The 57671-nt window shown below is 59.5% G+C and carries 52 protein-coding genes, 6 tRNA genes, 1 rRNA gene and 1 pseudogene (1 of these 60 running past the window's edge); 28 read left to right on the top strand and 32 right to left on the bottom strand.

All coding sequences use genetic code 11. From position 1 onward, the window contains the following. The 4 genes from BJP07_RS01045 to BJP07_RS01030 all read left to right on the top strand — a co-directional run. Positions 1 to 1184 carry the 3' portion of an MFS transporter gene (locus BJP07_RS01045; protein ID WP_071565648.1) on the top strand. It extends 181 nt beyond the left edge of the window, so 1184 of the gene's 1365 nt are visible here — the last part of the coding sequence; its start codon lies beyond the left edge, outside the window; its stop codon occupies positions 1182 to 1184. A 36-nt stretch (positions 1185 to 1220) separates the two neighbouring features. Further along, on the top strand, positions 1221 to 1871 hold the full coding sequence (deoC, locus tag BJP07_RS01040) for a deoxyribose-phosphate aldolase (RefSeq protein WP_071565647.1): 651 nt from the start codon (positions 1221 to 1223) through the stop codon (positions 1869 to 1871). A 2-nt stretch (positions 1872 to 1873) separates the two neighbouring features. Further along, positions 1874 to 3541, top strand: a complete 1668-nt coding sequence (locus tag BJP07_RS01035) for a phospho-sugar mutase (protein WP_071565646.1) — start codon at positions 1874 to 1876, stop codon at positions 3539 to 3541. Positions 3542 to 3592: 51 nt separating this feature from the next. Beyond that, positions 3593 to 3666 (top strand) — tRNA-Arg (locus BJP07_RS01030). Between the two features lie 581 nt (positions 3667 to 4247). Here the strand turns inward: BJP07_RS01030 and BJP07_RS10915 are convergent. Beyond that, positions 4248 to 4949 carry a hypothetical protein gene (locus tag BJP07_RS10915; RefSeq protein ID WP_143109615.1) on the bottom strand — a complete coding sequence of 234 codons (702 nt, stop codon included), beginning with the start codon at positions 4947 to 4949 and terminating at the stop codon, positions 4248 to 4250. A gap of 926 nt (positions 4950 to 5875) precedes the next feature. Between BJP07_RS10915 and BJP07_RS11360 the strand changes: the two genes are divergently transcribed. The 7 genes from BJP07_RS11360 (at position 5876) to BJP07_RS00985 (ending at position 9303) form a co-directional block, all read left to right on the top strand. After that, a complete protein-coding gene (locus tag BJP07_RS11360) occupies positions 5876 to 6160 on the top strand; it encodes a Panacea domain-containing protein (protein WP_369822305.1) in 285 nt (94 codons plus the stop codon). 341 nt (positions 6161 to 6501) lie between these two features. Next, positions 6502 to 6963 carry a type II toxin-antitoxin system death-on-curing family toxin gene (locus BJP07_RS01010; RefSeq protein WP_071565644.1) on the top strand — a complete coding sequence of 154 codons (462 nt, stop codon included), beginning with the start codon at positions 6502 to 6504 and terminating at the stop codon, positions 6961 to 6963. A gap of 26 nt (positions 6964 to 6989) precedes the next feature. After that, a complete protein-coding gene (locus tag BJP07_RS01005; RefSeq protein ID WP_143109614.1) occupies positions 6990 to 7418 on the top strand; it encodes a hypothetical protein in 429 nt (142 codons plus the stop codon). After that, entirely contained in the window at positions 7411 to 7740 is a 330-nt protein-coding gene (locus tag BJP07_RS01000; RefSeq protein WP_071565642.1) for a hypothetical protein, read from the top strand. Before BJP07_RS01005 ends, BJP07_RS01000 begins: the two co-directional genes overlap by 8 nt. 5 nt (positions 7741 to 7745) lie before the next feature. Further along, complete coding sequence (gene cmrA / locus BJP07_RS00995) at positions 7746 to 8552, top strand: mycolate reductase (RefSeq protein ID WP_071565641.1); 807 nt, start codon at positions 7746 to 7748, stop codon at positions 8550 to 8552. Next, complete coding sequence (gene orn, locus BJP07_RS00990) at positions 8552 to 9187, top strand: oligoribonuclease (RefSeq protein WP_071565640.1); 636 nt, start codon at positions 8552 to 8554, stop codon at positions 9185 to 9187. Before cmrA ends, orn begins: the two co-directional genes overlap by 1 nt. 43 nt (positions 9188 to 9230) lie before the next feature. Continuing rightward, positions 9231 to 9303 (top strand) — tRNA-His (locus BJP07_RS00985). Positions 9304 to 9531: 228 nt separating this feature from the next. Here BJP07_RS00985 and BJP07_RS00980 read toward each other — a convergent pair. After that, positions 9532 to 10689: an Ig-like domain-containing protein gene (locus BJP07_RS00980; protein ID WP_071565639.1), complete on the bottom strand. Its 1158-nt coding sequence runs from the start codon at positions 10687 to 10689 to the stop codon at positions 9532 to 9534. 232 nt (positions 10690 to 10921) lie between these two features. On the opposite strand from BJP07_RS00980, the gene BJP07_RS00975 reads away from it, so the two are divergent. Next, positions 10922 to 10997, top strand: a tRNA-Lys gene (locus BJP07_RS00975). Positions 10998 to 11701: 704 nt separating this feature from the next. Then, complete coding sequence (locus BJP07_RS00970; protein ID WP_071565638.1) at positions 11702 to 12265, top strand: isochorismatase family protein; 564 nt, start codon at positions 11702 to 11704, stop codon at positions 12263 to 12265. 47 nt (positions 12266 to 12312) lie between these two features. Here the strand turns inward: BJP07_RS00970 and BJP07_RS00965 are convergent, their stop codons facing one another. Further along, entirely contained in the window at positions 12313 to 12588 is a 276-nt protein-coding gene (locus BJP07_RS00965; protein ID WP_071565637.1) for a DUF3618 domain-containing protein, read from the bottom strand. A 70-nt stretch (positions 12589 to 12658) separates the two neighbouring features. Between BJP07_RS00965 and bcp the strand changes: the two genes are divergently transcribed. The 3 genes from bcp (at position 12659) to BJP07_RS00950 (ending at position 14118) form a co-directional block, all read left to right on the top strand. Continuing rightward, positions 12659 to 13150, top strand: coding sequence for a thioredoxin-dependent thiol peroxidase (gene bcp, locus BJP07_RS00960; protein ID WP_071565636.1), 492 nt, complete (start codon positions 12659 to 12661; stop codon positions 13148 to 13150). An 18-nt stretch (positions 13151 to 13168) separates the two neighbouring features. Beyond that, positions 13169 to 13387: a hypothetical protein gene (locus tag BJP07_RS00955; RefSeq protein WP_071565635.1), complete on the top strand. Its 219-nt coding sequence runs from the start codon at positions 13169 to 13171 to the stop codon at positions 13385 to 13387. Positions 13388 to 13863: 476 nt separating this feature from the next. After that, positions 13864 to 14118 (top strand): hypothetical protein, encoded by a 255-nt coding sequence (locus tag BJP07_RS00950; protein WP_255365879.1) that lies wholly within the window; start codon positions 13864 to 13866, stop codon positions 14116 to 14118. 867 nt (positions 14119 to 14985) lie between these two features. Here the strand turns inward: BJP07_RS00950 and BJP07_RS00945 are convergent. Beyond that, a tRNA-Leu gene (locus BJP07_RS00945) sits at positions 14986 to 15066 on the bottom strand. 737 nt (positions 15067 to 15803) lie between these two features. On the opposite strand from BJP07_RS00945, the gene BJP07_RS00940 reads away from it, so the two are divergent. Beyond that, positions 15804 to 16277, top strand: coding sequence for a hypothetical protein (locus BJP07_RS00940; RefSeq protein ID WP_177222491.1), 474 nt, complete (start codon positions 15804 to 15806; stop codon positions 16275 to 16277). Between the two features lie 13 nt (positions 16278 to 16290). Next, entirely contained in the window at positions 16291 to 16659 is a 369-nt protein-coding gene (locus BJP07_RS00935) for a DUF3817 domain-containing protein (protein WP_071565632.1), read from the top strand. 10 nt (positions 16660 to 16669) lie between these two features. On the opposite strand, the gene rdgB is transcribed toward BJP07_RS00935, so the two are convergent. From rdgB to clpS, 7 genes are all read right to left on the bottom strand, one after another. Further along, entirely contained in the window at positions 16670 to 17293 is a 624-nt protein-coding gene (gene rdgB / locus BJP07_RS00930) for an RdgB/HAM1 family non-canonical purine NTP pyrophosphatase (RefSeq protein WP_071565631.1), read from the bottom strand. Next, a complete protein-coding gene (rph, locus tag BJP07_RS00925; RefSeq protein WP_071565630.1) occupies positions 17290 to 18021 on the bottom strand; it encodes a ribonuclease PH in 732 nt (243 codons plus the stop codon). The genes rdgB and rph overlap by 4 nt, the downstream gene beginning before the upstream one ends. A 23-nt stretch (positions 18022 to 18044) precedes the next feature. Beyond that, a complete protein-coding gene (locus BJP07_RS00920) occupies positions 18045 to 18821 on the bottom strand; it encodes an MBL fold metallo-hydrolase (RefSeq protein ID WP_071565629.1) in 777 nt (258 codons plus the stop codon). 95 nt (positions 18822 to 18916) lie between these two features. Beyond that, positions 18917 to 19723, bottom strand: a complete 807-nt coding sequence (gene murI / locus BJP07_RS00915; protein ID WP_071565628.1) for a glutamate racemase — start codon at positions 19721 to 19723, stop codon at positions 18917 to 18919. 6 nt (positions 19724 to 19729) lie between these two features. Next, positions 19730 to 20521 (bottom strand): rhomboid family intramembrane serine protease, encoded by a 792-nt coding sequence (locus BJP07_RS00910; RefSeq protein WP_071565627.1) that lies wholly within the window; start codon positions 20519 to 20521, stop codon positions 19730 to 19732. A 4-nt stretch (positions 20522 to 20525) separates the two neighbouring features. Beyond that, positions 20526 to 21068 carry a DUF2017 domain-containing protein gene (locus BJP07_RS00905; RefSeq protein WP_071565626.1) on the bottom strand — a complete coding sequence of 181 codons (543 nt, stop codon included), beginning with the start codon at positions 21066 to 21068 and terminating at the stop codon, positions 20526 to 20528. Positions 21069 to 21092: 24 nt separating this feature from the next. Then, positions 21093 to 21392, bottom strand: a complete 300-nt coding sequence (clpS, locus tag BJP07_RS00900) for an ATP-dependent Clp protease adapter ClpS (RefSeq protein ID WP_071565662.1) — start codon at positions 21390 to 21392, stop codon at positions 21093 to 21095. A 118-nt stretch (positions 21393 to 21510) separates the two neighbouring features. On the opposite strand from clpS, the gene BJP07_RS00895 reads away from it, so the two are divergent. Both BJP07_RS00895 and BJP07_RS00890 read left to right on the top strand, forming a co-directional pair. Continuing rightward, positions 21511 to 22848, top strand: coding sequence for a nicotinate phosphoribosyltransferase (locus BJP07_RS00895; RefSeq protein WP_083583977.1), 1338 nt, complete (start codon positions 21511 to 21513; stop codon positions 22846 to 22848). Positions 22849 to 22863: 15 nt separating this feature from the next. Continuing rightward, positions 22864 to 24825, top strand: coding sequence for an ATP-dependent DNA helicase (locus BJP07_RS00890; RefSeq protein WP_071565625.1), 1962 nt, complete (start codon positions 22864 to 22866; stop codon positions 24823 to 24825). On the opposite strand, the gene BJP07_RS00885 is transcribed toward BJP07_RS00890, so the two are convergent. The 4 genes from BJP07_RS00885 to nrdF form a co-directional block, all read right to left on the bottom strand. Beyond that, the gene (locus tag BJP07_RS00885) at positions 24788 to 25540 is read right to left on the bottom strand and encodes an aminoacyl-tRNA hydrolase (protein ID WP_071565624.1); all 753 of its coding nucleotides are present in this window, start codon (positions 25538 to 25540) and stop codon (positions 24788 to 24790) included. The genes BJP07_RS00890 and BJP07_RS00885 overlap by 38 nt on opposite strands. Beyond that, positions 25537 to 26802, bottom strand: a complete 1266-nt coding sequence (gene serB / locus BJP07_RS00880) for a phosphoserine phosphatase SerB (protein ID WP_071565623.1) — start codon at positions 26800 to 26802, stop codon at positions 25537 to 25539. The genes BJP07_RS00885 and serB overlap by 4 nt, the downstream gene beginning before the upstream one ends. A 126-nt stretch (positions 26803 to 26928) precedes the next feature. Then, positions 26929 to 28665 carry a cytochrome c oxidase subunit I gene (gene ctaD, locus BJP07_RS00875; protein ID WP_071565622.1) on the bottom strand — a complete coding sequence of 579 codons (1737 nt, stop codon included), beginning with the start codon at positions 28663 to 28665 and terminating at the stop codon, positions 26929 to 26931. A 374-nt stretch (positions 28666 to 29039) separates the two neighbouring features. Continuing rightward, positions 29040 to 30029 (bottom strand): class 1b ribonucleoside-diphosphate reductase subunit beta, encoded by a 990-nt coding sequence (nrdF, locus tag BJP07_RS00870; protein WP_071565660.1) that lies wholly within the window; start codon positions 30027 to 30029, stop codon positions 29040 to 29042. A gap of 253 nt (positions 30030 to 30282) precedes the next feature. On the opposite strand from nrdF, the gene BJP07_RS00865 reads away from it, so the two are divergent. Next, positions 30283 to 31014, top strand: a complete 732-nt coding sequence (locus tag BJP07_RS00865; protein ID WP_071565621.1) for a FadR/GntR family transcriptional regulator — start codon at positions 30283 to 30285, stop codon at positions 31012 to 31014. 7 nt (positions 31015 to 31021) lie between these two features. Here the strand turns inward: BJP07_RS00865 and nrdE are convergent, their stop codons facing one another. From nrdE to nrdH, 3 genes and pseudogenes are all read right to left on the bottom strand, one after another. After that, positions 31022 to 33190 carry a class 1b ribonucleoside-diphosphate reductase subunit alpha gene (gene nrdE, locus BJP07_RS00860; RefSeq protein WP_071565620.1) on the bottom strand — a complete coding sequence of 723 codons (2169 nt, stop codon included), beginning with the start codon at positions 33188 to 33190 and terminating at the stop codon, positions 31022 to 31024. Between the two features lie 151 nt (positions 33191 to 33341). Then, positions 33342 to 33764 (bottom strand): annotated as a pseudogene (nrdI, locus tag BJP07_RS00855) (class Ib ribonucleoside-diphosphate reductase assembly flavoprotein NrdI); the annotation flags it as partial. 69 nt (positions 33765 to 33833) lie between these two features. Beyond that, positions 33834 to 34061: a glutaredoxin-like protein NrdH gene (nrdH, locus tag BJP07_RS00850; RefSeq protein WP_070361976.1), complete on the bottom strand. Its 228-nt coding sequence runs from the start codon at positions 34059 to 34061 to the stop codon at positions 33834 to 33836. A 268-nt stretch (positions 34062 to 34329) separates the two neighbouring features. Here nrdH and BJP07_RS00845 point away from each other — a divergent pair, with 268 nt between their 5' ends. Together BJP07_RS00845 and crtI are read left to right on the top strand one after the other, a co-directional pair. Beyond that, complete coding sequence (locus tag BJP07_RS00845) at positions 34330 to 35151, top strand: phytoene/squalene synthase family protein (protein ID WP_071565659.1); 822 nt, start codon at positions 34330 to 34332, stop codon at positions 35149 to 35151. After that, positions 35148 to 36704, top strand: a complete 1557-nt coding sequence (gene crtI / locus BJP07_RS00840; RefSeq protein ID WP_071565618.1) for a phytoene desaturase family protein — start codon at positions 35148 to 35150, stop codon at positions 36702 to 36704. Before BJP07_RS00845 ends, crtI begins: the two co-directional genes overlap by 4 nt. Positions 36705 to 36753: 49 nt before the next feature. On the opposite strand, the gene BJP07_RS00835 is transcribed toward crtI, so the two are convergent. The 4 genes from BJP07_RS00835 to BJP07_RS00820 all read right to left on the bottom strand — a co-directional run bounded on the left by BJP07_RS00835 (position 36754) and on the right by BJP07_RS00820 (position 40928). After that, positions 36754 to 37974, bottom strand: a complete 1221-nt coding sequence (locus BJP07_RS00835) for an HNH endonuclease signature motif containing protein (protein ID WP_071565617.1) — start codon at positions 37972 to 37974, stop codon at positions 36754 to 36756. Positions 37975 to 38426: 452 nt separating this feature from the next. Next, entirely contained in the window at positions 38427 to 39260 is an 834-nt protein-coding gene (locus BJP07_RS00830) for a hypothetical protein (RefSeq protein WP_255365877.1), read from the bottom strand. A gap of 69 nt (positions 39261 to 39329) precedes the next feature. Then, positions 39330 to 39452, bottom strand: a complete 123-nt coding sequence (ykgO, locus tag BJP07_RS00825) for a type B 50S ribosomal protein L36 (protein ID WP_018020497.1) — start codon at positions 39450 to 39452, stop codon at positions 39330 to 39332. Between the two features lie 114 nt (positions 39453 to 39566). Then, entirely contained in the window at positions 39567 to 40928 is a 1362-nt protein-coding gene (locus tag BJP07_RS00820) for a sugar porter family MFS transporter (RefSeq protein ID WP_071565616.1), read from the bottom strand. A gap of 35 nt (positions 40929 to 40963) precedes the next feature. Between BJP07_RS00820 and nadE the strand changes: the two genes are divergently transcribed. Further along, entirely contained in the window at positions 40964 to 41800 is an 837-nt protein-coding gene (gene nadE / locus BJP07_RS00815; RefSeq protein WP_071565615.1) for an ammonia-dependent NAD(+) synthetase, read from the top strand. Here nadE and BJP07_RS00810 read toward each other — a convergent pair. Further along, positions 41797 to 42552 (bottom strand): fructosamine kinase family protein, encoded by a 756-nt coding sequence (locus BJP07_RS00810; RefSeq protein WP_071565614.1) that lies wholly within the window; start codon positions 42550 to 42552, stop codon positions 41797 to 41799. The two genes, nadE and BJP07_RS00810, sit on opposite strands and share 4 nt — an antisense overlap. Beyond that, the gene (locus BJP07_RS00805; RefSeq protein WP_071565613.1) at positions 42545 to 43027 is read right to left on the bottom strand and encodes a methylated-DNA--[protein]-cysteine S-methyltransferase; all 483 of its coding nucleotides are present in this window, start codon (positions 43025 to 43027) and stop codon (positions 42545 to 42547) included. Before BJP07_RS00805 ends, BJP07_RS00810 begins: the two co-directional genes overlap by 8 nt. Before the next feature lie 48 nt (positions 43028 to 43075). On the opposite strand from BJP07_RS00805, the gene BJP07_RS00800 reads away from it, so the two are divergent. Continuing rightward, a complete protein-coding gene (locus BJP07_RS00800) occupies positions 43076 to 43939 on the top strand; it encodes an RluA family pseudouridine synthase (protein WP_177222490.1) in 864 nt (287 codons plus the stop codon). 654 nt (positions 43940 to 44593) lie between these two features. Here the strand turns inward: BJP07_RS00800 and BJP07_RS00795 are convergent. From BJP07_RS00795 to pgm, 7 genes are all read right to left on the bottom strand, one after another. Beyond that, positions 44594 to 47155: an N-6 DNA methylase gene (locus BJP07_RS00795; protein WP_177222489.1), complete on the bottom strand. Its 2562-nt coding sequence runs from the start codon at positions 47153 to 47155 to the stop codon at positions 44594 to 44596. A 358-nt stretch (positions 47156 to 47513) separates the two neighbouring features. Next, positions 47514 to 47586 (bottom strand) — tRNA-Ala (locus tag BJP07_RS00790). Positions 47587 to 47780: 194 nt separating this feature from the next. Beyond that, positions 47781 to 51464, bottom strand: coding sequence for a type I pullulanase (pulA, locus tag BJP07_RS00785; RefSeq protein ID WP_083583975.1), 3684 nt, complete (start codon positions 51462 to 51464; stop codon positions 47781 to 47783). Positions 51465 to 51679: 215 nt separating this feature from the next. Then, positions 51680 to 51752 (bottom strand) — tRNA-Ala (locus BJP07_RS00780). Between the two features lie 80 nt (positions 51753 to 51832). Next, the gene (locus tag BJP07_RS00775) at positions 51833 to 52564 is read right to left on the bottom strand and encodes a thioredoxin domain-containing protein (protein ID WP_071565609.1); all 732 of its coding nucleotides are present in this window, start codon (positions 52562 to 52564) and stop codon (positions 51833 to 51835) included. A gap of 53 nt (positions 52565 to 52617) precedes the next feature. Beyond that, a complete protein-coding gene (locus BJP07_RS00770) occupies positions 52618 to 53088 on the bottom strand; it encodes a DoxX family protein (protein WP_255365876.1) in 471 nt (156 codons plus the stop codon). Positions 53089 to 53099: 11 nt separating this feature from the next. Then, the gene (gene pgm / locus BJP07_RS00765; protein ID WP_071565608.1) at positions 53100 to 54755 is read right to left on the bottom strand and encodes a phosphoglucomutase (alpha-D-glucose-1,6-bisphosphate-dependent); all 1656 of its coding nucleotides are present in this window, start codon (positions 54753 to 54755) and stop codon (positions 53100 to 53102) included. 166 nt (positions 54756 to 54921) lie between these two features. Between pgm and BJP07_RS00760 the strand changes: the two genes are divergently transcribed. From BJP07_RS00760 to BJP07_RS00750, 3 genes are read left to right on the top strand one after another with little or no spacing between them, the layout of a single operon-like run. After that, positions 54922 to 56340: a sodium:alanine symporter family protein gene (locus BJP07_RS00760; RefSeq protein WP_071565607.1), complete on the top strand. Its 1419-nt coding sequence runs from the start codon at positions 54922 to 54924 to the stop codon at positions 56338 to 56340. Positions 56341 to 56362: 22 nt separating this feature from the next. Then, the gene (locus BJP07_RS00755) at positions 56363 to 56734 is read left to right on the top strand and encodes a CrcB family protein (RefSeq protein WP_255365875.1); all 372 of its coding nucleotides are present in this window, start codon (positions 56363 to 56365) and stop codon (positions 56732 to 56734) included. Beyond that, positions 56734 to 57084: a CrcB family protein gene (locus BJP07_RS00750; protein ID WP_071565606.1), complete on the top strand. Its 351-nt coding sequence runs from the start codon at positions 56734 to 56736 to the stop codon at positions 57082 to 57084. The genes BJP07_RS00755 and BJP07_RS00750 overlap by 1 nt, the downstream gene beginning before the upstream one ends. A gap of 481 nt (positions 57085 to 57565) precedes the next feature. Here the strand turns inward: BJP07_RS00750 and rrf are convergent. Beyond that, positions 57566 to 57671 (bottom strand): 5S ribosomal RNA (rrf, locus tag BJP07_RS00745); the annotation flags it as partial.

Raw genomic sequence — 57671 nt, 5'->3', positions numbered from 1 at the left:
TCATCGGCATCGGCGCGGTGGTGTACGCGGCGCTGGCTGACGTGGTGAGCATCCGCAAGCTGCTGATGGTCGGTATCACGCTGACGCTGGTCGGCTCGGTCATTGGTTACCTCGGCCAGAACGTGTGGGGGCTGGTCCTGGTCGGCCGTGTGGTGCAGACCACGGGCCTTGCCGCGGCGGAGACGCTCTACGTCATCTACGTGACCAAGCACCTCAGCGAGAAGGACCAGAAGACCTACCTGGGCTTTTCTACCTCCGCGTTCCAGGGTGCAACACTCTTCGGTGCGCTAACGTCCGGGTACATCGCCACCCACATCTCGTGGACCGCGATGTTCCTCATCCCGCTCATCTTGGTCTTCGCCGTCCCAGTCATCATGAAGACGGTCCCGGAAGAGGCCTCCCTGGAGTCGGGCCACGTCGATTGGCTGGGCCTGTTTCTGATCGCCGTGCTTGCGACGAGCGCCATCATGTTCATGCAGGCCTTCCAGGTGCTGTGGCTCATCCCGCTGGTACTCGCGCTGGTCGCGTTCATCGCCCACGTAAAGAAGGGCAAGCGTCCGCTGGTCAACCCGGAGTTCTTCCAGAACCGCGCGTACGTCACCGCCATCATCTTGGTCGCGATTGTCTACTCGGTGCAGCTCGGCTACCTGGTGCTCTTCCCCGCGATGGCGAAGGCTGTCCACGGGCTCAGCGCTGACGACGCCTCCCTGCTGCTCATCCCGGGCTACACCGGCGCCGTCATCGTCGGTGCGCTCTCTGGCAAGATCGGCAAATTCTTGCCGACGCGCCCCGCGATCTTCACCGCACTCGCCTCCATCACCGTCGCGTTGCTTGTCCTCGCAGTCGGGATGGAAGCCAGCCCGTGGGTCTTCATGCTCTCCTCCCTCCTCTTCGCTTGCGGGTTCGCCCTGCTGTACGCGCCACTTGTCGCAACGGCAATCGGCAACATCCCCGCGGCGAAGTCGGGTATCGCTATCGGGTTCTACAACCTCACAATCAACGTCGCCGTCCCGCTCGGCATCGCGTACAGCGCGAAGCTGGTGGATCTCGGCCTTGGGGTGCCAGGCTTCCTGCCACAAAATTCGGGCAGCTACCCCACCGTCATGCTCATCCTGGCCATCATCGCAGTCGCCGGCACCGCGCTCTATGCGGCGCTCACCGCTCGCATGAAGCAACCGGCGTAACCTGCACGTTCTCTACACATCAAGGAGTTTTTCAACATGCTTACTCGCCACAATGTCGCCCAGATGATCGACCACACGCTGCTCAAGCCGGAGGCCACCCACGAGGACGTCGCCAAGCTTATCGACGAAGCTTCGCACCTCGGCACGTTCTCCGTCTGCGTCTCCCCATCCATGCTGCCGATCGAGACCCCAGCTGACCTGAAGGTCGCGGTGGTGTGCGGATTCCCATCCGGCGCTGTCCCGACCGCGGCCAAGGCAGCCGACGCCGCCCACAGTGTTGCAAACGGCGCCGACGAGGTCGATATGGTCATCGACCTGGGTGCCGCAAAGGAAGGCAAGTGGGACGTTGTACGCGACGACATCGCTGCCGTAAAGAAGGCCTGCGGCGACAAGCTGCTCAAGGTCATCATCGAGTCCGCAGTCCTCACCGACGAAGAGATCGTCGCAGCGTGTAAGGCTTCCATGGAAGCCGGCGCCGACTACGTGAAAACCTCGACAGGCTTCCACCCAGCCGGTGGCGCCTCCGCGCATGCCGTGAAACTGATGCGTGAAACCGTCGGCGACAAGCTCGGCGTGAAGGCTTCCGGCGGCATCCGCGACGCCGCTACCGCGAAGGAAATGATTGAGGCTGGCGCGTCCCGCCTGGGCCTGTCCAGCTCCGCGGCGGTGCTGGAGGGGTGGAACTAACAATGGCTACTGATCTTCGTGCACAGGCCGAGGCTTGGATCTCGCACGACCCTGACCCCGCCACCCGCGAGGCCTTAAGCGCCGTTCTTGACGACGAGGCCGAACTAGCGAAGGCCTTCGCAGGCCCGCTCCAGTTCGGCACCGCCGGGCTGCGCGGCGAGATCGGCTTCGGCGAGTCCCGCATGAACCAGGCCGTAGTCATGCGTGCCACCGCCGGCCTCATGGACTGGCTCAGCCAGCAGGTGGACACCCCGCGCGTGGTCATCGGGTGCGACGCCCGCCACGGCTCCGCAAAGTTCGCGCAGGCAGCAGCCGAGGTCGTCGCCGGCGCTGGCGGGCACGCCATGCTGTTGCCGCTGGCCCAGCCGACCCCACTGACTTCTTTCAGCGTGCGCTCGCTCAACGCCGACGCCGGCATCATGGTCACTGCCTCCCACAACCCGAAGTGGGACAACGGTTACAAGGTGTACCTCGGCGGGCGCGTCGTCGACGCAGACAACGCTGCTGGCTGCCAGATCATCTCACCTGCCGACGCCGAAATCGCCGCCTGCATCGCCGCCGCGCCCGGCGCGACAGAGCTCCCGCTGGACACGAACATCGAGCAGGTAGACACCCGCGAGGACTACATCGCCGCCACCAGCGCACTCAGCGACCTCGACGGCACCCCACCGATCACGGTCGTGCTCACGCCAATGCACGGGGTCGGTGGCGAACTGGCACGCACCACCCTGGAGGCTGCCGGTTTTGGGGACGTAGTGGGCGTCGAGAAGCAATGGAAGCCGGACCCAGACTTCCCCACCGTCGCCTTCCCCAACCCTGAAGAGGATGGTGCCCTCGACCTCGCCGTCGAGAAAGCGAACGAGGTCAACGCGGACGTCATCATCGCCCTCGACCCCGACGCCGACCGCTGCGCAGTCGCAGTCCCGGCGCGCACCACCCCAAGCGCAGGCACCCCGCTGGGCAACGGCTGGGTGAAGCTCTCCGGCGACGAGACCGGCGCACTGATCGGCGAATACATGGCGTCACGCGCGCAGGGCGGAGCGACGGCGTGCTCAATTGTTTCGGGCAGGCTACTGAGCAAGATCGCAGCAGCTCACGGGCTCGACCACGCGACCACGCTCACCGGGTTCAAGTGGATCGGACGCACCCCGCAGCTCGTGTTCGGCTACGAGGAAGCCATCGGCTACTGCGTCGACCCGGCGCACGCTCGCGACAAGGACGGCATGTCCGCCGCGGTGATCGTCGGCTCGATCGTGGCGCAGCTCAAGGCGCGCAACATGAGCGTGCTCGAGCAGTTCGACGCCCTGGCTAACAAGTACGGCCTATACCGCACCCAGCCGCTGACCTTCCGCGTCGAAGACCTCTCCCTCATCAGCGAAGCCATGGAGCGCCTCCGCGCGCACACCCCGACCGAGCTGGCTGGCTCTGAGGTTGTCGAGTACGTCGACCTGTCTAACGGCTACGGCGCCACCCCAGGCACCAACGGCATCCTGATCCGCACCGCGGACGACGACCGCGTAGTCATCCGCCCGAGCGGCACCGAACCGAAGCTGAAGTGCTACCTCGAGGTCGTCCTGCCAGTAGAAACGGGTAAAGAACCTGACTGGGCCGCCGCCGACGCCCGCCTGGCCACCATCAGCGACGCCACCCGCGCGCTGTGTGGAATCTAACTGCGCTATACTATCCAAGGCTTGGGCGCCGACTTGTCGACGCCCAGCCCAGCCTCCATAGCTCAGTGGATTAGAGCAACCGGCTTCTACCCGGTGTGTCGCGGGTTCGAATCCTGCTGGGGGCACTGCTGGGGGCACTGCTGGGGGCGCTTTTGGCAGTCGAGCCCTCTTGGGACCGCGGCACGAGCGGACAAGCTAACGAGGTGCCGTTGGCGCGAACAGAGCACATACGGCGCTCAACGCCGACGTTTGTGGTGCCCTTGTGAGGCAACTCAAAACGCTTGCGGAACTCAAGGCGGTGGAGGTGGACCTCGCGGTTCTTCGTCTCTCTGTACTCTGCGTGAGGGTTGACGAGGTCTGAGAACGCCTTAATTCCCGGCAATCAGTCGTCTAAGGACGAGGACCCGCAATACTCGGAGCGGGCTGACCTGAACCCGACCGAGGACAGTTTGACGTTATAATTTTGCGTCAACTCCTGATTGAAAGAGTTCCAACGTCGGTAGAGCGCGTTGAATAATCTCGCTGCAGAAAAGAACACGATAAAAAGAAAAACCGAAGACAAGCAGAAGATTAAAATCGCTTCCACGAGGGTCCCCGGCTCACTCTGGAGCGATATAATGGTGGTCGCGATAGCTCCTAAGAGAGACGCAGTGATTACTTGCCAGAGAGGCCAAACCCCATTTTTCATAAGTATCCTACTCAGTTCTTAAGTAATCTGATACCACCTAATCATAAGCGCTAATACGGCATTACGAATGGGGACCTTTGCAGCGTTTGCGACAGGACGAAGCGCCGGCGGGACTGCCCCTGTGATACAGCCACCAATTAGCGCATCAACACGTGCTTCGGCTTCCAGTCTGTGACCATGCCTTATTTTACTAACCAGCTCGCCTACAGCCGCTCCTCCAAGAGCCCCGACGACGCAGCCACCAATTACAGCAATGAACGGCAGAATAGCGGCTGGAACCGCGCGAACAGAAACCTCTTCCGAATCAGAATGTTGCTTCTGGATTGCTTCAACTTCACGAAGCGAAGGCATTATCTCGGCTTGAGCTTCCGGATCGCTCGGAAAAAGCGCCGTAGCTACGCCTTCCGGAGTAGATTCTTTCGAGGCATTGTCGAGAGCTTCATAAAACTCCGGTGGAAACCCTTCCACCCTTTCACCACAGATTGGGGCAGATTCTGAAATACTGTCAGCACTTGCAGCGGGAACTGTGAACAAAGAGGACGTTGGAAGAACGGTAGCCATCAGGAAAGCAACCATTTTTCTTCTGGCAGAACGAGTAGTTTTCTGCTTACTTTGCGAATTCAAGATGTAACTGCGGGGCATAATAAGCCTTCCGGGTATTGAGATGCCTGTCATAGTTGAAATAACTTTGGCGTCAACTGTCTTGTTTTCATGAGACAATCGGAAAGAAATATCACCTAGATGTTTTATTTCCTTCTCATACCGAAACTACCCGAGTTCCATTAATTGCTCTAGACCTATACACAAAATTGGAACGAAAGTGGCCACCTTTTCGGGGTCAACCATTCACTGGTTTTCTGGGGAACATGGCCAGGAAGAATCGGGAATACCTCGAGCATACGGCGGATTCAACGTCGGACGCGTGGCCGACTTGCTCAGCTTGCCGGGCGGTGTGTCTGATGCTTCCGGCATATGTCTACCTTCCTGGACAGCGCGGTTTTCCGTCTCGCGGACCGGGTCGAGCTACGAAACGGGTGCCGAAGCGTGGCAGTGACTTTCCAGGTAAGCGTGATGGCGTGGAGCACTTCGGATGAAGCCGTGGACCACTGGGCGATAGGGGGTTGGGGTTGGAGCAGGATGGAGGAGTTTTCCGAACCTCCGATTTCACCCCTCTAACCTGTCGTTTTACAGGTTAGAGGGTATTTTTTAGCTTTGCTTGAATGTTTGAGTTGGAGCTATTTTGGAGCTGTTTTTGGGCTAAATGTCGTGAAAGTTTCGTAGATTTGCCATAGCTCAAAACACGAAAAGCCCCCGCCAAACGCGGCTTTTCGAACCCAATCTCCACGCCCCTCTTTCCATGACAAAAGCCGCCACTCACAGTGGCTACAACTAGTTATGCGTTTTACTCTTCTACGAAGCAATCCCACCGCGCGCCAACCACCCCGACATTCCCGTGAAGAACAGCTCCCGGACAAACCAAAACTACGCGTAGGCGCATATCAATGAACGCAGGCTCGGTTCAACTTATCGGTTGCAGCCGGGCGGTCTACGGTAGATTTTTCGCGTATGTGCCGGTAAAGTGATCGACCATTAGGTTTGAGTGCTGGAGGGGTCCTGAAACCTCCTCGTAAAGTTTGGTGATCATCATGTCCAATATTCTTGACGTCGGCCAGTACGTGACTAAGCTCATCCCCGGCGTTGACAAGATGAAGCTTTATAAAATCTGCTTCTTCGCCCAAGGGTGGCACCTCGCATGGACCGGACTGCCACTATTCGAGGGAGAGTTGCAAGCTTGGGCAAAAGGACCCGTCCCCTATAACCTCCGCGGCAGTACAGAAAACGTTGCTTGTGGATGGGGGTCCCACACGTTCTTGGTGGGGATTCTTCGGCACTTTCGCCATTTGCGCGAGCAACGATTGAAAGCGTTGTGAACTTCTACGGTTCGCTGACATCCGCGGAGTTGTCAGACATGAGCCACGGTCAAGCTTGGCAAGAAGCACGTGGTAACGCAGTTGACAGCGAGCACTGCAGTAACGCCTTGAGCCTAACCACGATGCGCGAAGAGTTCACGAAGATGCTCCAGTCCGGGAGCCCCGCCCCAGGCACACCAAATATGGCAGAACTGGATCACCTTCCTGATTTCGATCATCTACTTGCCACTGCGCATGAAATCGAAACGGAATGGCAACATACTCTTTCGATCCTCGCGAACCGGTAATCATCGCAATTATCTGACCACAGTGAAGCTTCCAGAGAGCAGCTCTTAGCCGAGATGCTTGTGGAGTTAGCGTGCGCGGTGAACCAGGGCTGCGGGGATCGTATCACCGAGAGCGGAGAACCGGAGAGCTATCTTGGATTTACTGTGGACCGGGCTTCATTGGAAAGTGCAGTCTACGCCCCTTTTCAGCTACTCAGTGGCCACCCTCGGTACGCCTCGGTGTTTGATAGAGGAGCCACACTCACCGTCCATATAGCCATCACCCATCCATTTGCCGATGGCAACAAGCGCACCGCACTTATCGTTGGGCTCACTTATCTGCGCTTGTTTTCAATTCATGTCCGAGCGCCGAAAGGCAAGGAGCCTGATTTAGCCACAGGTGAAGAAGGCACTCAGCTGATGGAGTACATCGTCACACATAGTGCGAATCTGGATTCGGTCATTGCACACACCAGCCGAGCATTTCAGCGCTGGGCCGACATTGATGACTTAGCGCAGCGTTACCGTCAGAAATAGCAACACCCCAGATGTACCATGGCGCCATGTCCATCTCTATCTCTTCTGCTCAGGCCCGCAAATTGCTGGCCGCAGCGCATGAAACCGAGGAGCGCACCCGGGAGAAACCGGCCGTTCCTTGGGGGTGGATCTTATGCGCGGCGGTCTGCTTCGGGGTGAGCCTGCCGCTGATCTTTGTTCTCGACCAGTTTTGGCCGTTCCTCCTGTTTGTGCCATGTATCGGGTGCATCGTTGTCGCCGAGCGACGTAGGTCAAACGGAGTGCGCTCAAGCATCCGACAGCCGGTGAAAGAGGACCCGAAAATGTCGTTGCTCCCCTTCGGCGTGTACTTCCTCTGCATATCGCTCTTGCAGGTCGCCCCGCTCCAGAACAAGATATTTTCCGGTCTGCTCGGTGCGTTCGCGACCATTGTTTTCGTCGTTACGTACGTGAGGAGCTGGAAGAACAATGCCTGACATTTTGTTGCAACCCTCGTGCTTGAGCATCTGCGCCGCACTCTTTGCCGCCGAGGCCACCACCAGCGACGTCGGTGCTGCGGAGAACAAGGAGATGCACCCCAAGCGGCTGCGTACTCTCACCCAGCTAGAGAGCGACGCCTACCTCACGGCCATCGACGCACTCAAGGAGGCCGGCTATGTCTCCTTGTTTACGGACCGCAAGGCGAACCCGGACAAGAACGTTGACTGGGTCTCCCTGACCGCAGCCGGCGCCCGCGCGTACCAGGACTGTGTGGAGGAGTTGCGCTCGATTGCGGAATCGGGCAGTCGGGTACCCTGAGGTGCATGACATTTCCCTCCCCAACTACTGAGTCGTTCGCGCTGATAACTGGCGCTTCGCAAGGCATCGGTGAGGCGGTTGCGCGCCAACTTGCCGCTGCCGGATATAACGTGCTGCTGGTGGCGCGTCGAGAAGCGGTGTTGATGCAGCTTGCAGAGGAACTGGCGCAAGCGCACGGCATCAACGCCGAGGTCTTCGCGGCGGACCTTTCCAAGGAACGCGACGTGACCGCACTGCTGGACTACATCGGGCAGAAGAAGATCACCATCTGCGTGAACTCCGCCGGTATTGCGTCGTTTGGCCCGTTTATGAAGCAGGACTGGAGCTACGAGACGGACCAATTCAACCTCAACGCCACCGCGGTGTTCCGCATCACGAAGGCGGTATTGGACCAGATGGTTCCGCGTGGCCAGGGTTCGCTGTGCAACGTCGGCTCGGCAGCGGGCAACACGCCGATCCCGAACAATGCCACGTACGTGTTTACGAAGGCGGGCGTCAATACGTTTACGGAGGCGCTGCACTACGAGCTGAAGGACACCGGCGTGCACTGCACGCTGCTTGCACCGGGGCCGGTGCGCGAGGCGGAGGTTCCCGACGCGGAGCAGTCGATTGTCGATAAGGTGGTGCCGGACTTCCTCTGGACCACGTACGAGTCCTGCGCGAAGGACACCATCAGCGCGATGCGCAGCAACAAGCGCCGCGTGGTGCCCGGCCCGCTTTCCAAGGTGATGGATTTCGTATCGACGTACGCTCCGCGCGGCGCCCTCGCCCCAATCATGGGGCGGTTCTATGCACAGATGGGAGAAGAATAATGGATGTCCCTGCAAAAAACGACCGCATCGTATGGGTCGACCTGGAGATGACGGGCCTGGATACGTCCCGCCACGTCATCGTCGAGGTCGCAGCGCTCGTCACCGATGCCCAGCTTGAGATTCTTGACGAGGGCTTGGACCTGGTCGTCCACGCCACCGAAGATGAGCTCGCGGAGATGGACGACTTCGTCCTGAACATGCACACCGAAAACGGGCTCCTCGACGAGATCCGCTCCTCCTCCGTGTCCATCAAGGAGGCGGAGGACTCCGTCCTCGCGCTCATCGAAAAGCACTGCGACCCGGACCACCCGGCGCCACTCGCCGGCAACTCCATCGCCACCGACCGCTCCTTCATCCGGGAGCAGATGCCGCGTCTCGACGCCGCCCTGCACTACCGCATGATCGACGTCTCCACCGTCAAGGAGCTTTCACGCCGCTGGTTCCCGCGCGCTTATTACAACCAGCCCGAAAAGGGTTTGGCACACCGCGCGCTCGCAGACATCGTGGAGTCCATCCAGGAGCTCGACTACTACCGCCGTTCGGTATTCACACCGGCTCCAGGCCCAGATTCCGAGCAAGCAGCCGATGCTGCAACCGCCGCACACGCCCATTACCAGCGGTTTTTGCAATCCTAGGCTTTCGTTGTAAAGTAGTGCCCGCTGTTGAAAAACAGCGATGGTGGCTGTAGTTCAGCTGGTAGAGCACCAGGTTGTGATCCTGGGTGTCGCGGGTTCGAGCCCCGTCAGCCACCCCGAGAGTGCCCCGTGGCCTGTACAAACAGGTTGCGGGGCACATTGCTTTCAACGGCAGGCATGTTAAGCCAAGAATTGTTCCCGGGGCTTTCGATGAGCGGGGGAACGTTCTTCATGGACAGTCGTCGCAACCTGGGAAAACACATGTACTGGTCGACCGAAATGGGTCTAAAACCCAAAAAAGTTCCCGAGCTCGGCGGCTCGGGAACTTTTTCTAACAGACCGGCTTAAGCGTTCGGGTCCTTCGAGCCGCCGGAGCGCTGCTCCCAGTCGAGGTTCCAGTAGCCCAGGCCGTCATAGCCGTTGAGCGTGCCACCGTTCGTATTCTTCACGACGACCGGGTCCCCCCGCTTCACGGTCTGTTGAAACCATTGCGCGTCCGAATACGTCGCGTTGACGCAGCCGTGCGACTGGTTCGTCGACCCCATCGCCCATACCGCCCACGGCGCGGAGTGCACGTAGATGCCCGAGTAGGACAGCTGGGTGGCGTAGTCCACCGATGTGACGTAACCACCCTGCCCCAGCCCGAGGCCAAAGGTGCGGGAATCCATCACGAGCGAGGTGTGCTCGTCGCCAACGACGTAGGTGCCGTTCGGCGTGTCGTACTGGAAGTCAGTACCCAGCGAGACTGGGAACGAGCGGATCTGCTCACCGTTTTCGTAGACGCGCAGCACCTTTTCGTTGTTGTCGATGACGGTTTTTACTTCATCGCCAATTTCGAAAGTGGTCTCATTGTCCTGCGCCCCGTAGACACCTCCACCGAGGTCCTTGCCGTAGAGGTCAGCAGTCACCTTCACCGTGGTGCCAGGCTCCCAGAATTCTTTCGGGCGCCAACGCAGCTCGTATGGGTCCAGCCAGAAGAAGCCACCCTCGGTGTCGTTTGAAGTCTCAACGTCGATGAGGTCCTCGAGCACCTTCGTGTCCTGGATGGGGACGTCGAAACGGAAAGTGATTGCCTGGGCAACACCGACCGTCGAGCCCTCGAGTGGACCCATGTAGACGTTCGTGGTTGCCGCTGGAACGACCGTGGAAAAGCTCACGGTCTTCTTCTGCCCAGCTTTATCCTTCGCCACGATGGTGTAGTAGCGGCCGTACCCGAGCGGTTCGGTGACCTCCCATTCGGTGTGGTCGTCGTTGAAAGAGGATTCGATGACTTTGCCAGCCTCATTCGTCATCTCGACTTCTTCAAGCCCGGCTTCAGACTTCACCGTGATCGGGTCAAGGGGTTCGACTTCAGTCGCCTCATCCTTCACTGAAAACGCGGGAGGTTCAGGCTTCACGGTCGTCTGACCAGTGGTTTCCGCCACCTGATCGATGACCTGCCCCGCCCCTGCCGAGCACCCAGCCACACCCACCGCCAACACGGCGACGAGACCAACACCCATAAGAGACCGCCGAATGCTCGTCACGTTTCTCGCTTCCTCACAACACCCGAAGTTTTAGCAACCTACAACACTATCGCTACAGCGAAGCGAAACGCTACTTCACAACCACCGGACACGATAACCGTTTTATAACGATCGGAAATAACCGCGATGACCAGGCGATTTTACACCTTACAAAACTTAGTGTTATTGTTTTCAACGTTGCCAACGAGGACAGCCTCCAAGACAACAAGCGCCATTAGCTCAATTGGCAGAGCAACTGACTCTTAATCAGTGGGTTCGGGGTTCGATTCCCTGATGGCGCACCACCTTAGCCCCCTGGCCAGCGGAAACACTACCGTCGGCCGGGGCTTTTTCGCATTGTAGTGCAAATCCCCACTAATTCCCCCACACTTTGAGGCTTAAGGGACATTTTGTGTGTTTTTACGGCGTGTCGCGATAAGGGACATTTTGTGTGTGTTTAGCTGCGTCCGGCCCACCCTTTTCTCACGCCTAAGCTGGGATTCAACTGACTATCAATGCCGGTATCGAATTCTTTCGGCCGCTCGTCTAAGTGACCACGTCACGTGAGTTCGTCTTCCACTCAAGCTGTACGTCAGTCCGCTTAACGACATGCCTCGAAGCTTTGCTTCCCGGTAAAAGACACAGGCGGTTTTGAGATGTGCATGGAGAACTTCAACACGCGGTTCTTCCCGCGACGTGGCCAGTATTGCGCACGTAAAGGGGCTTTTGCTGGTCTCTGTGTTGGTGCGCGAGATTCCATCGTGCAGGACGGCCTGCTCCTGTTCTATAGCCGTCGATCTCGCTGCGCTACCCGCAGCCTCTATACCACACACCAGGCGCCATTCAGTGTTGATTCCTCAAAACGGGCGAATGGAACTGTTTTGAAAACCATATCGGGTTGTTGGTCGAGGTCACCCCGGGAAACTGGATAGATTTATACACGCAAAATGTCCCTTAAGCCCACTTTGAAACGCCCCCAAGGATGCATGCCACCGGCTAGGCTATCGGCATGACTACCGCTTGCATCCTTGTTGATATCCAAAACGACTTCTGCCCCGGTGGCTCCCTCGGCACCGCGAAGGGCGATGTCGTTGCTGAGGGCGTGCGCGAACTCCTCACGTCCCACGCCGACGACTACGATTTTGTGCTCGCCACGCAGGACTGGCACATCGACCCAGGCACTCACTTCTCGCAAGAACCGGATTTTGTGGATACGTGGCCAGTCCACTGCGTTGCGGACACCGATGGCGCACAGCTGCGCGCACCGCTGGCGTCGATAAGTATTGACGAGTACTTCCGGAAGGGACACTACACCGCCGCTTACTCCGGTTTTGAGGGCGTCACAGACGGCGATGTGCTGCTCGGCGATTGGCTGCGCGAGAACGGCGTCACCACCATTGATGTGTGCGGCGTCGCGACAGACCACTGCGTACGCGCCACCGTGCTTGATGCCCTCAAGGAGGGTTTCGACGTCCGCGTCCTCGCCGACCTGTGCTCCCCCGTCGACGAAGAACGTGGCCAAGCTGCGCTGCGTGAGATGGAAGCGGCTGGGGCGACGATCGTCGCCAAGTAGCAGAAAACCCCGCGCCTCCAGCGTGGAGGGCGGGGCTCGATTCGAAACTAGCGCTGAGAAAGAAGCTCCTGTAGCTTCTTCAGCTCGCTCTTGCGCTTGCGGCTGTTAAACACCTTGATACCTACAAGTGCCGCGACGCCCACGCCAATACCAATCAGGACCTTCTGGACAGTTTCATCCTGCAGCCAGCTGGCAGCTTCGTTCTTCGCGCTGCCCGCAAGGTTGGATGGCTGAGCGCGGTCTGCGAGCTCATCGAGGGTGCTAGCGAGCTTCGAGCGGGTCTCTGCAAGGCCGCGCTCAATGTCATGAATATCTCGTGCCACGATCTACATACTCCTAGATGTATTAATTGTTTACAGAACTTCCAACCAATCTAGTGTAAAACGGGGAATTATGACTGACAACATTCGACTCCAACAAGGCGACACCGCCCCAGCATTCACCCTGACCAGCGACAAAGGCGACACCGTTTCGCTCGCAGACTTCGCCGGCAAGCGCGTCATTGTCTACTTCTACCCACGCGCCAACACCCCCGGCTGCACCAAGGAAGCCTGCGACTTCACCGAACACCTCGAAGTATTTAACGACGCCAACATCGCCGTCGTCGGCATCAGCCCCGACAAGCCAGAGAAGTTGGCGAAGTTCCGCGAAGATCACGACCTGAAAATCACCCTCCTTTCCGATCCATCCAAGGAAACCATGACCGCCTACGGCGCGTTCGGAGAGAAGAACAACTACGGCCGTATCGTGCAGGGCGTCATCCGCTCGACAATCCTCGTAGGTTCTGGCGGCAAGGTTGAGCAGGCACAGTACAACGTCCGCGCAACCGGCCACGTCGAGCGCATCCTGCGCGACTGGGACCTGAACGCAACCACCGACGCATAAGATGCTATCTTTGGCGCCGTGGATAAGAATACGACGCCAAACCAAGACCCCTACCTCAACGCCGAATACAACCCTGACCGCCCGGCTGAGCCCAAAAAGCAGCGCGCAATAATCGCGACCATCGCGATCGCTGCCTTGGTGGCGCTCGGCAGCTGGCTTATCTACGGGCCAGAGCAGGATGAAACTCCCACCCAGTCGACTGCCGGCTCCGTCCAGTTCCCCATCGACGCCCCGTAGCTTTCCAGCTTTCTTCTCTGGCTTAAGGGATATTATGTGTGTATAAATCTATCCGGTTTCCCGGGATGACCTCGACCAACAACCCGATATGATTTTCAAAACAGTTCCATTCGCCCGTTTAGAGGAATCAACACTGAATGGCATCTCGTGTGTGGTATAGAGGCTGCGGGTAGCGCAGCGAGATCGACGGCTATAGAACAGGAGCAGGCCGTCCTGCACGATGAGGAGCTCGCGCACCAACACAGAGATCAGCAAATCCCTTTACGTGCGCAATACTGGCCACGTCGCGGGAAGAACCGCGTGTTGAAGTTCTCCATGCATATCCCAAGACCGCCTGTGTCTTTGGTCTCGGGATTCCCGATGATGAAGTTGAACAGCTGCTAACTGCAATTGACTCCATTCCAGACGAAGTACTTGCTGAAGGTGACGAAGCCACAGCCGAATGGGTTCAAGAAAATCTAGCTTCCAAAGAGATTGTGCCCTATATCGCTACTGAAGTAGCATGTGCAGGGGCCATTTTGTGGGCAATTGGATCGACCTTGCTGCCCGTCGCAAAGATCATCAAAATTAAGAACGCCATCAAAGCTTTAGGTGGTGTAAAAGCTGCTGTTTCTCAGCTAGCACAAAAGGGATTCAACTGGCCCAGCATTCAACAGACCGGAGGAGCACTTCGTGACTTAGGTGCTGAACTAATCGGCGTGGCCGCGGTTTCTGAATACTGTTTCAACTAAGACACAGTGAAAGCGGAGGCATGAATGGATGTAAATAAACTATACATCATATCTTCAGTGATTATGGCAATTGCGGGAATCGTCGTGCTTTTTAGCCGAAATTTTCTTGCAGCCAGCGCTATGCTTATCGCCTCAGGGTTAGCCGCTGACATTTACCGCTTGAGGAATAATATGAGTGGAAATCAACGGTAATTTCAGAAGACTTGCCTACACCTTTAGCTAGCGACCATCATTGGTGGTCGCTAGCTTTTTGATGCATCTAGTCAGGCCGATCTGTGACCTCCTCAGCAACCGATAAACAGACGTTTACGTCCTCAAGCTCCGTCGACACCCTTGCGGATGCTGACGGCTCACACTAAGACAGCTACGCGCAAATCACACCAATGTGAGACACGCCGAGCCAGACACACTTTTTGACTCTTAACCCCATTTTGACGACTATCTCTCCAGCAGCACGTACGTGCATGAATTTGATCCACCCAATAAAAATGGACCCCGCGTGCCAGTTGCAAAATGCGGGGCCCAAACTGCTGTGCAATATCTAGCAGAGCAGTTCGACACCTCTGAATATAGGGTCTTTTACCGGGAAGCAAAGCTTCGAGGCATGGTGTTAAGCGAACTGACGTATAGCTTGAGTGGAAGGCGAACTCACGCGACGTGGTCACTTAGACGAGCGGACGAAAGAATTCGATACCGGCATTGATTGTCAGTGGAATCCCAGCTTAGGCGTTGTTGAGAAAAGGGTGGGCTGGACGCGGATAGTTACCCACATAATGTCCCTTAAGCCTCTTCTCTCAGCTTCCGCGGCACATACAAAAGAGCCTCCGACACTGCGTCATTTGCAGTCCCGGAGGCTCTTTCCTCTTGTGCGCCCGGTGAGACTTGAACTCACACGTCAAAGACACTGGAACCTAAATCCAGCGCGTCTGCCAATTCCGCCACGGGCGCATAAAGCGTCTTTCATCCTACACACTGCACAAGAGGGCACAAACCAGCAGGAAGGAAGGGCCCTGTGACTTGGCGTTGCTCCGCGCAGGTTGACGGAGAATTCCGCGCCGCGGACACACGGCACCACACCGAACGGCCTCGCAGCGACTCCGCTTCACACTTCAGCCCAAACCAACCACCCGCTTGCTGTCCGCCCCGCGGACACACGGCACCACACCGAACGACCTCGCAGCGACTCCCCTTCACGCTTCAGCCCAAACCAACCACCCTCTTGATGCCGACCCCACGGACACTTAACCGGGCTCAACCGTTATCCGCCCCGCGGACACTTCAACGAGCCCAACCACCGTCCGCCGCGCGGACACCTCAACGACCCCAACCGCTGTTCGCCCCGCGAATACATGCAACCTACATCGTCCGCCATATCACGCTGATCAGTACCGCCTACCGGTTGTCCGACTGCATTGACCGCCCCGCGGACACCTCAACGACCCCACCGCCGTCCGCCCCGCGGACACACGGCATCACACCGAACGGCCTCGCAGCGACTCCGCTTCACACTTCAGCCCAAACCAACCACCCGCTTGCTGTCCGCCGCACCCCGCTGACCAGTATCTCTTGCCGGTTGCCCCAACTGCACTGTCCGCCCCGCGGACACACACAACCACGGAGCAAGTATCGGGCCACAAACTTGTCGGAGAGGGCGTCGATAAGTGATGTTGCTAGACTGAGGCACTGTGAGCGAGCAGAACAGTTTCCCAGGTGAAGAGGGCGCGCCGAAGCGTCGGCACGTTCGGGTTCGCGCGTGGCACATAATGTTGCTTATCGCCGCGGTGATTACGTGCTGTCTGCTGGCGTACTGGCAGTGGACCCGCTACCAGTCCGGGACAGGAACGTTCCAAAACCTGGGGTACGCATTGCAGTGGCCGTTCTTCGGTGCGTTTTTCGTCTACGCCTACAAGGCGGGGTTGAAGATGGAAAACGAAAAGATTGACGCGCTGAACGCCTCGGGTTCGATGGATGAGCTCTATGAGGCGGACCTTGCACGCTACGGCTCAGATGGCAGGCGCGAGCCTGTGGAGATTGATGAGGATTTCCTGCCGGAGCGCCCTACGCTCGATGTGGAAGAATACAACTCAATGCTCGCACCACGCCGTCGTACTTCGACGGAACCAAACAGCGAGCCACCGAGCGAACCGAACAGAAAGTAAGAGGCCTGAACGTATGACTCAGCCGCAGCCAAATGCAGCCGCACCCAAGATTCACCCAGAGCGCCAGCGCAGAGTGAAGCAAGCGCTCACGGCGTTCTCTGTCGCCGCGTGGACGACAGGCATCCTGCTGCTGCTCCTATGCACACGCATGATTATGCAGTACCTCCTGCACATGGACGTGTCCATGCTGGAGTGGGTGGCACGCGTGCACGGGCTGGCGTACATCCTGTTCCTGGTCACCTCACTCAACCTGGGGCTGAAGGCGCGTTGGGCTGCGCAGACGTGGGCGGTGACCGCGATTTCTGGCGTCGTCCCCTTCTTGTCGTTCTGGGTGGAGGCGAAGCGCCGCAACGAGGTCACGCGCACGTTCCAGCTGCGCTAGCAGCCCACGCCTAACTACGCAGCGCCGCGATGTGCGGTGCAAGCGCCCGCAACGCCGTCCCACGGTGTGAGCGGGCGTTTTTCCCTTCCGGGGTGAGCTGCGCTGACGAGCGGCCGGGGGTGTCAGCGGGTTGGAATATCGGGTCGTAGCCGAAGCCGTGCTCGCCCTTCGGGGCTTCGAGCAGGCTGCCTTCCCAGCGGCCTTCCGCGGTGAACTCCTCGCCTTGCGGGGTCACCAGGGCGCAGCAGGACACGAATGCGGCGTCACGCTGAGCGATGTCCGCCATCTGTGCGAGCAACAAGTTGTTGTTCGCCGTGTCGGTGTCTACGGCGCCATGCTGCCCGGTATGCCCAGACCAGCGGGCCGAAAGCACGCCCGGCATCCCGTTGAGCGCGGCGACGGCCAGACCGGAGTCGTCTGCCACGCACGGCAGCCCGGTGGCTGCCACCCCGGCGCGTGCTTTGATCAGCGCGTTTGCTTCGAACGTCAGCCCGTCCTCTTTTGGCTCCGGGTACGGCTCCACCTCGCCGAGGGGGACGAGTTCGACGCCGTCGATACCGCAGTCGTCGAGTACCTGCTGGAGTTCCTTGAGCTTCTTTGCGTTATTGGACGCCACCAACAACTTCACTGTCATGCCAGGGCAGCCTTCTGCGCCTGGATGAGCTCATTCAAGCCCTTCTGCGCCACGTCGAGCATCTGGTTGAGCTCGTCGCGGCCGAACAGGCCGTGCTCCCCGGTGCCCTGGATTTCGACGAAATTGTCGCCCTCCTGCATGACTACATTCAGGTCGACTTCAGCGCGGGAGTCCTCTTCGTACGGCAGGTCGAGGCAAACGTGGCCGTCGATAATTCCGACGGAGACCGCGGCGACTGGCGCGAGCAGCGGCTCACCCGGTACGACGCCACGTTCTTTGAGGACGGAGATGGCGTCGGCAAGCGCGACGTACGCGCCGGTGATGGAGGCGGTGCGGGTGCCGCCATCGGCCTGGAGGACGTCGCAGTCGAGCTGGATCGTGTTCTCCCCCAGCTGGCGCAGGTCCACCGCGGCGCGCAACGAACGCCCGACCAGGCGGGAGATTTCGTGGGTGCGACCCTTCACCTTGCCGCGCATCGATTCGCGTGGCATGCGCTCGTGGGTGGCGGCCGGGAGCATGGAGTATTCGGCGGTCAGCCAGCCTTCGCCGGAGTCCTTCTTGAAGCGTGGCACGCCTTCCTCGATAGAGGCGGTGCACATCACGCGGGTATTGCCGAACTCTACGAGGACGCTGCCTGCCGGGTTCGAGGTGAACGAGCGGGTGATGCGCACCGGGCGCATTTCGTCGAGCGCGCGCCCGTCAGCGCGCTGAAAATCAGAAGTTGTCATGCACTCCAGAGTAACGCACTGCGTTACAGCTCGAAGCAGGCGCCGGGCTCGCCGAGCACCGTCTGCCCGCCGAACGCGCGCGCCGCGGCCTCGAGCGTAGCTTCCTGATCCGCCCACGGCTGGATGTGCACAATCACAAGCTTTTTGACGCCCGCTTCGCGCGCAATCCGCCCCGCCTCTTCACCAGACAGGTGCATGCCGGGCGCCATCCCCTCGGAAGTCGGACCCCAGGCCGCCTCGCAGAGGAACAGGTCGGCGTCGCGTGCAGCCTCGACCAGGTTCGGGGTGACTCCGGTATCGCCCGAGTACACCAGGGTCGCCTTGGTCTCCGTACAGGTGACCCGCAGCGCATGCGATTCCTGCGCCGGATGATCCACCGGGAACGGGGTGACCTGCACCCCATCGATCTCCACTGGGGTTCGTGGGCTCCACGTGTGCACGTCGAAGGTGTCACTGATGTCGTCGACCTCGTCGGCGGTGTTGGCAGCCATGCGACCAAAGTGTGTCGCCGAGTGGCCTGGGCCGTACAGCTTGTGCGTGCGCCTCGCCGGTTTCTCCGGGTGGTAGCGCCGCCATACCAGCAGCGACGGCACGTCGGAGCAATGATCGGCGTGGAGGTGCGAAAAGATGAGGTGCGCGTCGGAAGGATCCATGTCTTCGCGCGTCTGCATTGCAGCCAAGGCGCCGGGCCCAAAGTCCATCAGTATGTCCGGGTTGCCCGGCGTACTGATCACATAGGACGAGCCGGGATTACCGGGGGCGCCTAAACTCCCTGAACACCCGAGAATGGTCAACTTCATGGAATTACTGTGCCATGAAAACTACGTATTTTCTAACGTTTCCACTAAAAACACTCAGTTTTGTAGCCATGTCATGAAATTCAGGCTGCTGTGGCCTAGCTCATGGGGTGGTTCACGGCGTGCACCATGGGGCCCAGGAAGCGGGTCGCGAGGGCGTCGAACAGCGCGGGGTCGCCGGTGGACTCGAAAGTCCTCGTTGGCTTCACTCCGGAATCTGCCAGCATGTCGCGCTCCGTGAGAATGCGGAGCACGTCCTTCGCGGTCTCCTCCGCTGAGGACACGAGTGTGACGTCGTCGCCCACGGCGAGCTGCACGATGCCAGAGAGCAGCGGGTAGTGGGTGCAGCCCAGCACCAGCGTATCGACGCCCGCTTCGCGCTGCGGTGCCAAGTACTCCTTCGCGATACTGAGGATCTCTGGGCCTGACGTCACGCCGCGCTCCACGAACTCGACGAACCGCGGGCACGCGGTGGCCGTCACTTCGAGATCTGTCTTGAGCGCGAAGAGGTCCTGGTAGGCCCCCGATGTGATAGTGCCCTGCGTACCGATCACACCAATTTTGTTGTTTCGCGTGGTCGCGATTGCGCGTCGCACTGCCGGCTGGATCACCTCGACGACGGGGATGTCGTAACGCTCGCGAGCATCGTGCAAGAATGCGGAAGTGGCAGTATTGCAGGCGATGACTAGCATCTTGCAGCCGCGGGAAACGAGCTCGTCTGCAATACGCATCGCGTGTTTGCGCACCTGCGCAATTGGTTGCGGACCGTACGGGCTGTTCGCGGTGTCACCGATGTAGATCATCGACTCATTCGGCAGCTGGTCAATGACGGCGCGGGCTACCGTCAGGCCGCCCACGCCAGAGTCGAAAAGGCCGATTGGGGCGTTGTTCTCGAGCGTTTTCACGTCACATCATCCTAGCCCATAGGGCTGATTCGGATTCTTGCGCTGTTTCTTCTGCGCTTTCTTCATCGCGAGCTCCGGCGGATCGTCCGAGGTGATGATCATGCCCGCAGCCACACCACCGATCGCGCCGAAGAGGTGCGCCTGCCAGCTCACCCCCTCAACGAGCGGCAGTACGCCCCACATCAAACCCGAGTACGTGAACCCGAGGATGATGCCCAAGAGCACCTGGCCCGCTGACCTATTGAAGAAGCCACGCACCAGCAGGTACGCCAGCCAGCCGTAGACCAGGCCCGAGGCACCAATGTGGTTCGTGCCGATCCCACCGAACAACCAGGTTCCGATGCCTCCGATCAGCACCACGAACGCGGTGACCTCCCAGAACACCCGCTTACCGGAGTACCCCACCAGGAACGCGAAGAGCGCACCCAATCCGGTGTTGCCCATCAAGTGGTCCAGGTCAGCGTGCAGCAGCGGCGAAGTGAAGATGTGCCAAATACTGGTCAGGTCCAGCGGGTGCACGCCGAGGCCGTTGAGCGCTCCGCCGAACACCGCCATATTCAGGATGTGCACGGCCCAGATAATCGCGATGTATCCAAGGGCGAACAGCAGCCCGGTTCTGCGCTGCTGTTTGAACTTGCTCTTGCGCTGTGCGGTGGGATCCATCGCTGGATCGACGCCGAAGGCAGCAAGCTGCTGGTCCGGGTGCGAGAACGGACGGTCGAAAGGTTTGCCGTAGCCCGGCTGCCCAGTCTGCCCGTAGCCCCAGCTCGGCCTCGGTGCGTGTGGAGGTTGCGTCATATGCTTACTCACCCATCATCGCCTGCAGCAGCGACTCCTGGCAGAACGCCAACCACTCGATGAGCTGCGCGCGCTGCTGCTCGGCGGCCTCGCCACCACGGTCGTCGGCAGAGACGTACAAGCGCATATCGTTGAGCGCAGCCAGGAACTGGTGCGCCTCCTCTTCCTCGATGGTCACCTCAACGCCACCAGTCGGGCCCAGCGCCTCGTTCACCACCTGGAGGTTGGTCAGCTTCGCCTTAATGATGTCGTTTTCGTGCAAGCTGCGAAGCAGGCCGTTGTCGCCCTCGAACTCCTCGTCCTGCTCCCGCTCAAAGTCAGGCAGCAGGCGCAGGAGCTTCGGGTCCGTCGGCGCCTCCGAGTGCCCCACGGACAGTCCCATCATTTCTGAGAACTCGTCGCGCGGCGCGGACTGCGCTCTAGCGATCAACGCCTCGGACACCGTCGCCGTCAAATCCCCGATGATTTCGCGCTCGAGGGGGTCGAACAGCGTCGTAAATTTGATGCCTGAGCGCAACAGGCCCTTCTTCTTCCGCCAAGCTTGCATTCGCTTTGTTCTCCTTGCCCTGGCCTAGCCGGCCTGCTGCATCGTTGCCCAAAGGCCAGCGGTGTGCAGCTTCTTCACGTCGCCTTCGACCTTGTCTTTTTCACCAGAGGACACCACCGCTTTCCCCTCGGTGTGCACCTGCATCATGAGCTCCTGGGCACGCTTACGGTCGTAGCCCAGGACGGTTTGAAAAACGTAGGTGACATAGCTCATCAGGTTGACGGGGTCGTCCCACACTATGCACATCCACGGCAGGTTTTCACTCGTCGCAACCTCGACGTCGATGGCTTCGTCGAGCTCAGGAGACGCCATCGGCGAACTCATCGCTACAATTCCTGTCATTTTCATGTGCACCACCTTACCTGCTTCGGAAACACCACGCCCGCAAGCATTGTGTGCTAATGCGCCAACCGAGCCCGTCAACGCACTACACTCATCGAACATGATGCAAAACCAGGCCCACCCCAACTACTCGACGGCATTCCTGACGGACATGTACGAACTGACGATGCTCGACGCCGCCCTGCAAGACGGCACCGCGCACCGGCAGTGCGCCTTTGAGGTCTTCACCCGCCGCCTGCCGAATGACCGCCGCTACGGCGTCGTCGCAGGCACCGCCCGAGTTGTCGATGCGATTCAGAACTTCCGATTCACCGACGCCCAGATCGAGGCGCTCGACTTCCTCTCCGACGAGGCCAGAGAATACCTACGGAACTACTCGTTCTCCGGCCAGGTCGACGGCTACCGCGAGGGCGATATTTACTTCCCTTACTCCCCCATCATGACGGTGCGCGGCACCTTCGCCGAGTGCGTGATCTTAGAAACAGTCATCCTCTCGATCCTCAACGGCGACTCCGCGGTGGCCTCCGCGGCGTCCCGCATGGTCACGGCCGCTGATGGCCGCCCGATCATCGAGATGGGCTCGCGCCGCACCAACGAGCAGGCGGCGGTCTCGGCGGCGCGCGCGTCCTACATCGCGGGGTTCGTCGGCACCTCCAACATGGAAGCCTCTCACCGCTACGGGATCCCAGCCTCCGGCACCGCGGCCCACGCGTGGACGCTGCTGCACGTCGACGAGGAGGGCCGCCCCGACGAGGTCTCCGCGTTCAAGGCGCAGGTCGAAAGCCTGGGCAAGGACACCACGCTGCTCGTCGATACGTACGACATCACCAAGGGTATCGAGCACGCGCTCGAGGTCGCGGGCACTGAGCTCGGCGCGATCCGCATCGACTCCGGTGACCTGGGCATCGTCTCGCGCCGCGTGCGCGCCCAGCTCGACGAGGCCGGCGCGTTCAACACCAAGATCATCGTCTCCTCTGACCTCGACGAATTCGCCATCGCGGGCCTGCGCGGCGATCCTGTCGACGGCTTCGGCGTCGGCACCTCGGTGGTCACCGGCTCCGGCGCACCGACGGCCACGCTGGTGTACAAGCTTGTAGAGGTCGACGGCCACCCCGTGGCCAAGCGTTCCTCCGGGAAGCGCACCTACGGCGGTGCAAAGCTGGCCAAGCGCGCCTACCGCGCCTCCGGCGTCGCGGTGGCGGAGCTCATCTACCCACTGCGCGCGGAGATCGACACCAAGCCAGCCCTCGAGTACCGCGACCTGGTGGTACCGTTGATTCGGGATGGAGAGGTCGTCGACAAGCATGACGAGCTCGAGGCCGCCCGAGAGCTGCACAACACCGCGCGCACCACCCTGCCGTGGGAGGGCCTGGCGTTGGCGAAGGGCGACGCGGCGATCCCGACGCGCTTCGTCGGCTTCCCTGAGCCCACCGAGTAGGTAGACTTTCCCGATGTGAGTGACCAGCCTTTAGCCCAAACGACCGAAGACCTGCTCGCGGCTGCCGTCGCCGCACTTGGTGGCGCCGAGCGCCCCGGGCAGGTCGCGATGGCGAAGGCCGTCACCAAAGCGATCGACGCCGGACGCCACCTCGCCGTCCAAGCGGGCACAGGCACCGGCAAGTCGCTCGCCTACCTCATCCCCGCCATCCGGCATGCGCAGCAGTCGGACAGCACGGTCGTCGTATCGACGGCTACCATCGCGCTGCAGCGCCAGCTCGTCGAGCGCGACCTGCCTCGGCTCGCCGACGCCCTCGAGCCACTACTGGAGCGCCGCCCCACCTTCGCGATCCAGAAGGGGCGTAACAACTACGTTTGCCTGCACAAAATTGGGCTGGACGAGGAGACCCCGGAGGCGCTCATCGAGGAAGACGACATTTCCTGGCTGGGCAAGCACGTCAAGCGCGTCGCCGAGTGGGCACAGGACACCGAGACCGGCGACCGCGACGACCTCGAGCCCGGCGTCCCCGATCTGGTGTGGCGCCAGGTGTCCGTCACCTCCAACGAGTGCCTTGGGGCGAGTCGCTGCCCGCACGGCGAGGAGTGCTTCGCCGAACTTGCGCGGGAGAAGACCCGCTCCGTCGACGTGGTGGTGACCAACCACGCGCTGCTCGCTATCGACGCCCTCTCCGAGGTCGACGTACTGCCGGAGCACGACGTCGTCATCATCGACGAGGCCCACGAACTCGACGGGCGCATCACCTCCGTGGCCACCAACGAACTGTCCGCCCGCGCGCTGACGCTCGCTGCACGGCGTGCGGGCAAGCTCGGTGCGGACAAGGCGGTGCTCGAAGACGTCGCCGACGACTTCAGCGCAGCCCTCGCCCTGGAGGAGCCCGGCCGCTGGGAACGCATCTCCGATCCCGCGCGCGGCGCCTTCACCGGGGTGCGCGACGCACTGTGGCGCACCCGCAACGCCATCGCCGATGCCCCTGAGGGCGAGGCCACGAACGACCCGGAAACCGCCGCCGAGCGCGGCAACCTCAAGAACCACCTCGAGGACCTGCACGACGCCACCGTCCGCATCCTCGAGGTCTTCGACGAGGACGACCCTGCCAAGCACTACGACGTAGTGTGGCTGACGCGCTCCGACAAGTACGACGACTCCGTGGCCGTCGCCCCGCTCTCCGTCGCTGCGTTGCTGCGGGAGAAGCTCTTCGGCGAGCACACCGTGGTGCTCACCTCCGCCACGCTGACTGTCGGCGGAAACTTCAACGCCATGGCGGCCTCCTGGGGGCTTCCCGACAAGACCTGGGACAGCCTCGACGCAGGCACTCCTTTCGACCCGGCGAAGTCCGGCATCCTCTACACCGCCAAGCACCTTCCTGCCCCGGGCCGCGACGGGCTATCGGACGCGACACTCGACGAGATCGCCGAGCTCATCACCGCCGCTGGCGGCCGCACACTCGGTCTGTTCTCTTCCCGCCGCGCCGCCCAGCAGGCCGCGGAGGCGATGCGCACGCGCCTCCCCTTTGACATCATGTTGCAGGGCGAGGACTCGACCGGCGCGCTCGTGGACAAGTTCGCCCGCAACGAGAACAGCTGTCTGTTCGGCACACTGACCCTTTGGCAGGGTGTCGACGTCCCCGGCCGATCCCTCTCTCTCGTCATCATCGACCGCATCCCGTTCCCCCGCCCCGACGACCCGCTGCTGCAGGCTCGCGCCAACGCCGCGGATGCTGCCGGGCGCTCCGGGTTTATGGAGGTCTCCGCGACCCATGCCGCCCTCCTCATGGCGCAGGGCGCGGGTCGCTTGTTGCGATCGGTCAGTGACCGCGGCGTCGTCGCGGTGCTCGACAACCGCTTAGTGACGAAACGCTACGGCTCCTTCCTGCGCCGCAGCCTCCCAGCCTTCTGGGAGACCACCAACCCCGATACCGTCAGAGGCGCACTGCAACGCTTGGTGGCGGCTCGCTAAACGCGAGCGCTGTCACCGAACCTGGCGCGACCTCGGTAAAGCCGGCGTCGGCAATCACCACGCCGTCATGTTCGCGCGCGTACACCAAGCACTCCGCGAACACGTCGCTGTCCGCCTCGCGGACACTCAACGGGAAGCCGTCCTCGGCCCACGCCTGCACCCACGCAAGCGGACGCTGCGCTGCAAGCAGCATCGACGCATGCCCCACCTGCGCCGCCGCCTTCCCCGCGGACATCTCGAGCCCGGCATCCACCACAATCACAGGTATCGACGCCTCCACCGGCCCCTCCACGGACTCCAGCGGCAAATCCGTCCCCTTGATCTGCAGCTTCGCCACCTCATGCGGGACATCACGCACCGCGGACGGGACGAACGCCCGCACCGACCCGACAGTCACACCCGGCACAGTCTGCACGTCCAGCCATGCCTTGTTGCGAGCGCGGCGCGTGACCTTGCGGATGCGGTGGTCGTACCAGCGCTGCAGGTGCTCCCGCCACGGACCAGGCAGGTCGGCTTGTTCCGAGAGGCAGACGGCGACGGTGGCGCGGGCGGCGTCGACAAGCATGGCGTTGCGTGGCGGCGGATCCTGCTTCGGCAGGTTGATGACCAGCTGCATCGCCTGCACCGTCTCCGGGTCGCGGGGATCCTCGCTGCGCTGCCGGTAGTCAGCGCTCGTGCGCTCGTGCAGGAGCTGCCAGGCTAGCTCTCTACTCATGCTTCAGGGCTCGTCAGTGCAACGCGGCCGTCGATACCCTGGTGCTCGTTCGAGTCATCGATCTCGTCGCGCGGAATGCCGATCATGTAGAGCACCTCGTCCAGGAACGGGTGGTTCACCGACGCGTCCGCGATTTCCTTCAGTGCTGGCTTCGCGTTAAACGCGATACCCAACCCTGCAACCGAGAGCATGTCGATGTCGTTCGCGCCATCGCCCACCGCGATCGTCTGGTCCATGCGCAGGCCACTATCCTCAGCGAACAAGCGCAGGAATTCCGCCTTCGCCTGACGGTCCACCACCTTGCCGATCACTCGACCCGTCAGCTTCCCATCCTCAATTTCGAGGGTGTTCGCGCGCACGTAGTCGAGCTCCAGCTCCTCGGCCAACCCATCGAGCACCTGGATGAACCCGCCGGACACCACTGCGGTGCGGAACCCCATCGAGTTCAGCGTACGAATCGTGGTCCTCGCACCAGGCGTGAGCACGATGTCCTTCGCCACCTGGTCAATAACCGACGCGTCGAGCCCCGCCAGCGCCTTCACGCGCTCACGCAGCGACTCTTCAAAGTCGAGCTCGCCGCGCATCGCGCGCTCCGTCACAGTGGCAACCTCCGCCTCACGGCCCGCGTGCGCCGCAAGCATCTCGATGACCTCGCCAGTAATCAAGGTCGAGTCGCAGTCGAAGCACACCAGGCGCTTCATCCTGCGGTGCAGACCCGCGTGTTCCATCGCGAGGTCGATGCCGAGCTCAGCGGAGATCTCCGCGAGCTTCTTGCGGATCTCCTGCCCGTCGCCCGGCGAATAATCCGGAATGGTAATGCACAGCTCCAGGCCTGTCACCGGGTACTGCGCGATGCCACGAATCGTGTCAATGTTTGCGCCTACCGACGCCAATTCCGTCCCCAACCTGGAAACTGCCTCCGCCGTGACAGGATTCCCGAGTGCCACGACCACGTGCGTCGAGCGCGGGCGGCGCTCGGAACGCTCAGAAACATCCGTCTCGATCGTGACACGTTGCCCGTAGTCCCACAGAGCCACGCGCAGCTCACGCTCGATGTCTACCAAGTCGTTCGGGTCCATGCCCACGAAGGCTGCCAGCATGAGGCGTCCCCGGAAGTCCGTCTGCTCAACGTCAAGCAGCTGGACGTTATGGCGCGACAGGGTGGCAAAGAACGACCCCGATACGCCCGGCCGGTCAGGGCCCGCCGCGGTGATGACCGCGGGCTTGAGCCCTGCTTGCAGCTCTACCTCAAACGCCGTCATTGGTGGTGTACTCCTTCGTGTTACTGGCTGACTGTGATGAGAGTAGCACCTTTTGACAACACAAAACCCCTCATCGGAGAACCGATGAGGGGTGTGATCTGTCAGGATGAGGGGTTCACCGTTCGGTTACTTCCCGGAGTTTGTGCCCTTCCACGTTGCTGGAGTATCAGCCTTGTGGTTGCTGTGTGCCTCACGGCGCAGTTGCTCCACCATGTGCGGGTAGTGCAGCTCGAACGCAGGACGCTCGGAGCGGATACGTGGCAGCGCGGTGAAGTTGTGGCGCGGTGGCGGGCAGGAGGTTGCCCACTCGAGCGAGTTGCCGTAACCCCATGGGTCGTCCACGGTGACGATCTCGCCGTAGCGCCAGGACTTGATGACGTTCCAGATGAACGGCAGCATACCGATGCCCAGGATGAAGGAGCCGACCGTGGAGATCTGGTTCAGCAGCGTGAAGCCATCGGTGTCCAGGTAGTCAGCGTAGCGGCGTGGCATACCCATGTTGCCCAGCCAGTGCTGGACCAGGAAGGTCATGTTGAAGCCGATGAACGTGAACCAGAAGTGGATCTTGCCCAGGCGCTCGTCGAGCATGCGGCCGGTCATCTTCGGGAACCAGAAGTAAACGCCAGCGATTGCGGAGAACACCACGGTACCGAACAGGGTGTAGTGGAAGTGCGCAACCACGAAGTAGGAGTCGTGCAGCTGGAAGTCCAGCGGTGGCGAAGCCAGCATAATACCGGTCAGACCACCGAAGAGGAACGTGAACAGGAAGCCCATCGCCCAGAGCATCGCGGTCTCGAAGGTGATGTGACCGTTCCACATCGTGCCTACCCAGTTGAAGAACTTCACGCCGGTTGGGACGGAAATCAGGAAGGTCATGAAGGAGAAGAACGGGAGCAGGACGGCACCGGTTGCGAACATATGGTGCGCCCACACAGCCATCGACAGGCCAGCAATCGCGAGGGTTGCGAAGATCAGGCCGATGTAGCCGAACATTGGCTTACGGGAGAAGACCGGGATGATCTCGGAGATGATGCCGAAGAACGGCAGTGCCAGGACGTACACCTCAGGGTGTCCAAAGAACCAGAACAAGTGCTGCCACAGAATCGCGCCACCGTTTGCAGTGTCGTAGATGTGGCCACCCAGCAGACGGTCGTACAGCACGCCCAGTGCAGCAGCGAGCAGCAGCGGGAAGATCATCAGGGCGATGATCGAGGTGACGAACACGGTCCAGGTGAACGCTGGCATACGGAACATCGTCATGCCCGGCGCGCGCATGGTGAGCACGGTGGTCAGCATGTTAATTGCGGATGCGACGGTACCGATACCGGTTGCGCCCACACCAACGATCCACAGGTTTGCGGATACGGATGGGGTGTGCGTTGCGTCTGCAAGTGGCATGTACATGGTCCAGCCGAAGTCAGCTGCACCACCTGGGGTCAAGAACCCTGCCAGCATCGCGAACACGCCAACGGAGGTAATCCAGAAACCGAACGCGTTCAGACGTGGGAACGCCACGTCCGGCGCGCCAATCTGCAAAGGCAGGATGTAGTTGGCGAAGCCCCACACGACTGGGGTACCGAACGCGAGCAGCATCACGGTGCCGTGCATAGTGAACAGCTGGTTGAACTGCTCGTTGGACAGGAGCTGCAGGCCCGGGCTGAACAACTCAGCACGGATCAGCAGAGCCATCAAGCCACCAACGAAGAACCAGATAAAGGACATGATGATGTACATGATGCCCAGCTCTTTATGGTCTGTCGTGGTGAGCTGCTTATAAATCTGAGAGCCAATCCGGCCATTGCCAGTTGGCTCCGGACGTGTCGACTGGACTTTTGTCTCCAGCCTTGGCGCCACAGCGGTCATTCGTTCCTCCTGACTGTAACTTCCGCGCACAAAACAGGTACACGAAAGCTAATTCTGATACCGCATCATCTTAAGTGACGCGCCCATACATTTGCCAGCCTTTCCGGGCCTTTCCCCAACGTCCACGCCCTCGACCTGCCCCACCCGCATCGGGGCCACCACGACCTACCAGCCGAAACACCAGCAGTCACAGCAGTCACCGGATACATAGCACACGCTGGCATAGCCTCCGGGTTTCGAAACTCCTCCACACACGTCCCCCGTTTAGTATCAACCCAAAGTTTGGGGATGTTGACGCCCGAAAACGAAAAACGTGCCACCGCACAGCACTGCGGTGGCACGGAGAGGCGTCGAAAAGCACTCAGCTGACAAGGCTAGAAGTCCCAGTCATCATCCTCGGTTTCCTCGGCCTTACCAATGACGTAGGAGGAACCCGAACCGGAGAAGAAGTCGTGGTTCTCGTCAGCGTTCGGCGACAGGGACGCCAGGATCGCCGGCGAGACGCGAGCCTCGTCTACCGGGAAAAGACCCTCGTAGCCAAGGTTGTTGAGCGCCTTGTTCGCGTTGTAGCGCAGGAAGCGCTTCACATCCTCGGTCCAACCCAGCGGATCGTAGATATCCTCGGTGTACTGAATCTCGTTCTCGTACAGGTCGTAGAGAATGTCGAAGGCGTACTCCTTGAGTTCCTCCTGACGTTCCGGCGACTCGTCGCGCAGGCCGACCTGGTACTTGTAACCGATGTAGTAGCCGTGCACTGCTTCGTCGCGAATGATGAGGCGGATAATGTCCGCGGTGTTCGTGAGCTTCGAGTGCACAGCCCAGTTCAGTGGCAGATAGAAGCCCGAGTAGAAGAGGAAGGACTCCAGCATAACGGAGGCAACCTTCTTCTTCATTGGGTCGTCGCCACGGTAGTAGGACTCGACAATCTTCGCCTTGCGCTGCACCTCTTTGTTTTCTTCCGTCCAGCGGAACGCGTCGTTAATCTGCGGGGTGGACGCCAGCGTCATGAAAATGTTCGAGTAGGACTTGGCGTGGACGGACTCCATGAACGCAATGTTCGTATAGACAGCCTCTTCGTGGAGCGTCTTCGCGTCCGGCAGCAGCGATACCGCACCGACGGTACCCTGCAACGTATCCAGCAGCGTCAGGTTCGCAAACACGCGCATCGTGGAGAGCTGCTCATCGTCAGTCAGGGTGTTCCAGCTCGGAATGTCATTCGACACCGGGATCTTCTCCGGCAGCCAGAAGTTACCCGTGAGGCGATCCCACACCTCAAGGTCCTTCTCATCAGGGATTTCGTTCCAGTTAATCGCCTTCATCGGCTCCTTATGGGCCTGCAGGTAGCCAAGATACTCTTCAGTCATAGCGCCCATCTTAGCGTGCGCTCTTTTACGCACTAGTCGTGGCCGGAACTGCCAGCCCGAGGAGCACAATCCGGGGGTGTAGTCCGGGCGACGGAGTGTGAGTTTTAGCGAACGCTTCACACCCCTACAGGCGCTCCTTTTCGAGCAACCCACCCCTCACTACCCCCAGCAGTGTCCGACTCGTTGCGTTTAAGTTCACGGTCGGGGTTATGCTGATTAATAATCCCATTGTGAATACATCGATACATGAAGGATGAACAGCATGCCTCTCACCCTCGATCCTGCAGAATCCGCCGAAGGACCCCTCCTCACCAAGGTGCTCGACGAGCTCGGGGGCGAGATCGTATCGGGAGTCATGGCCCCCGGGGAACGCTTCACACTCCAGGACCTCTCCGACCGGTTTGGTATTTCTCGCACGGTCGCACGCGAGGCAATGCGTGCGCTCGAGCAACTCGGCCTTGTACGTTCTTCCCGCCGAGTGGGCATTAAGGTACTGCCCGAGGAGCATTGGGCAGTCTTTGATCAAGCGGTGATCCGCTGGCGGCTCAGCAGCGAAGCGCACCGTACAAAGCAGATCGTGTCGCTTGACCAGCTCCGAAAGGCGATCGAACCGGTCGCGGCGGCACTAGCGGCAACGAACGCGACGAAGGAACAGGCGCAGGAACTCAAGGCGTTGGCTGAGCAGCTCATGAGCCTTTCCGAAGCAGGCGAAGGCAATACGGAAGCATTCCTCGAGGCGGATAAGCGTTTTCACACCTTAATATTGGAGTGCTCTGGCAACGAGATGTTCAGTACCCTTGCCCTTCCAATTCTGTACGTGCTCGAGGGGCGCACCCGCTACGGCATCATGCCGAATGACCCTCACCTTGACGCAATGGCGTACCACCTTAAAATTGCAGAAGCCGTCCAATCCGGCGACTCAGCAGGAGCAGAAAACGCATCCTGGAGCCTACTGCGCGGAGTGGACGACTTCGTCGAGTTCTAGGCCAGCATTACAGCATGCAGGAAACGCAGCCTTCGATCTCGGTGCCTTCCAGCGCCATCTGACGCAGGCGGATGTAGTACAAGGACTTAATCCCCTTTCGCCATGCATAGATCTGTGCGCGGTTCAGGTCGCGCGTCGTCACCGTGTCCTTGAAGAACAGGGTCAGCGACAGGCCCTGGTCGACGTACTTCGTAGCGACAGCGTAGGTATCGACGATCTTCTCGTAGCCGATCTCGTACGCATCGTCGAAGTACTCGGTGTTCTCGTTATTCAGGTGAGGCGCCGGGTAGTAGACGCGGCCGATCTTGCCTTCCTTACGGATCTCGATCTTCGACGCAATCGGGTGGATCGAGGAGGTCGAATTGTTGATGTAAGAAATCGAACCGGTCGGCGGGATTGCCTGCAGGTAGCGGTTGTAGATACCGTCGCGGGCAACAGCTTCTTTCAGCGCCGCCCACTCTTCAGCCGTCGGTACTGCGATTGTCGACTTCTCGAACAGTGCCTTGACCTTCTCTGTCTTTGGCTGGAAATCCTCCGGGTTGTAGCGGTCGAAGAACTCACCGGTTGCGTACTCGGAGCGCTCAAAGTCTTCGAACTTCTGGCCCATCTCCACTGCGATCTTGTGCGACGCCTTGATGCACTCGTACATCACGGCCGCAAAGTACGCGTTCGTGAAGTCGAGGCCTTCTTCGGATCCGTAGTGGATGTGCTCGCGACCCAGGAATCCGTGGAGGTTCATCTGACCCAAACCGATGGCGTGGGAGGCGTCATTGCCCTCACGAATCGACGGCACCGAGTCAATCGACGTCTTGTCCGCCACAGCTGTGAGTCCGCGGATTGCGGTCTCGACGGTGCGGGAGAAGTCCTCAGAATCCATCGCCATCGCAATGTTCAGGGAGCCAAGATTGCAAGAAATATCGTGGCCGACCTTCGCGTACGTCAGGTCGGCGTTGAGCTCCGACGCAGAGTTGACTTGCAGGATCTCGGAGCACAGGTTGGACATGTTAATCCGGCCGGTCTTGACCGGGTTCGCACGGTTCGCGGTGTCCTCGAACATGATGTACGGGTAGCCAGACTCGAACTGGATCTCCGCGAGCGTCTGGAAGAACTGGCGCGCGTTAATCTTCGATTTGTGGATGCGCGGGTCCTCCACCATCTCCTCGTACTTCTCGGTCACCGAGATGTCAGCGAACGGAACGCCGTAGACACGCTCAACATCGTACGGCGAGAACAGATACATGTCGTCGTTGCGCTTCGCCAACTCAAAGGTGATGTCTGGGACGACGACGCCGAGCGACAGCGTCTTAATACGGATCTTCTCGTCCGCGTTCTCACGCTTGGTGTCCAGGAACTTCATGATGTCCGGGTGGTGCGCGTTGAGGTACACAGCACCTGCGCCCTGACGGGCGCCGAGCTGGTTCGCGTAAGAGAAGGAGTCCTCCAGCAGCTTCATCACTGGGATCACGCCAGAAGACTGGTTCTCGATGTGCTTGATTGGCGCCCCGGCCTCACGAATGTTCGAAAGTAGCAGCGCCACGCCACCGCCGCGCTTCGACAGCTGCAGCGAGGAGTTAATCGCGCGGCCGATGGACTCCATATTGTCCTCGATACGCAGCAGGAAGCAGGAGACGAGCTCACCGCGCTGCGCCTTGCCCGCGTTGAGGAACGTTGGCGTCGCCGGCTGGAAGCGGCCCGTCATGATCTCGTCGACGAGCGCAGATGCCACTTCTTCCCTGCCGTCGGCAAGGAAAAGCGCGGTCATTGCCACGCGGTCTTCGAAGCGTTCGAGGTAACGGCGTCCGTCGAAGGTCTTTAGCGTGTAAGAGGTGTAGTACTTGTACGCGCCCAGGAAGGACTTGAAGCGGAACTTAAAGGCATACGCACGCTTGAAGGTATCTTTCACGAACTCCCAGTCATATGCCTCAATAACCTCGGGCTCGTAGTACTTGTTGTCCACCAGGTACTTCATCTTCTCTTCGAGGTCGTGGAAGTACACCGTGTTCTGGTTCACGTGCTGCAGGAAGAACTGATTCGCAGCCTCGCGGTCCTTATCGAACTGGATCTGGCCGTTTTCGTCGTACAGGTTCAGTAGCGCGTTGAGCGTGTGGTAGTCCAGCTTGTCAGCCTCGTTGACTGGCTCCGGCACATTCTTGCCATGAATAGGGTTCGTAGACACAGATATCCTCTTGATGGTTCAGCGTTGATTAACGATCGGCGTTACGGTATTTATTTGTATATTTCTCGCGCAGTTGCGCTAAGCGTTGTGCGTTTTCCTGCCCCGGCAGCTGCCCAACCGACTCTAGCGCTTCCTCCTGCTCGGGGGTCAGCGGCAGCAAACCGAGGCGGTCGGCGTGCTCGATCAGCTGGTTGCGCACGCGAAGCACGTCGTCATCAGTACCCAGCAGCTCAAAGCGGAAAAGGTACGGGACGTTGCACTTCTCCGATATTACGTCACCAGCCAGGCCGTAGTCCGTGCCAAAGTTGGAGTTGCCAGACGCGATGACGCCACGGATATAGCTGCGGTTGTGTTCGTCATTCAAAAACTTGATGACCTGCGGCGGGACAGGTTTGGTGTTCACGTGCGTCATCGATACGCCCCCGCCATAGGTCGGGCAGATGAGGACGTAGGGCTCGTCGATAATTGGCGCAGGGTCCGTGCGCCGCAACGGAATACGCTGCGCCGGAAGCCTCACCTTATCGACGAACCGCTTCGTCGTCTCTGTCAACGACGAGAAGTACACGATCAACATGTTGGATGCCCTCTACATAAAAAGAGCCGCCAATGTGTAAAACACTAGCGGCGTGAGACGTCGGAAGAGTTAAGCCGCAGCCAGGCCACGGATGCGCTCCGGGCGGAACCCAGACCAGTGCTCGCCGTTTACCTCAACGACTGGTGCCTGGAGGTAGCCGAGCGCGAGGACGTAGTCACGCGCTTCGTCGTCGACGGAGATATCTACGAGGTCGTACTCCAGCCCTGCTTTTTCGAGTGCTTTGGTAGTTGCTTTGCACTGCATGCACGCCGGCTTGGTGTAAACGGTAATAGACATAACCTGTGGGCTCTCTCTCTACATAAAATGAAGACTATTTCGGGAGTTTTCCCCGCGCCGTCTTGATCGGCGCTACAAGAGAAGACACTATACCTTGGGTGATATTTCTGCAAGTGATACTACATATAGTAGTTACAGGCATGGTATTCCCAGCACGACTCCCTACGGAGACCCACATGTAGCCTAAACTATGAAACATCACTCCCACCGATCTGAAAGCCCGCCAATGTTTCGCTCCCACCCCAGCCCGCCACAACGCTACAGCCACATGGCCCGGCGCGCCGCGAGCGAGGTCATTGACAGCTATTCGACGAGCTTCGGCACCGCCACCCGACTGCTTCCCGAGCCGCAACGCACCGACATCCGCAACCTCTACGCGGTCGTGCGCATCGCCGACGAAATTGTCGACGGCGCCGCCCCGGCTTCCGAGCGCGCAGCAACCCTCGAGGACTACGAGCAGCGAGTCCTCGGCGCCGCCGCAGCCGCGTTTCACACCGACCCGATCCTCCACGCCTTCGCCGAGACCGCGCACCGCTGTAACTTCGACGACGCCCACCTGGCTGCGTTCTTCGCCTCGATGCTCCACGACATTTCCGGTGCGGTGCACACGGAGGCCTCCGTCGAGGAGTACATCTACGGGTCCGCGGAAGTCATCGGCCTGCTGTGCGTGGACGTCTTCTTCGGGGGCCGACGCCCGCCCCAGGCCGAGTATGACTTACTACAGGAGGGCGCGCGGGCGCTGGGGGCCGCGTTCCAAAAGGTGAACTTTTTGCGCGACTACGCCGACGACACCACCCGACTGGCCCGCAACTATTTTCCGCAGACGCGGTTTCCACTCAGCCCAGAGGATCGCGATGCGATCATCGCCGATATTCGCCGCGATTTCGACGCCGCGTGGTCCGCTATTCCTGCATTGCCAAAACGCTGCGGTGTTGCCGTTGCGGTAGCGGCAAACCTGTTCGAGGCGCTCACCGATCTGCTGGCGGGCACGCCCCCAGCGACTATCTGCGCCGCGCGAGTCCGAGTGTCCGCGCCGCGGAAAGCAGCCATCATCACGCGAACCGCTGCAACGGGTAGGAGACTACGGTGACTGAGCACATTGTCATCATTGGAGGAGGCATCGCTGGCCTGGCTACTGCGTGCCTGCTGGCGAAACATGGTTCGGCGGTGGTGGTCGTCGAAAAGAATGGGCACCTTGGTGGGCGTGCGGACGAGCTACGTATCGACGGTTTCCGCTTCGAGACCGGCCCATCCTGGTACCTCATGCCCGAAGCCTATGACCACTTCTTCGAGCTCATGGGCACCTCCACCACGGCCGAGCTCGACCTGCAGCTACTCGACCCCGGCTACCGCATCTACCCCGAGCATCACCCGCTTCTCGACGTCCCCTTCGGCACCGACGCCGTCGCCGACCTCTTCGAAACCCTCGAGCCCGGCGCGGGCGACGCGCTACGCGACTACCTCGCCAGCGCCGCCGACGTCTACGCCATTGCACTCGATCGCTTCCTCTACACCACGTTCAGCTCACTGCGGCCGTTCCTGCACCGCGACGTCATCTCCCGCGCTTTTACCCTCGCGGTGCTGCTGCTCCAGCCGCTGCAACGCTACGTGAACAAGCGTTTCCGCGACCCGCGCCTGCGCCAGATCCTGCAGTACCCGGCGGTGTTCCTGTCCTCGCAGCCGCGCGACACCCCGAGCCTGTACCACCTGATGAGCCACACCGACCTCACGCTCGGCGTGCGCTACCCGCAAGGTGGCTTCAGTAGCATCGTTGCCGCGCTCGAACGGCTCGCCCGCGCCCACGGCGTAAAGTTCCTACTCGAGCACGAGGCGACCCGCATCGAAGTTATCGACGGCTCCACCACCGGCGTCCACGTCCGCAGCGACAGCGGGGAGCACTTCCTCCCCGCCGACGTTGTCGTCGCCGCCGGCGACCTGCACCACACCGAGTCCACCTTGCTCCCCGAGTCCGCGCGCACCTACTCGGAGGCGCACTTCAAACACCACAACCCCGGTGTCAGTTGCGTGCTCGCGCTCGTGGGGGTGCGGGGCACGTTGCCCGAGCTGCTGCATCACACACTGTTCTTTTCCGAGGAGTGGGACGAAGACTTCGACGCCGTCTTCCCCGCTAGCGGCCACGCCTCACGTGACGCATCGCGTTCCATTTATGTGTGCAAGCCCTCCGCCACGGACCCGACTGTCGCCCCCTCCGGGTGCGAGAATCTGTTCGTGCTCATCCCGGTCGCAGCCGACCCGTCGATCGGTCACGGGGACGCGTATGGCGCTGCGGAATCCCCGCGTGTCGCCGCCATCGTTGACGCGACACTGGACCTCATCGCCACACGTACCGGCGTCGCTGACCTGCGGGAGCGGGTCGTCGTAAAGCGCACTATTGGTCCTGCAGACTTCGCCGGACGCTACTACTCCTTCGCCGCCGGCGCCATCGGGCCCGCGCATACCCTGCGGCAATCCGCGTTCCTCCGCGGGCGCAACATTTCCGCCAAGGTGGACAACCTGTATTACGCCGGGCAAACCACCGTCCCGGGCGTCGGCGTGCCCATGTGCTTCATCTCCGCTGAGAACGTGGTCAAGCGCATGCTCGGACTTCGTGACGCATCTCCACTCACACAAGCACAAATATAGGCATTATTGTATTTGGCCAAAGATTCAGTTTAGGGAGTTCCCATCGTGCTTAGACTGTGGGTCTGTCCCAGTCCCACGTCGGTGCGGTCTCATCCGCAAACGAATCCATACCCCACCCATCCATCTCAATTTCCGCAGCATCATCCCGATACCCCACCCGACCAGGCTCACACACCCACTGCTCACCACTAGCAAACCGGAAATACAACGTCGAGCCCGGTTTGACCACCCGAATAAACCCATCAGTGGCCAACGAATGACACCGCGAACACAACGGCACAAGATTCTCCAGATCCGTTGCACCACCCTCAGCCCAATCCCGAATATGATGCATCTGCAAAAACCTGGTATGCCCACATCCCGGCACCGCACACGTATGCCCCCACATCCCCAACAACACCTGCACCTGCTTGCTACTGGCCAAACGCCGCTTGCGCCCAAACTTGACCACCTGGCCTTCGGCGTCATAGAGCACACCCATCAAATCCCCATGATCAACCAGGTTGGCAAGCCTGCGGGCAGGAGCCGCCATATGATTCGGTAAGAATGCTCGCCCATCAGTAGTCATATGCACCATCACCTGTGCCGCCGGCGCCATCGTGGCATGTGTGGCGGCTCCAGTGCGCACCATGTGCACCATCCCCATCAACGATTGCAGCATCAACCTCGCCGGCGGAAGTCCAAAGGTTGAGCGCATCATCTGCGCATCAGCCTCATCTATCGCATTGTCATCTGCATAGGCGTGCGCTCCTGCCCGCAGGGCTGCCTGGAAGGCCACACCGTCGGGAGCGTTCATGCAAAACCAGCCACGTAGGTATTGGCCGTCTTCACGAATCGACAGCCCGCAGTGCGCACCAGCATCCTCGGGTTGCTTGTCGGTGGGGGTCGCCCCTGCGAGGGCATGTACGAGGCCTTGGTAGCCGGAATTGGCGGCAATGTCGATAAGTTCGTGTTGATTCGCATCGGTGGCGTAGTCGAGCATGTATCGCACACTGGTGTAATCAATAGCTCCTGCGCGAAGGGCGTCAAGGATGGCGGGAAAGCCTGTCAGTTTGCGTGCCACAGCTGCGTATTCGTAGGCGCGGGTGCGTTTCATTTTCAGCACTCTGGCAAGCCATGCACCGGTTGAGGCACACCCGTAGGTTTCGGCGAGGTTGTGAGTGTCGAACTCGGCGATCGCGGAAAGTATCTCTGCGTGTGAGTATGCGAAAAGGCGTGCGCTTTCAACGATGGTGTTGACGATGGTGTCGGCGTCGATGGTGGTGTGCATGGCTCCCCCCTGATGTTTTGGTTGTTTCGTTTAGTATACGTGTTCGAGTGGTGGTGTCAAGGGGTTTGCGTGAAATGTGTGGGCCGGGGTGTCCGCGCGGCGGACAGTGTGGGGGTTGTTTGTCGACGCCCACCTTGGGTCGCGAGCGTGCATTGTGTCCGCGCGGCGGACACGTTGCTGCAATCGTTGGGGTGTTGAGCTGAACTCCCTCTGTCCGCGCCGCGGGATGCTACTGGAGACGACTAAAGCTTCGTTGGTGTCCGCGCGGCGGACAGGCTGGCAGACGCCAACCGGGTTGCAGGGAGGTACCTACTCTGTCCGCGCCGCGGAATCTAGCCATCAGCGGTGCTGATCACTGGTTGGTGTCCGCGCCGTGGACACCGTACTTGTTTGGATGTAGGTTGTGGCGTCGATGTCGATAGTGTCCGCCCCGCGGACTCCCCGCTAAGCAATCAACACACCGCGACTGGTAGCTGATCCAGTCGGCCACGGAGCTGCTCTGCAACGGCGTTGGCCATGGCTTGCCCGGTTTGGTAGCTGCCATCGGCGGGGACAACAGTCAAAGCCAAAGCAACATCTTGGCCAGCGATATTCGAGACGAGTCCCATTTGGCGCACTTCATATCCGCCGGAAACCGAGGGCCCCCACCCGCCTTTGAGCCGCGCGTTGGGGAGTTGTCCAAGACCATAGTCCTGCCCAGGCACGATTTGCCCCATCAGTTCGAGGACGGGTGCGGCGCCGTTCAGGCAGCTCAGATGGGACATGAAGGTGGATTCCTCGGTGGTGGTGAGCATGGTTTGGCCGAAGGTTGAGAACTCGGGTCGGACGCGTTCGGTGTTGATGGTTTTCGGCACGCCGCCGTCGGCGAGAACGGTGTCGCCTGCGCCGGGTGGCAGGGCGTTCCAGAGTTGCAGCGCGGCGTCGTTATCTGAGGCGGTGATCGCGGCGGGTGCGGCAGCCTGCGCGGTATCGGGTGCGACGCGGTACGCGGCTACTGCGAGGGGGACTTTGATGGTGGACCAGGCTGGCATCGCTGGGTCGTCACCGCTTCCTATGCCGTCCGCGGCGACTGCGACGGTGCCTCCGAACTGGGTGGCAACGTCGTCAGCAATCGTGGAGAGCAGCGTATCGACGCCCTCTCCGACGGTAGCTGCTGGGGCAGGAGTTAGCGCGGTCGGATGCATCGTCGTTGAGGTGACGGTGATGGTCGGCGGGGCGTCATTGGTTGGTGTCCCGCAGGCGCCGAGGGCGGTCACGGCGAGGAGGGCACAGCATGCTCGTTTCACCCCCACCACCCTAGTGCCCTGGGAACGAAAAAACCCGCACACAAAGTGCGGGTTTTCACGAGTGCTGAATTAGCCCTGACGAGCCTTGAAGCGTGGCTCCTTCTTGTTCAGGACGTAAACCTTGCCACGGCGACGCACAACCTGGGCGCCCGGCTTGTTCTTCAGCGACCGAAGCGACTTGCGGACCTTCATCGGGCGCTCCTTTCTAATCGAGGATCTTCATCTTCGTGCGACCACTGGAAACAGTCTGGTCGCGACACGTCGGGTTATATTACCCCATCACATGGGGAAACCAAAACGCTGATGCTACTTGGTGTAGCGTTGCTCCATTTCCGACGCCACTTCGTCCAAGCTCCGGTTCATCGTTTCGGGGACGAAGCTGCGGACGAACCCTACTGCAAGGATGCCACAAATGATGAAGATGGAGAACGTGGTGGTGGCGGAGAGGGCGTCGACAAGTGGAAGGAAGAACTGGGCGACGGCCCAATTCATCACCCACAATGCGAGCCCCGCTAGTCCCATTCCGGCGCCACGGATTTGGGGCGGGACTAGCTCGGAAATGAGCAGCCAGGTGGTGGGCGAGACTGCTGCCTGCTGCGACGCGATGAACAGCGCCATGCAGGCGAGCGAGACCCACGCGAGTGCGGCGTTGTTTTCCGCAGCACGATACGTGAGTGTGAGTGCGAAGAGGAAGATGACGTTGCCGCTCAGGCCGATGAGCAACAGCCGTTTGCGGCCGATTTTGTCGATGACCTGCAACCCGACCCAGCATGCGACAACGGACACGAGGCCGATGACCATAGAGGTGTACACGGCGTTTTCGGTGGAAAGCCCGACTTTGCTCATCATCGTTGGCGCGAAGTAGACGATGGCGTTGACGCCCGTGACTTGCTGCGTGATGCCGAGCAGCGCGGCGATCAGCACGGTCATGCGTAGCCATCGCACGTTACGCAGGCGTGCCCACTCGCCGCCACGTTGGGCGCGAAGCTCGGTGTCTTCGGCAGTCTCGAGGGTGAGTTCCTCGCGTGTCATGCCGACGCGGTCGCCGATGGTGAGGGCGGCGTCGAGACGCTGGTGACGGGCGAGCCACAGGGGCGTTTCAGGCAGGAACACCATGCCGATGGCCAGCGCGGCTCCGGGCACTGCGGCGAGTCCAAGCATCAGCTGCCAGCTACCGGTGGAGGCAAGTGCCGAGTTCACTGAGTACGCAAGCAGCTGCCCCACCACGATCATCAGCGTGTTCAGCGACACCATCTTGCCGCGCACCCGCGCGGGCACCATCTCCGAGATGTACATCGGCGCCACGATGGACACTCCACCGACGCCGAGGCCCAGGAATGTTCGAGCCGCCGCCAGCGCCCCCACCGATCCCGCAAGCGCGCACCACAGTGAGCCCGCAATGAACACGAGGCCGCCAATTATTAAGGTCCGTTTGCGCCCGAGCCTGTCCGCAATCGACCCACCACTCAGCGCGCCAATCGCGGCGCCGACGAGCAACATCGAGGTCACCAGGCCTTCTTGTCCTGGGGTGAGCTGGAATTCGGGAGTGATGTAGAGCAGCGCGCCGCTCATCACGCCGGTGTCGTAACCGAAGAGCAGTCCGCCCAGTGCGGCGACGCCCGCAACTCTCCGGACATAGCTTCGCTGGGCAGTGGTGAGTTGTTGCATGCATACCAATATGCACTGTAGGTACGCTGGTTCCTATGTCTGGGCTAGATTCACCGCAAGTTGGCAGCAAACAACAAGAGATCATCGACACTCTCGGGGTCCATCCTTCGATTGATCCCGCGCGCGAAATTGAGCGCCGCGTCGCCTTCCTTTGCGACTACGCCCGCTCCGCCTCCTCAGCCGGGTTCGTGCTCGGCATTTCAGGGGGCCAGGACTCGACGCTGGCGGGGCGCCTCGCACAGCTCGCCGTCGAGCGCTTACGCGCCTCAGGTGTCGACGCCCACTTCCTCGCCGTCCGCCTCCCCCACGGCACCCAAGCCGACGAGGACGACGCCCAGCTGGCGCTCCGGTTCATCGAGCCGGACGAGACGGTCTCTGTCGACATCGCACCCGCAACCACGGCACTCGCCGACGCGTTAGGTATGCCTCTCAGCGACTTCAACAAGGGCAACGTGAAAGCCCGCCTTCGAATGGTGGCGCAGTACGCGCTCGCCGGGGAGCGCAATCTACTGGTCATCGGCACGGATCACGCGGCGGAAAACGTCACCGGATTCTTCACCAAGTTTGGCGACGGCGCCGCCGACCTCACCCCACTCGCCGGCCTCAACAAGCGCCAAGGCGCTGCTCTACTCCGCGAGCTCGGCGCCGACCCCCGCCTCTGGGAAAAAGTCCCCACCGCCGACCTGGAAGAGGACCGCCCGGCCCTGCCCGATGAAGAAGCGCTCGGCGTGACCTACCAGCACATCGACGACTACCTCGAAGGCAAACCCGTTCCGTCCGCGGCGGCGGAACGCATCGAACATCTGTGGCGCGTCGGCCAGCACAAACGCCACCTGCCTCCGGGGCCGGATTCCTCCTGGTGGAAGGCTTAGCCCGTCACGTCTAAGGTCGCCTGCGCGGCGTTGGCAAGCTCACTCGCGTACGCCGGTCCGTGCGTCAGCGCGTGCACGGACAGCGGGTGGAGCTGGTGCATCGGGATGCGCCGACGCCAGTCCCCACCCAGGCTTGCCCGCGACTCGTAGCCCTCGACGATGTCCTCCAGAAACGGAGCACCGAACAGCGCCAGCATGGCGATGTCCGTCAACGGGTGCCCACCGTGTGCCGCCGGATCAATAAAGCGTGGGCCCGACTCGTCGAACAGCAGGTTGCCCGCCCAAAGATCGCCGTGAATACGCGCCAGCGGGGCATCCTCATCCTCCTCCACGAGTGCCGCGCAGGCACGCTCCACGAGCTCAAGCTGCTGCTTCGAAATATTTCCCGCCACATGCGCAGCCCTCGCAAACGGCAGCACACGCTGCTTCGTGTAAAACTTCGCCCACCGCTGCTCAGGGACGCAATCCTGCTCAACCCTGCCAATGAAGTTCGTCCCCTCCCAACCGGTCGGCGGGGCGCCAAAGGCCTCAGCGCCCATCGCGTGAATCTTCGCCAGCTCCTCCCCCGCCCGGTGCGCCGCCTCACGAGTTGGGCGCACCGTCTCCACTCGCTCGATCCGCAACGTGCGCTGCTCTTCGTCCACGCCGCGGACTTCCACGACGGCCTCGCTGCCCTCACGCAGCCAACGCAAGCCAGCAGCCTCACTGCTCGCCTGCCCCGGCGCAATACAGCGTTTACAAAAATCACTCATCGTAGCCCTCCAATGCAAGCAAGAAACGCTTCATCTCTTCCCCACCACGGTAGCGCCCGAGGTGGCCGTCGCTACGCACGACCCGATGGCACGGAATGAGCAGCGGCAATGGGTTGCGTGCACAGGCAGTGCCAACAGCACGCACCGCCTCCGGATTATCGACGTCCCCAGCCAGCCCCTGATACGTAATCACCTCGCCGAACGGCACATGTTGCAGGGCGTGAAGCACCTTCGTACGGAACGGCGGGAGACCATCAAGGTCGAGCGGCACGTCAAAGGCCGTTCTCGTCCCCGCGAAATACTCGGCGAGCTGCTCCAGGACCGAGCCAACCGGGCCGGGGCGCGCGCCGGTTTCCCGGATCGCTTGCTCGGCGTCGTCGCTCGGCAACACGATTCGGCGGACTCCGCGCGGTGAAACGATGACGGTCAGGGTTCCTACCTGCGTATCTAGAGTTGCAAATGATATTTCACACATTTCACTCAGTTCTATCACTCGACTGGGCGTTTTGCTATGGTGCCAGCCATGACCACCTACATTCCCCCACCCGGCTACACGGCGATCACGGTCCCGGAGGACCACGATGGGCGGCGGATACATAAGTTCCTCGCCAGCCACACCACGTGCCCCGCGACCATGCTGTTCAAACTGGCGCGCAAGGGGGCGCTGAGGGTCGACCAGAAACGAATCAAGCAGGACTACCGCGTGCGAGCCGGGGATCTGATTACGCTGCCTGCTGAGTTCTGTAAGGAGACGAAGCGGGCGTCGAAAAGTAAACATCACGGGTTTGACGTGCTGTGGGAGGGGCCAACAGCACTCGTGATCAATAAACCGGCGGGGGTGCCGGTGCATGCGGGGACTGGGGCGCGGTGCGGCGTCATCGAGCGGGTCCGCGACGTCTACCCCGACGCTGAGCTCGCGCACCGCATCGATAAGGAAACCTCCGGGGCGCTGATTATCGCGCTGAATCACGCGGAGCTGCGCCACCTCCAGCGAGCCTTTCGCGAGCAGGACGTGGTGCGCATCTACCTCGCTGTGGTGGAAGGCCGCTGGCCAGGCGCGCGGGACGTGCGGGCGCCGATCGCGCGGACGTCGAAAACTATGGTTGTGCGAGAGGACGGCGACGCCGCACACACACGATTCCGCCGCGTGGAAAACCGCGGGCCGAATACGCTCGTCGAAGCCGAGCTCATCACTGGACGACGCCACCAAATCCGCCTACACGCCGCCCACGAAGGCCACCCCATCATCGGCGACCGCGCGTACGGCTCACGCACGCACGCCCAGCGGATGTTCCTGCACGCCTACTGGCTGGAGTTCACGCTGCGCGACGGCAAACGCGTCACAGTGACCGCGCCGATTCGCGAGCACAAAAACTGCAGGTCATAAGCAACCTGCGGTCTTATCTGTTACTTAGACGTTCATTTTGATACAAGGTTCGAGGTGGGTGCACGGAGTGACAAGGTGGGTGCAACCGCCTCTCAGGGGTGTGCACTGGACCTTATCCTAGGCGTTTCTGGTTTCAGCGCTTCCGAGGAATCGATAAAGAAATCGGTTCGTCACTTCCAACCGATTCTGAAGGTAAGGTAGAGTCGAGCTGGCCGACTACTACCTCGTCACATCCATGCTCACCTGCATCAGCCACCACAAGAGCGGACTAGAAGATGACCCCTACCTCATCGTCGACGATCACGACCCAGCTTAGCTGCGCCGCATATTCCAACTCATCTTCACCCTCATGGGACAAGTACACACTACAAAATGATGGCCGGAGCAGATCTTGTTGCTCCATCAAAACACAGTTAGCGTCTCCCCTTTCACACTGATCCGTGCTTCCTTGACCGGCTGGGAACAATCTCTTTTGGGGACGGCGTTCACTTCGTCACTGACGCACATGACCCCTGCCAATTACGAAACACACCCAGACAGATCTTGAAGCTGCTGGAGTAAGGTCCTCATTGCGAAAGGGTGGCTGGACAGTAGCATCTGCTACCGACGAGTAGCCTGTTAGACAATGAGCAACCTAGCCCTGCCCGCCCTTCGTCATCGGTTCAGAATTCCGAATCCATAATCTTCGTCATCTTCGAAAACACCATCTCCAACACCAACTGGGGCGATCTTCTGCACTGTCTGCCACGTAAGTTCCGAAGCACTTCTGCGGAGTTCAATCGTCTTCGTCACGTTTTGAGTTATCTCATCACGGAGATCTAAATCTTTGGGAACTGGCAGAATCAGCTCCTGCCACCGAGAACCAAGCGTGTCAATAATGTCTTGTGTAAAACGTTTTGCAAATATCTGAGACTTAACCAGCGGCGTCGACAGCAGGGCCAAGAGCAAGTTGGGATGCATGACTTCCTTGTCCACAACTTTAAATTTCAAAATATGGCTCTGATAGACGATGCGCCAATCGAGTTCTGTCACAATGGCGCAGGTACCAACCAGATAGGTCCCATCTCGAACCATAAGGATGTCGCCCGGTTCTACATTTTGCTTCTCCGAAAGCGAATTGTATATTTCTTCACTCAAGCCGTGCTTCGGATCACCTTTAATCTGCCAGTTCGCAATGTCGCTGGTCCGGATAAAAGGAATGTCACCTGTACCGTAGGCTAGTTTCCCAACTTCATCACCAGTGGATACTTCAATTGCTCCAGAGTCCGCCAAGTCACCAAGTCTGACTAGGTCGTGCGTTTCCGATAACGCTTCAATAGATTCCTGGATTTCAGGATTGTAGTACTTCGGTAGGTAAATATGGTCTCGAATGTCGCTCGAATCGATCACAAATCCCAAGTGGTCAAAATCTAGCTCCTCTCCTCCAACGTAACGTTCCCATCGCTCAGAAATCTTCGGCAGATCATCATACGGAATCGAATGGCCCCTTGAATCGTGACCGCACCAGCGGGCTACAGCCATGAACACTTCATGGGATTCTCCCTCAGGCTCTCTCCCATTCTCGATGAGAACTACTGCAGTCTTGGCATGGGTGTATGGCTGAAACAGATCTTCATGCACCGAAATGACCGCTCGGATCGTACCCCTACTGAGGATATACTGCATGATGTAACGGTGTGAGGGGTTGCAGAGCATAGATTCTGGCAACACAATGCCCATTCGTCCGTTATCCGAGAGCAAGTTTAGGCACCGCTCAATGAAAAGGATCTGAGGAGTCTGTGCATCCAGCGTCTTACTGCTCATCGCATATAAATCTGAGCCTCGCGCTTTCTTCCACTTCTGGGCAAGGTCATAGTGTTCGAGAATGCCTGACTCAGTAATCCTGAGCTTCTTCCCGAAGGGAGGGTTAGTCATGATGACATCGAATTCACCAACGGCCACTTCTTGCCTGGTCTTGGGACTCCACTCTGACATTGGAACGAGTGAATTCTCGCAGAATACGCCACCCCGCCCATCACCGAGGAGCGCCATATAGGCTTTGGCAACCTTACTCAGGAATTCATCTTTATCGATTCCTCGGAGCTGACGGATCGCCGCTTTCTGCTTTTCTGATTCCCGCTCATTATCAGGCCAATCAAGGTCATCAGCTTGAGCATCAACCTCAGACCACAGTGCCCGCATTGCCTCAACCAGGAATCCTCCACTTCCACATGCTGGGTCGAGAATCCTTTCACCGATCTTTGGCCTCACTAGAGAGCGAACCAGATTAGTGACGTTTCGAGGAGTGAAAAACTGCCCCTGGCTCCCTTTCAACGAAGGACCAATGAAAGTCTCAAAAGCATCACCGACAACGTCTCTCTCACATTCAATCAACGCATACTGTTGGAGCTCACCGACTACGTATGAGATGGAACGATCGTCTAGATCGATGCGGTCACTTTTGGAGAAGACGTCATCATAAGTCGCCACGACCTGAGCGAAGATACCTTTGATTCTCTTGGCTACATCGGACGGATCTTCGCCTACACCGGCTCTGAAACTCACAACCGCGTCCCTACGAGTAAAGCGCTCATCATAGATCTTACAAAAAATAAGGTTGATGATCTGCTGCGCTAATGGTTCGTCTCTCGTCATCCCAACTGCGTTCGCAGCGAGATAGTTTCGCACTGAACGGAATACTGCCTTCAAGTTATGGGTCGCCCGAAGATCAGCCCTCTTAAACAGACCAATATCTTCAACCCTCTGCCCAAAACGCGGGATGTTCGGGATTTCCTCGAAAGTTACTTTGCCATTCGCTTCCCGCTTACGCAGGAATAGACGCTCAGCTCCATTGGTCCAAACACCGAGTGATGCCCTAGAAAGCCGGAGGTAGTCCTCAAGCTGATCACGTCCATCCTTTCGGTGCGGCTTCTTACATTCCACAACGATGTAGAGGGAGTCGTCCCTTTGCGGATCATCCGCGAATACCGCGATATCGACTGGATAGCTCTTCGCCCTATCCGAAGGACTCGCTTTGACATGCCACTGGGGACGAGTTCGAATGAGCTCCTTAGGGTAACCGTAATCTTCGACAAGTTGCCGAGCGAAAGGCTGAACAGCTCCGACCTCTTCAGGAGTCGCCGGAATTTCCCGCCCCGAGATGTAGTCTAGAAGCCGCCCGTCCTTAACTACCACCTCGCCCGAAATGACACTGTCTTCCAGCTCTGACGCATTCACTTTGACAACCATCGTATCCTCACATTATGTGCAAATGCAGCACCCGCAATTATGCATTCGAGTCTATCTGATGACACCGTGACCTGAGAGATTATCTGAAGCGTATCTCAGCTTCACTTTCCGCTTAGGCTCAACGCAAGATTTTGACGAAGATCAAGTACTTTTTGACGCCTTCGAGGTCGGAAAACCAGATTCGCTTCTCGGACGCGAAATCCGCCGCCCAGATCACTCCAACACGCCCTGCCCCGCGTCTAACAGCCAGGTAGGAAGTCCCATACCCCCCTGACAAGCCAAAACACAGCCATTCTAGGCAAACCAAAAGGACGCTCACTTTGTATCAAAATGAGCGTCCTAGTAGTGGAGCTAACGGGATTCGAACCCGTGACCCCCACACTGCCAGTGTGGTGCGCTACCAACTGCGCCATAGCCCCGCACGCACAAATACGCGCTGACATTGCGATTGTACTGGAATACACGCCCCAATCAAATATACGCGATAAAGACGTAGGCGCCTATGAAGGGCGTACCCGCCCCCGAAAGAAGCAGAATTTCCTTCAAAGGGCGGTCAATATCAGAAAGCATGGCACCTGGAGCAACGGCCCGCGTACCCCAGGTTGTCAACGCATCACAGACGACTCAGCCACTGGTCGATCTGATCTTTCACCGGCGGAAAATTCGCCAAGATTCCCAACACAAAGAGCAACAGCGCTGTGAACATGACTCCGCAGACTGCAGGGCCACTGCTGCCCTGCTCTGTCTGACTACTGTGACTCGATCCCTTGCTGGAACAGATGCCACCCGAACTCGAGCTTTCACTTGGCTTCGCGCTCGTGCTCGGTTCCGGCTTCACACTGCTACTCGGCTTCACACTGGTGCTTGGCTCGGACTCCTCACTCGTAACCGTAGTCGGCGTCGGCTCCTCACTCGTGGACGTGCTTGGTTTCGGTTCCTCGCTCGTACTCGTGGTCAGCGTCGCACTGGTACTTGGCTTCGCGCTCGTACTTGGTTCCGGCTTCACACTGCTACTTGGCTTCGCGCTCGTGCTCGGTTCCGGCTTCACACTGCTACTTGGCTTCGCGCTAGAGCTCGGCTCCGGCTCCTCACTCGTAACCGTAGTCGGCGTCGTGCTCGGGCTCGGTTCCGGCTTAGCGCTGGAGCTCGGCTTCGCGCTCGTACTTGGTTCAGGCTTCACACTGCTACTTGGCTTCGCATTGGTGCTTGGCTTCGGCTCCTCACTCGTAGACGTCGGAGTTTCGCTCGGTTCCGGCGCTGGAGCATCCCTCAACAGCAAAACGCTCAGCGGTGGAACGGTCACAGTGCCGTCTGATGTCAAAGGAACAGGCGTGTCGTACACGTCCATTCCCTGAATCATCACCTCGTAATCGCCTGCTGGCAACGGCGCCTGCCAAGGCTCAGTAGCGGCGTTCACGTAAGAGAAGGCGTCGATACCTTCTTTTTCAGCTTTCGACTTGCCTGGGAACGCATTCTTCACAGTGTAACCAACGTGGTTTGTGTCCACGCTGTCTGCATCTGCACTGTTCGTACCGTCAATTTTATGCGTGTACGTGTTGTTGATCGCGTCGTAGCTCGGCTGGCGCATGAAATCATACTGCTCGCGGAACTTATTCAAATCGCGGAAGAACTTCACTTCTTTCGCGAAGTGCTCGGCCCTATCATAGTCGAACACGTTCACCGAGTCAGGCGACTTATAGGAGTTGTGGTCGCCCGACTTTGTGCGCAAGAACTCCTGCCCAGCATGAATAAACACCGCGCCGTTCGACAGGTACTGGGTTGCAGTGCCAAGCATGTGCCGCTGGGCGATTTCCTTTTCGGTCGCTTGTGGCATGCTGCCCTTGAGCTTGTCGAACATCGTGTAGTTGTCGTGGGCTTCGTTGTACACCACGGACTGTTCTGGGCCCAGGTAATCACGAACATGCTGGGCACCCTTGATGTTGTTCAGCAGATCCCACGATCGCTTATTCTCATTCGCACCGTTGATGAAGCCCGTGTGTGCCAGCTCAAAGTTATCGCCCTTGACCGTATCGCGGTATTGGTCGTTAAAGAAGGAAATACCTGGCAGCTTTTTGGCGTTCTTCTGGTTCGCACCGAGCACGCCGGCCGGGTGGTTCCCCATCTCCCAACCCTCGCCGAGGATGACTACCGAAGGGTCAATCTCGTTGAGCGCCTCACGCACAGCATTCATCGTCTCAACATCGTGGATTCCCATGAGGTCGAAACGGAAGCCGTCGACGCCGTACTGTTTGGCCCAGTACTTCACCGAATCAACGATGTACTTCCGCATCATCAACTGTTCGGAGGCAGTTTCGTTGCCAACTCCGGTGCCGTCGTGGAAGTTGCACTCCGAATCCATCCGGAAATAGTAGTTCGGAACAGTCTGCTGCAGCGGAGAGTTCGCCGGGTTGTACACATGGTTGTAGACAACGTCCATGATGACGCGCAGCCCGTTGTCGTGCAGCGTATTAATCATGGATTTCAGCTCAACGACCCGCGCGGTTGGGTCCATGGGGTTCGTCGAATACGAGCCCTCAGGGACGTTGTAGTTTTGTGGATCGTAGCCCCAGTTGTACTGGGCGTTAAACGAAAGGTCGCCGGTTTCATCCACGGACCCGAAATCGTAGATCGGCAGCAACTGCACGTGGGTCACACCCAACGACTTCAAGTAATTCAAGCCCGACGGATTGCCCGCCTTCGTCTTCGTCCCAGCTTCGGTGAGCCCCAGGAACTTGCCCTTGTGCTCAATGCCGTTGTCCGGACCGATGGTCAAATCGCGCACATGCGCTTCGTAGATGATGGCGTCCTTCATCGAAGAAAATGGGGCCATCCGCTTGCCGTCCCAGTTATGAGGGACGGTGTTTTCCGAGTCGATCACCACTGTGTGGGTCGCGTTCGCGGTAACCGCACGCGCGTATGGGTCAACGGCCTCATTGATTGTTCCGTCCTTGAACCCGAGGCGGTAGCGGTATTCGACGCCCTTCTGATCTCCGTCAAGCGTGATCTCCCAGGTTCCTTTTTCGCCCTTCGTCATAGGCGTGACGGCACCGTTGTCGGAGTAGTTTACAAAGCTCACTTCGCGAGCTGTAGGGGCCCACAACCTGAACGTGGTTTTCTCCGGGCTGTAGATCGCGCCGAGGTCGCCGTCGTAAAAGTACTTCTCATTAAACTCTGCGGAGTGCAGCATTGAGCAGTGGTCCTCATGTGTCGACGGCACGTCGTCTTCCGAGTAATAGATTTTAGGATCACCTTCCACAAGCCAGATTTCTGCTTTCCCATCTGGGAAGTCGGTAACGAAGAGATCCTCAGGGGAGTTCTTCTCGGCGAAGTCCTGTCCAGGGGTGGAGCGCCGAACGATCAGACCAACCCGCTCGATCCCCTTAGAGTCCTCATGTGTGATGACCGCAGTGTGATCATCCGAGAAATCTACCCTATGAGCATTTTTCGGACCAGGCAACCAAGTCCACACGTTCCAATTCTCGTAATTGTTGTCGCGTCGCTGGTAGTGGACGGTCAGCGTCACCTGCTTCGGCAAATCATTGGATTCCTCAGGCTGTCCGACTTCCCCCACCTGATAGTTGCCGTCCGCATCGATCGAGATTCTCCCCGGAATCGGAATATCGCGTAGTTCCTGAGACTTCCACTCCCAATCATTGCTTGCCGTGGAGCGGCGAACCAACAAGTTCACCCTGTCGCGTGTAGCCGCAACAGGCACTTCAGCAGTCAGCTGGCCGGAGGCGTTCTTCCCGGTAAACGGAATCGCGACCCCGTCTTCGCCTTCGTACCACGCCCAAAGGTTGTATTCGCCTTCCGGAACTGCAGGATCCGGCGTGAAACTGACCTGGAGCTGGCATTGCTTCCCCGTCTTGAACGGGCCTTCCGAATTGTAGCTATACGTGCACGCATCCGCCTTCGCCCACACCGAATTACCAAGCTTGACCCCGGTGAACACCGAAGATTCCCAGACCCGGTTTTCTGCCTGTCCCTCTTGGAGCGACGAAGTGTCCATGCGATACACCTGGAAGTTGAGTGGCCCCTTTGCGGAACCGATCGAGGTGTACAGGTCACCGCTGGGCGTGACGCTTGAAAACATCTGCCGCTTTTTGGACTCCCCGTTCGCCCAATAGTCCACACGGTAGGTAGTGAGCGGTTTTTCCACCGCAGGCTCTGGAGTAAACGTCAGATACATGACATCCGAGTTGGTGAATGCCTGCGCTGTAGGCGCAGTGCTCCCCGAAATCACCAAAATGATTGTCAGTAACAACCCCAAGATGCTCTTATACGTTCTTGGTTTCATTGGCCCTCCTAGACCAAAACAGCATCATTATGGAACATATGACTATTCCTTAAGATAGCATGGCGGAAGAGAAATGCATCACTGCCAATATATTAAAAGCATCACGTCACACCAATAGGGGGAGTGTCAAGGAATCCACACTTGTCCGACAAGACCCCCAACGCAAAAAGCTCCCCGTTAACTGATACTTCAGCTAACGGGGAGCTTCCCTCTTGTGGAGCTAACGGGATTCGAACCCGTGACCCCCACACTGCCAGTGTGGTGCGCTACCAACTGCGCCATAGCCCCGCACTCTTGCGAGCCTCCACCACATTACACGTGGAGGCTGCCTGGCCACAAATCGCATGGCCAGACAACACTCGCAGGACTTATTTACTGTTTGCGACAGTGTTCACCCAGTCGTCGCGGTCGCCTTCGACGTCCTTGCCGTCAACCATGACGCGAGGGGTCCACGCCTCACCGGTGCGCTCTTCCTGCAGCTTGATGTTGCCGTTCGACATTGCGCGCGCCGCGTCGTAGTAGGCCTTGTCTCGGATATCCTGGACTGCCTTGTCGCCAGCACCGTAGTCGCGGGCTAGGTCAGCAAGGTCGTCGTCGGTCACCTTCGAGTACACGTCCTTCTGGTTTACCATCAGGTGGTCGCGCAGGTTCATCATCGCAGCTGGCTCATTATTTGCGACGAGTGCCAGCTCCGCAGCCAGACCCATCGTAGAGTGACCATTGGTCAGGCCGTCGAGCGTCACCATCGGACGCAGCTCGACCTCGATCTTGCCCTCGCGCAGCTTTTCGATCATGTCCTTATCAGTCGCGACTGCGAGGTCCGCACAGTGCGTGCACGAAAAGTCCTCGTAAAGCTCGGCCATCGGGGCGTCGTCGACACCTTCTGCTGCGAGACGAATGAAGTGATCGTCTTCGTTCCAGCTGACAGTGATGCCGCTGGTGTCGATCATGTTCTCAGCCATGGCGGCCTCGCGGTCCTTTTTACCGTTGAAGAAAATCAGGCCGATCACGAGCGCCGCAATCACAATAACAGCGACAATTGCCCAAATAAACCCGGCACCGTTCTTCTCGTTCGGGTTTTGCACCTTACGCGTAGTCACGTATTCACTCCTTGACGTTGGAAATTGCCCAACAGCTTAATCGGTGGATGTGGCTATGGATAAATCGCAAACTTCTTGTACGGGACGTAAATCATGAACAAGGTCACCGTGATCAGCACGAAATCACGCAGGATGGTCTCAATGAGGTTCGTGCCCTCATCAGACGGCTGCGGGCCGAAACACCCACAGTCGATAACCAGACCGCGCGACCACGCCGAGTACATCCCGATGATAAACAGCACCAGGACCACAATCGACACCCAGCCGCTTTCGCGCAGCTTGATGCCCGCCAGTAGGAACAGACCACCGGCGAGCTCCAGGGGACCAATCCACTGCGCCAAAATATTCGACCACTCATGAGTGAAAATCTCGTACGCAATAATGTTTTGCGTCACTTCCATATGGGCGCCAATCTTGGTCCACCCTGCGACAATCCACACGGCTGCCAGCCCGAATCGCGCCGCAGCTGACGCGATTTCCAGCAGCCTGCTTCTTGTCTTGTTGGTTTCGTGTATCTCAGTCACGAGAGGTCATTCTAGCCCAGTACCTGCGCAACAAGCTCTTTCGCAGCCTGCTGGACCTGCGCCAAATGCTCCTTGCCCTTGAAGCTTTCGGCGTAAATCTTGTACTTATCTTCAGTACCCGACGGCCGCGCAGCAAACCAGGCATTGTCCGTCGTCACCTTCAGGCCACCAATCGGGGCACCGTTGCCCGGAGCCTCGGTCAGCTTCGCGGTGATGGGCTCGCCTGCAAGTTCCGTTGCGGTAACCTGCTCAGGGGAAAGCGCCTTCAGCGTCGCCTTCTGTTCGCGGTTCGCCGGGGCGTCGATGCGCGAGTACGCCGGGGAACCGAACTTCTCAGCGAGCTCAGCGTAGCGTTGCGACGGCGTCTTCCCCGTCACAGCGGTAATCTCCGCCGCGAGCAGGTCCAGAATCAAACCGTCCTTATCCGTCGACCACACCGTGCCATCCTTCCGCAGGAAGGACGCACCCGCAGACTCTTCGCCACCGAAGCCGACGGTGCCGTCGATAAGCCCTGGGACGAACCACTTGAAACCAACCGGGACCTCGACAAGCTTGCGTCCGAGCGACGCCACAACGCGGTCAATCATCGAAGAAGACACCAAGGTCTTGCCCACCGCAGTGTTATTCGCCCAGCCTTCGCGGTGCGAGAACAAGTACTCAATCGCGACAGCGAGGTAGTGGTTCGGGTTCATCAGGCCGGCGTCTGGCGTGACGATGCCATGTCGGTCCGCATCAGCGTCATTGCCAGTAGCGATATCGTATTTATCGCGGTTGTGCACCAGCGAGGCCATCGAGTCGGGTGAAGAGCAATCCATGCGAATCTTGCCGTCGGTATCGAGCGTCATGAAACGCCACGTCGGGTCGACCTCCGGGTTCACCACGGTCATGTTCAGGCCGTGGGTCTCGGCGACCGCACCCCAATAATCGACGCTCGCTCCACCCATCGGGTCCGCACCAATGCTCAGACCGGACTTCCGGATCGCCTCAATGTCGACCACGTTCGGCAAGTCGTTGATGTAGTTGTTCAGGTAGTCGTAGCGCTGCGCACGCTCATCGAGCACACCCGACGCCGCGGAGCGTTTCACGCCCTCCATACCCTTTGCGATGTACTCGTTGGCCCGCTTCGCGATCCAGTCAGTCGCGTCCGTGTCAGCCGGACCACCCGACGGCGGATTGTATTTAAACCCACCATCACGCGGCGGATTGTGCGACGGCGTAATCACAATGCCATCCGCACGCTTCGGATCGGTACCCGTGACCCCACCAGAGAGCTTCGCGTTGTGCGACAAGATTGCGTGCGACACTGCCGGTGTCGGCGTGTAGCGCCCCGCGGCGTCGACAAGCACCTCAATGCCATTGCCAAACAGCACCTCAAGCGCCGAAACCATCGCGGGCTCAGACAGCGCATGCGTATCGCGCCCAATGAAAACCGGCCCACCGATGTTCTGCTCACGGCGATAATCGACGATCGCCTGCGTGGTCGCCAGAATGTGCGTCTCATTAAACGCGTTATCCAACGAAGAACCACGGTGGCCAGAAGTGCCAAAGACGACCTGTTGGTCAGGGTTGTTCGGGTCTACGTCACGGGTGTAATAAGCCGTCACCAGCGACGCAATATCGATCAAATCTTCCGGGCGGGCAATCTGGCCAGCGCGTTCATGAGCCATACGACAACATCCTTTCGATAAGTACACACCCATCTTCCCCTTTTTTCGGCGCTTCTGCCAGAAAATCCCACAAACGCTTACGCACACGGGATTATGTGTCTATTATCTCAATCACGTTATCGCCAAAAAGGTAACCTGCCCCACACCTCATAGCGAAAGGACCACGATGGCTACGCAACTCAATGAAACTCTCGGAACAATCGCCTCGTTCGTCTGGGGTCCTTTCATGCTCATCCCGCTCCTGCTCGGCACTGGCCTCTTCTTGACGGTCCGCATGCGCGGCATCCAATTCCGAACACTCGGCCGCGCAACCCGGCACGCGTTCGTCGATAAGAATCAAGAAGGCTCCGGCGACATCAGCAACTACCAAGCCTTGACGACGGCCCTCGCCGCAACAGTCGGCACCGGCAACATCGTCGGCGTAGCCACAGCGATCTCGATTGGTGGCCCCGGCTCGCTGCTCTGGATTTGGGTCACGGGCATCGTGGGTATGGCATCCAAATACGCCGAAGCCTACCTCGGTGTCCGGTTCCGTACTACAGACGCCAAAGGACGCCAGCAAGGCGGCCCGCACGAATACCTCCGACGAGGCATTCCCGGACCACTAGGCACCCTCCTAGCAGTAGCGTTCATGCTCTTCACCGTCATCGCATCCTTTGGCATCGGGAACCTCACCCAGGGCAATTCCATCGCCGCCGGCATGCAAGAAGCATTCGGTATCGACCCAACCGTCTCCGGCATCCTCATCTTCATCGGCGTCGGGGCCGCCATCTTGGGCGGCATTGAAGGCATCGGCAAAATCACCGCAGGTTTCGTCCCTCTCATGATTGTCTTGTACGTCGGTGGAGGCATCCTCGCACTTGTACTGATGGCCGACCAGATTCCCGCGGCCATTGCGTTAATCTTCCACGACGCGTTCACCGGCTCGGCCGCCACCGGCGGTTTCGTTGGCTCCACAATCATGATGGCGATCCAGTTCGGTGTTGCCCGCGGTATCTTTTCCAACGAGTCCGGCATGGGCTCCGCCGCCATCGCTGCAGCAGCCGCAAAAACCCAACACCCATCCCGCCAAGCCCTCGTGTCCATGACCCAAACGTTCATCGACACCATCATTGTCGTCACTATTACTGGCCTTGTCATCGTCACCTCTGGCACCTGGGATTTGGGTCGCGAAGAAGCCGCCGTCATGACCGCTCGCGGATTCTCCACCGTGCTGCCCGGAACCTGGGGCGGAGACATCGTATCCGTCTCCCTCATCTTCTTCGCCTTCTCCACCATCCTGGGATGGTCCTACTACGGCGAGCGAGCAGCAACCGCCCTCTTCGGACAGTGGGCGTCCTTGCCGTACAAGTTGCTCTTCACAGCCGTCGCATTCCTCGGCGCCACCACCCACTTGGAACTGATCTGGACATTCTCCGACCTCGCAAACGGCCTGATGGCCATCCCGAACCTCATCGGCCTACTGCTGCTCTCCGGACTGGTCGCACGCGAGACCCGCGAATACCTCAAGTTCGATCCGAACCTTCGACGCAGCCCCGACGAAATCGCCGCCTTCGTGAAGCAACAAGGCATGAATTGGGCATAAAACGTCCTAGTAGACTGCGAGTGTGCAATTACGAAACATTGAGTCCAACCAGCCACTTGCAGTGGGACTAGGGGCCGGTACAGGCGCACTGGCACGCTACCTGCTCACAGCAGGACTCCTTGCGGTGCTCCCCACAACACCACATGTCGCTTTTCTCGTAACGCTAAGCATCAACGTCGTGGGGAGTTTCGCAATGGGTTACTTCCGACCCGGCCCCCTCTTCGGTACAGGATTCCTCGGAGGCTTCACGACGTTCTCCGCCCTCACCGTCGCGGCCGCCCAAACCACCGCACTCACCGCACTAACGTACGTTCTCAGCAGCGTCCTACTGTGTATTGCCGGTTGGTGGCTCGGCGACTCCGCAAAGGACCACAAGGAGGCGAACGGCCGATAATGAACATCGAACCAGTCGCGATCCCAGCAGTATTTCTCGGCGGAGTGCTAGGGGGAGTCACCCGGTGGTGGATCAGTTCCGCTCTCCCACCCCGCAAGGGGACGTTTACCGCCAACGCCGCGGCATCAATGGTTTTAGGTTTCACCGTAGCAATGGGTCCCCTATGGGCAGTCTTCGTAGGGACAGGCTTCGCCGGAGCACTGTCCACCTGGTCAACGCTTGCTAAAGAGGCCGGCATGCTGCTCAAAGAGCGCCGGTACATCCAATGCTTAAAGTACCTGCTGTGGACGCTCGCAGTAGGAGTCGCATTCGCTGGACTCGGCGTGATGCGAAGCCACGCAGCATTTTAAATAGCGCCCTTGATTGGCTTGCTTCCAAGGCGTTGAGGCTGCGGGCTTCCTTTGCACACCCCCACCCGCCTTAACGTTTACTGTGCACCACATTCCAATGTCGCACGCAGGAGACCAGGCATAACGCGGCGCGGTGAGGCACGAAACCTGGAATCTGGTGCACACCCCCACCACCACAACGATCCTGTGCACCACATTCCTACACCACGCACAGGTGACCAGGCACAACACACCGCGGTGTACCACGAACCCTAAGAATCTGGTGCACACCCCCACCACCACAACATTTACTGCACCACATTCCGGGTCTTCGGGACTACGTCGTGGCATTTGCCCAGTACACGCCTCCTGCGCACAGGAATCTGGTACGCACATCCCCGGCACGTGGGGCACCCCACCCCCACACACAAAGCACAAAAAGGTGGTGGACGTAAACACCCACCAAAAAGCGGGTATCACATCCACCACCATGAAATTATAAGGCCGGCAGTAACCTACTCTCCCACACCCTCCCAGGTGCAGTACCATCAGCGCGGGCGGGCTTAGCTAAACCGGGTTCGGAAAGGGACCGGGCGTTTCCCCGCCGC

Origin of the sequence: Corynebacterium sp. NML130628, assembly GCF_001875665.1 — a bacterium.
Lineage (GTDB): Bacteria > Actinomycetota > Actinomycetes > Mycobacteriales > Mycobacteriaceae > Corynebacterium.
The sequence above is the reverse complement of the archived record's forward strand: the minus strand, read 5'-3'. Positions and strand labels throughout refer to the sequence as shown.

What these genes read in the sequence shown, in the direction of transcription:
- deoC (WP_071565647.1), top strand. Translation starts at nt 1,221, where the DNA reads ATGCTTACTCGCCACAATGTCGCCCAGATGATCGACCACACGCTGCTC.
- BJP07_RS01035 (WP_071565646.1), top strand. Translation starts at nt 1,874, where the DNA reads ATGGCTACTGATCTTCGTGCACAGGCCGAGGCTTGGATCTCGCACGAC.
- BJP07_RS11360 (WP_369822305.1), top strand. Translation starts at nt 5,876, where the DNA reads ATGTCCAATATTCTTGACGTCGGCCAGTACGTGACTAAGCTCATCCCC.
- BJP07_RS01010 (WP_071565644.1), top strand. Translation starts at nt 6,502, where the DNA reads ATGCTTGTGGAGTTAGCGTGCGCGGTGAACCAGGGCTGCGGGGATCGT.
- BJP07_RS01005 (WP_143109614.1), top strand. Translation starts at nt 6,990, where the DNA reads ATGTCCATCTCTATCTCTTCTGCTCAGGCCCGCAAATTGCTGGCCGCA.
- BJP07_RS01000 (WP_071565642.1), top strand. Translation starts at nt 7,411, where the DNA reads ATGCCTGACATTTTGTTGCAACCCTCGTGCTTGAGCATCTGCGCCGCA.
- cmrA (WP_071565641.1), top strand. Translation starts at nt 7,746, where the DNA reads ATGACATTTCCCTCCCCAACTACTGAGTCGTTCGCGCTGATAACTGGC.
- orn (WP_071565640.1), top strand. Translation starts at nt 8,552, where the DNA reads ATGGATGTCCCTGCAAAAAACGACCGCATCGTATGGGTCGACCTGGAG.
- BJP07_RS00980 (WP_071565639.1), bottom strand. Translation starts at nt 10,689, where the DNA reads ATGGGTGTTGGTCTCGTCGCCGTGTTGGCGGTGGGTGTGGCTGGGTGC.
- BJP07_RS00970 (WP_071565638.1), top strand. Translation starts at nt 11,702, where the DNA reads ATGACTACCGCTTGCATCCTTGTTGATATCCAAAACGACTTCTGCCCC.
- bcp (WP_071565636.1), top strand. Translation starts at nt 12,659, where the DNA reads ATGACTGACAACATTCGACTCCAACAAGGCGACACCGCCCCAGCATTC.
- BJP07_RS00935 (WP_071565632.1), top strand. Translation starts at nt 16,291, where the DNA reads ATGACTCAGCCGCAGCCAAATGCAGCCGCACCCAAGATTCACCCAGAG.
- rdgB (WP_071565631.1), bottom strand. Translation starts at nt 17,293, where the DNA reads ATGACAGTGAAGTTGTTGGTGGCGTCCAATAACGCAAAGAAGCTCAAG.
- rph (WP_071565630.1), bottom strand. Translation starts at nt 18,021, where the DNA reads ATGACAACTTCTGATTTTCAGCGCGCTGACGGGCGCGCGCTCGACGAA.
- BJP07_RS00920 (WP_071565629.1), bottom strand. Translation starts at nt 18,821, where the DNA reads ATGAAGTTGACCATTCTCGGGTGTTCAGGGAGTTTAGGCGCCCCCGGT.
- BJP07_RS00910 (WP_071565627.1), bottom strand. Translation starts at nt 20,521, where the DNA reads ATGACGCAACCTCCACACGCACCGAGGCCGAGCTGGGGCTACGGGCAG.
- BJP07_RS00905 (WP_071565626.1), bottom strand. Translation starts at nt 21,068, where the DNA reads ATGCAAGCTTGGCGGAAGAAGAAGGGCCTGTTGCGCTCAGGCATCAAA.
- clpS (WP_071565662.1), bottom strand. Translation starts at nt 21,392, where the DNA reads ATGAGTTCGCCGATGGCGTCTCCTGAGCTCGACGAAGCCATCGACGTC.
- BJP07_RS00895 (WP_083583977.1), top strand. Translation starts at nt 21,511, where the DNA reads ATGATGCAAAACCAGGCCCACCCCAACTACTCGACGGCATTCCTGACG.
- BJP07_RS00885 (WP_071565624.1), bottom strand. Translation starts at nt 25,540, where the DNA reads ATGAGTAGAGAGCTAGCCTGGCAGCTCCTGCACGAGCGCACGAGCGCT.
- serB (WP_071565623.1), bottom strand. Translation starts at nt 26,802, where the DNA reads ATGACGGCGTTTGAGGTAGAGCTGCAAGCAGGGCTCAAGCCCGCGGTC.
- ctaD (WP_071565622.1), bottom strand. Translation starts at nt 28,665, where the DNA reads ATGACCGCTGTGGCGCCAAGGCTGGAGACAAAAGTCCAGTCGACACGT.
- nrdF (WP_071565660.1), bottom strand. Translation starts at nt 30,029, where the DNA reads ATGACTGAAGAGTATCTTGGCTACCTGCAGGCCCATAAGGAGCCGATG.
- BJP07_RS00865 (WP_071565621.1), top strand. Translation starts at nt 30,283, where the DNA reads ATGAACAGCATGCCTCTCACCCTCGATCCTGCAGAATCCGCCGAAGGA.
- nrdH (WP_070361976.1), bottom strand. Translation starts at nt 34,061, where the DNA reads ATGTCTATTACCGTTTACACCAAGCCGGCGTGCATGCAGTGCAAAGCA.
- BJP07_RS00845 (WP_071565659.1), top strand. Translation starts at nt 34,330, where the DNA reads ATGGCCCGGCGCGCCGCGAGCGAGGTCATTGACAGCTATTCGACGAGC.
- BJP07_RS00835 (WP_071565617.1), bottom strand. Translation starts at nt 37,974, where the DNA reads ATGCACACCACCATCGACGCCGACACCATCGTCAACACCATCGTTGAA.
- ykgO (WP_018020497.1), bottom strand. Translation starts at nt 39,452, where the DNA reads ATGAAGGTCCGCAAGTCGCTTCGGTCGCTGAAGAACAAGCCGGGCGCC.
- BJP07_RS00820 (WP_071565616.1), bottom strand. Translation starts at nt 40,928, where the DNA reads ATGCAACAACTCACCACTGCCCAGCGAAGCTATGTCCGGAGAGTTGCG.
- nadE (WP_071565615.1), top strand. Translation starts at nt 40,964, where the DNA reads ATGTCTGGGCTAGATTCACCGCAAGTTGGCAGCAAACAACAAGAGATC.
- BJP07_RS00810 (WP_071565614.1), bottom strand. Translation starts at nt 42,552, where the DNA reads ATGAGTGATTTTTGTAAACGCTGTATTGCGCCGGGGCAGGCGAGCAGT.
- BJP07_RS00805 (WP_071565613.1), bottom strand. Translation starts at nt 43,027, where the DNA reads ATGTGTGAAATATCATTTGCAACTCTAGATACGCAGGTAGGAACCCTG.
- BJP07_RS00800 (WP_177222490.1), top strand. Translation starts at nt 43,076, where the DNA reads ATGACCACCTACATTCCCCCACCCGGCTACACGGCGATCACGGTCCCG.
- pulA (WP_083583975.1), bottom strand. Translation starts at nt 51,464, where the DNA reads ATGAAACCAAGAACGTATAAGAGCATCTTGGGGTTGTTACTGACAATC.
- pgm (WP_071565608.1), bottom strand. Translation starts at nt 54,755, where the DNA reads ATGGCTCATGAACGCGCTGGCCAGATTGCCCGCCCGGAAGATTTGATC.
- BJP07_RS00760 (WP_071565607.1), top strand. Translation starts at nt 54,922, where the DNA reads ATGGCTACGCAACTCAATGAAACTCTCGGAACAATCGCCTCGTTCGTC.
- BJP07_RS00750 (WP_071565606.1), top strand. Translation starts at nt 56,734, where the DNA reads ATGAACATCGAACCAGTCGCGATCCCAGCAGTATTTCTCGGCGGAGTG.